The sequence below is a fragment of the Stenotrophomonas maltophilia genome (assembly GCF_047782825.1).
Taxonomy (GTDB): domain Bacteria; phylum Pseudomonadota; class Gammaproteobacteria; order Xanthomonadales; family Xanthomonadaceae; genus Stenotrophomonas.
On record NZ_CP180589.1, the window covers coordinates 3,327,501 to 3,385,171 of the forward strand.

At 66.7% G+C, this 57,671-nt stretch carries 33 protein-coding genes, 1 tRNA gene, 2 rRNA genes and 1 riboswitch (1 of these 37 only partly in view); of the genes, 24 read left to right on the top strand and 12 right to left on the bottom strand.

What is annotated here, in order from left to right:
• From ACM2ZB_RS15445 to rrf, 3 genes are all read left to right on the top strand, one after another.
• A tRNA-Ile gene (locus tag ACM2ZB_RS15445) sits at positions 1 to 29 on the top strand (it extends 48 nt beyond the left edge of the window).
• Between the two features lie 224 nt (positions 30 to 253).
• Positions 254 to 3,131, top strand: a 23S ribosomal RNA gene (locus ACM2ZB_RS15450).
• Between the two features lie 125 nt (positions 3,132 to 3,256).
• Positions 3,257 to 3,371 (top strand): 5S ribosomal RNA (gene rrf, locus ACM2ZB_RS15455).
• Between the two features lie 411 nt (positions 3,372 to 3,782).
• Here rrf and ACM2ZB_RS15460 read toward each other — a convergent pair.
• The 3 genes from ACM2ZB_RS15460 to hemH form a co-directional block, all read right to left on the bottom strand.
• A complete protein-coding gene (locus ACM2ZB_RS15460) occupies positions 3,783 to 5,891 on the bottom strand; it encodes a methyl-accepting chemotaxis protein (RefSeq protein WP_416056096.1) in 2,109 nt (702 codons plus the stop codon).
• 332 nt (positions 5,892 to 6,223) lie between these two features.
• Positions 6,224 to 7,084, bottom strand: a complete 861-nt coding sequence (locus tag ACM2ZB_RS15465; RefSeq protein WP_416056097.1) for an alpha/beta fold hydrolase — start codon at positions 7,082 to 7,084, stop codon at positions 6,224 to 6,226.
• The gene (hemH, locus tag ACM2ZB_RS15470; RefSeq protein WP_416056098.1) at positions 7,081 to 8,043 is read right to left on the bottom strand and encodes a ferrochelatase; all 963 of its coding nucleotides are present in this window, start codon (positions 8,041 to 8,043) and stop codon (positions 7,081 to 7,083) included. Before hemH ends, ACM2ZB_RS15465 begins: the two co-directional genes overlap by 4 nt.
• Before the next feature lie 165 nt (positions 8,044 to 8,208).
• Here hemH and ACM2ZB_RS15475 point away from each other — a divergent pair, with 165 nt between their 5' ends.
• The 4 genes from ACM2ZB_RS15475 (at position 8,209) to tatC (ending at position 10,642) form a co-directional block, all read left to right on the top strand.
• Positions 8,209 to 9,102, top strand: coding sequence for a lipid-binding SYLF domain-containing protein (locus tag ACM2ZB_RS15475; protein WP_313436408.1), 894 nt, complete (start codon positions 8,209 to 8,211; stop codon positions 9,100 to 9,102).
• Between the two features lie 74 nt (positions 9,103 to 9,176).
• Entirely contained in the window at positions 9,177 to 9,404 is a 228-nt protein-coding gene (gene tatA / locus ACM2ZB_RS15480) for a Sec-independent protein translocase subunit TatA (RefSeq protein WP_108759268.1), read from the top strand.
• Between the two features lie 15 nt (positions 9,405 to 9,419).
• Complete coding sequence (gene tatB / locus ACM2ZB_RS15485; protein WP_313436412.1) at positions 9,420 to 9,896, top strand: Sec-independent protein translocase protein TatB; 477 nt, start codon at positions 9,420 to 9,422, stop codon at positions 9,894 to 9,896.
• Positions 9,893 to 10,642 carry a twin-arginine translocase subunit TatC gene (tatC, locus tag ACM2ZB_RS15490; RefSeq protein WP_313436415.1) on the top strand — a complete coding sequence of 250 codons (750 nt, stop codon included), beginning with the start codon at positions 9,893 to 9,895 and terminating at the stop codon, positions 10,640 to 10,642. Before tatB ends, tatC begins: the two co-directional genes overlap by 4 nt.
• A gap of 36 nt (positions 10,643 to 10,678) precedes the next feature.
• On the opposite strand, the gene ACM2ZB_RS15495 is transcribed toward tatC, so the two are convergent.
• Genes ACM2ZB_RS15495 through ACM2ZB_RS15505 form a run of 3 tightly spaced genes read right to left on the bottom strand, consistent with a single transcriptional unit; the run spans position 10,679 to position 14,175 of the window.
• Positions 10,679 to 11,578: a BPSS1780 family membrane protein gene (locus tag ACM2ZB_RS15495; RefSeq protein ID WP_313436418.1), complete on the bottom strand. Its 900-nt coding sequence runs from the start codon at positions 11,576 to 11,578 to the stop codon at positions 10,679 to 10,681.
• A gap of 49 nt (positions 11,579 to 11,627) precedes the next feature.
• Positions 11,628 to 12,374 (bottom strand): glutamine amidotransferase, encoded by a 747-nt coding sequence (locus ACM2ZB_RS15500; RefSeq protein WP_416056099.1) that lies wholly within the window; start codon positions 12,372 to 12,374, stop codon positions 11,628 to 11,630.
• Positions 12,346 to 14,175: a GspE/PulE family protein gene (locus tag ACM2ZB_RS15505; protein ID WP_416056100.1), complete on the bottom strand. Its 1,830-nt coding sequence runs from the start codon at positions 14,173 to 14,175 to the stop codon at positions 12,346 to 12,348. Before ACM2ZB_RS15505 ends, ACM2ZB_RS15500 begins: the two co-directional genes overlap by 29 nt.
• Positions 14,176 to 14,259: 84 nt before the next feature.
• Here ACM2ZB_RS15505 and glyQ point away from each other — a divergent pair, with 84 nt between their 5' ends.
• The 11 genes from glyQ to ACM2ZB_RS15560 all read left to right on the top strand — a co-directional run bounded on the left by glyQ (position 14,260) and on the right by ACM2ZB_RS15560 (position 40,409).
• Positions 14,260 to 15,171 carry a glycine--tRNA ligase subunit alpha gene (gene glyQ / locus ACM2ZB_RS15510; protein ID WP_079224358.1) on the top strand — a complete coding sequence of 304 codons (912 nt, stop codon included), beginning with the start codon at positions 14,260 to 14,262 and terminating at the stop codon, positions 15,169 to 15,171.
• A gap of 78 nt (positions 15,172 to 15,249) precedes the next feature.
• On the top strand, positions 15,250 to 17,325 hold the full coding sequence (glyS, locus tag ACM2ZB_RS15515) for a glycine--tRNA ligase subunit beta (RefSeq protein WP_416056101.1): 2,076 nt from the start codon (positions 15,250 to 15,252) through the stop codon (positions 17,323 to 17,325).
• 29 nt (positions 17,326 to 17,354) lie between these two features.
• Positions 17,355 to 18,251, top strand: a complete 897-nt coding sequence (locus tag ACM2ZB_RS15520; protein WP_416056102.1) for a hypothetical protein — start codon at positions 17,355 to 17,357, stop codon at positions 18,249 to 18,251.
• Entirely contained in the window at positions 18,248 to 18,955 is a 708-nt protein-coding gene (locus tag ACM2ZB_RS15525; RefSeq protein WP_416056103.1) for a hypothetical protein, read from the top strand. The genes ACM2ZB_RS15520 and ACM2ZB_RS15525 overlap by 4 nt, the downstream gene beginning before the upstream one ends.
• A gap of 301 nt (positions 18,956 to 19,256) precedes the next feature.
• Positions 19,257 to 21,041: an autotransporter assembly complex protein TamA gene (locus ACM2ZB_RS15530; RefSeq protein WP_416056104.1), complete on the top strand. Its 1,785-nt coding sequence runs from the start codon at positions 19,257 to 19,259 to the stop codon at positions 21,039 to 21,041.
• Entirely contained in the window at positions 21,038 to 24,898 is a 3,861-nt protein-coding gene (locus tag ACM2ZB_RS15535) for a translocation/assembly module TamB domain-containing protein (RefSeq protein WP_416056105.1), read from the top strand. Before ACM2ZB_RS15530 ends, ACM2ZB_RS15535 begins: the two co-directional genes overlap by 4 nt.
• Before the next feature lie 179 nt (positions 24,899 to 25,077).
• A complete protein-coding gene (locus tag ACM2ZB_RS15540) occupies positions 25,078 to 27,225 on the top strand; it encodes a S46 family peptidase (protein WP_416056106.1) in 2,148 nt (715 codons plus the stop codon).
• Between the two features lie 24 nt (positions 27,226 to 27,249).
• Complete coding sequence (locus ACM2ZB_RS15545; protein ID WP_416056107.1) at positions 27,250 to 28,011, top strand: response regulator transcription factor; 762 nt, start codon at positions 27,250 to 27,252, stop codon at positions 28,009 to 28,011.
• A gap of 235 nt (positions 28,012 to 28,246) precedes the next feature.
• Positions 28,247 to 36,019 (top strand): SdrD B-like domain-containing protein, encoded by a 7,773-nt coding sequence (locus ACM2ZB_RS15550; RefSeq protein ID WP_416056108.1) that lies wholly within the window; start codon positions 28,247 to 28,249, stop codon positions 36,017 to 36,019.
• A complete protein-coding gene (locus ACM2ZB_RS15555; RefSeq protein ID WP_416056109.1) occupies positions 36,016 to 39,375 on the top strand; it encodes an Ig-like domain-containing protein in 3,360 nt (1,119 codons plus the stop codon). The genes ACM2ZB_RS15550 and ACM2ZB_RS15555 overlap by 4 nt, the downstream gene beginning before the upstream one ends.
• A gap of 11 nt (positions 39,376 to 39,386) precedes the next feature.
• On the top strand, positions 39,387 to 40,409 hold the full coding sequence (locus ACM2ZB_RS15560) for an OmpA family protein (protein ID WP_416056110.1): 1,023 nt from the start codon (positions 39,387 to 39,389) through the stop codon (positions 40,407 to 40,409).
• A gap of 3 nt (positions 40,410 to 40,412) precedes the next feature.
• On the opposite strand, the gene ACM2ZB_RS15565 is transcribed toward ACM2ZB_RS15560, so the two are convergent.
• Positions 40,413 to 42,200: a tetratricopeptide repeat-containing diguanylate cyclase gene (locus ACM2ZB_RS15565; protein WP_313436450.1), complete on the bottom strand. Its 1,788-nt coding sequence runs from the start codon at positions 42,198 to 42,200 to the stop codon at positions 40,413 to 40,415.
• A gap of 242 nt (positions 42,201 to 42,442) precedes the next feature.
• Between ACM2ZB_RS15565 and ACM2ZB_RS15570 the strand changes: the two genes are divergently transcribed.
• The gene (locus ACM2ZB_RS15570) at positions 42,443 to 43,801 is read left to right on the top strand and encodes a sensor histidine kinase (protein ID WP_416056111.1); all 1,359 of its coding nucleotides are present in this window, start codon (positions 42,443 to 42,445) and stop codon (positions 43,799 to 43,801) included.
• A gap of 41 nt (positions 43,802 to 43,842) precedes the next feature.
• Complete coding sequence (locus ACM2ZB_RS15575) at positions 43,843 to 47,289, top strand: NahK/ErcS family hybrid sensor histidine kinase/response regulator (RefSeq protein WP_416056112.1); 3,447 nt, start codon at positions 43,843 to 43,845, stop codon at positions 47,287 to 47,289.
• A 39-nt stretch (positions 47,290 to 47,328) separates the two neighbouring features.
• Here the strand turns inward: ACM2ZB_RS15575 and ACM2ZB_RS15580 are convergent, their stop codons facing one another.
• From ACM2ZB_RS15580 to acs, 4 genes are all read right to left on the bottom strand, one after another.
• Positions 47,329 to 47,904 carry a manganese efflux pump MntP family protein gene (locus ACM2ZB_RS15580; RefSeq protein WP_079224342.1) on the bottom strand — a complete coding sequence of 192 codons (576 nt, stop codon included), beginning with the start codon at positions 47,902 to 47,904 and terminating at the stop codon, positions 47,329 to 47,331.
• Between the two features lie 10 nt (positions 47,905 to 47,914).
• Positions 47,915 to 48,083: riboswitch (yybP-ykoY riboswitch) on the bottom strand.
• 150 nt (positions 48,084 to 48,233) lie between these two features.
• The gene (locus ACM2ZB_RS15585) at positions 48,234 to 48,974 is read right to left on the bottom strand and encodes a hypothetical protein (RefSeq protein ID WP_416056113.1); all 741 of its coding nucleotides are present in this window, start codon (positions 48,972 to 48,974) and stop codon (positions 48,234 to 48,236) included.
• Positions 48,975 to 49,183: 209 nt separating this feature from the next.
• Positions 49,184 to 49,849 (bottom strand): response regulator transcription factor, encoded by a 666-nt coding sequence (locus ACM2ZB_RS15590; RefSeq protein ID WP_006477308.1) that lies wholly within the window; start codon positions 49,847 to 49,849, stop codon positions 49,184 to 49,186.
• 80 nt (positions 49,850 to 49,929) lie between these two features.
• Positions 49,930 to 51,873 (bottom strand): acetate--CoA ligase, encoded by a 1,944-nt coding sequence (acs, locus tag ACM2ZB_RS15595; RefSeq protein ID WP_416056114.1) that lies wholly within the window; start codon positions 51,871 to 51,873, stop codon positions 49,930 to 49,932.
• A gap of 244 nt (positions 51,874 to 52,117) precedes the next feature.
• On the opposite strand from acs, the gene ACM2ZB_RS15600 reads away from it, so the two are divergent.
• Together ACM2ZB_RS15600 and ACM2ZB_RS15605 are read left to right on the top strand one after the other, a co-directional pair.
• A complete protein-coding gene (locus ACM2ZB_RS15600; RefSeq protein ID WP_416056115.1) occupies positions 52,118 to 53,545 on the top strand; it encodes a DcaP family trimeric outer membrane transporter in 1,428 nt (475 codons plus the stop codon).
• A 93-nt stretch (positions 53,546 to 53,638) separates the two neighbouring features.
• A complete protein-coding gene (locus ACM2ZB_RS15605) occupies positions 53,639 to 55,303 on the top strand; it encodes an MFS transporter (RefSeq protein WP_416056116.1) in 1,665 nt (554 codons plus the stop codon).
• An 87-nt stretch (positions 55,304 to 55,390) separates the two neighbouring features.
• Here ACM2ZB_RS15605 and ACM2ZB_RS15610 read toward each other — a convergent pair whose 3' ends face one another.
• Entirely contained in the window at positions 55,391 to 56,095 is a 705-nt protein-coding gene (locus ACM2ZB_RS15610) for a hypothetical protein (protein WP_416056117.1), read from the bottom strand.
• A 244-nt stretch (positions 56,096 to 56,339) separates the two neighbouring features.
• On the opposite strand from ACM2ZB_RS15610, the gene ACM2ZB_RS15615 reads away from it, so the two are divergent.
• Both ACM2ZB_RS15615 and ACM2ZB_RS15620 read left to right on the top strand, forming a co-directional pair.
• A complete protein-coding gene (locus ACM2ZB_RS15615; protein WP_416056118.1) occupies positions 56,340 to 56,957 on the top strand; it encodes a hypothetical protein in 618 nt (205 codons plus the stop codon).
• A gap of 54 nt (positions 56,958 to 57,011) precedes the next feature.
• On the top strand, positions 57,012 to 57,551 hold the full coding sequence (locus tag ACM2ZB_RS15620; protein WP_416056119.1) for a DUF3304 domain-containing protein: 540 nt from the start codon (positions 57,012 to 57,014) through the stop codon (positions 57,549 to 57,551).
• Positions 57,552 to 57,671 lie beyond the last annotated feature (120 nt).

The window sequence follows — 57,671 nt, forward strand, 5'->3', positions numbered from 1 at the left end:
CGGTGGTTCGAGTCCTCCCAGACCCACCATTCTCTGAATGACGCATACATTCGATCTTATATACGCATCGGCACTGTGGCCGGTACGTGTTCTTTTAAAACTTGTGACGTAGCGAGCGTTTGAGATGTTCTATCAGACGTGTCGTGAGGCTAAGGCGAGAGACATAAGTCTCTTTATTAATTGAGTCGTTATATTCGTATCCGGGCTTTGTACCCCCGGGTCATGTATAACCCAAGGCAACTTGCGGTTATATGGTCAAGCGAATAAGCGCACACGGTGGATGCCTTGGCGGTCAGAGGCGATGAAGGACGTGGCAGCCTGCGAAAAGTATCGGGGAGCTGGCAACAAGCTTTGATCCGGTAATGTCCGAATGGGGAAACCCACCCGCTTGCGGGTATCCTGCAGTGAATACATAGCTGCTGGAAGCGAACCTGGTGAACTGAAATATCTAAGTAACCAGAGGAAAAGAAATCAACCGAGATTCCGTAAGTAGCGACGAGCGAACGCGGACTAGCCCTTAAGCTGATTTGGTTCTAGGAAAACACTCTGGAAAGAGTGGCCATAGAAGGTGATAGCCCTGTATCTGAAAGGGCCATTTCAGTGAAGACGAGTAGGGCGGGGCACGTGAAACCCTGTCTGAACATGGGGGGACCATCCTCCAAGGCTAAATACTACTGACCGACCGATAGTGAACCAGTACCGTGAGGGAAAGGCGAAAAGAACCCCGGAGAGGGGAGTGAAATAGATCCTGAAACCGTGTGCGTACAAGCAGTAGGAGCTCCGCAAGGAGTGACTGCGTACCTTTTGTATAATGGGTCAGCGACTTACTGTTCGTGGCAAGCTTAACCGTATAGGGGAGGCGAAGGGAAACCGAGTCTGATAAGGGCGCATAGTCGCGGGCAGTAGACCCGAAACCGGGTGATCTAGTCATGGCCAGGGTGAAGGTGCCGTAACAGGTACTGGAGGCCCGAACCCACGTCTGTTGCAAAAGACGGGGATGAGCTGTGATTAGGAGTGAAAAGCTAATCGAACCCGGAGATAGCTGGTTCTCCTCGAAAGCTATTTAGGTAGCGCCTCATATGTATCCTCTCGGGGGTAGAGCACTGTTATGGCTAGGGGGTCATCGCGACTTACCAAACCATTGCAAACTCCGAATACCGAGACGGACTGTATGGGAGACACACGGCGGGTGCTAACGTCCGTCGTGAAAAGGGAAACAACCCAGACCCACAGCTAAGGTCCCAAATTTTGTGCTAAGTGGAAAACCATGTGGAAAGGCACAGACAGCCAGGAGGTTGGCTTAGAAGCAGCCACCCTTTAAAGAAAGCGTAATAGCTCACTGGTCGAGTCGGTCTGCGGGGAAGATTTAACGGGGCTAAGCACAGAACCGAAGCTTGGGGTGCATACTTTGTATGCGCGGTAGAGGAGCGTTCCGTAAGCCGTTGAAGGTGGATTGAGAAGTCTGCTGGAGGTATCGGAAGTGCGAATGCTGACATGAGTAACGATAATGCGGGTGAAAAACCCGCACGCCGAAAGCCCAAGGTTTCCTTGCGCAACGTTAATCGGCGCAGGGTGAGTCGGCCCCTAAGGCGAGGACGAAAGTCGTAGTCGATGGGAAGCAGGTTAATATTCCTGCACCTCGCGTAAGTGCGATGGAGGGACGGAGAAGGTTAGGTGTACCAGGCGTTGGTTGTCCTGGGGAAAGGCGGTAGGTTTGGATCTTTGGCAAATCCGGGATCCTTTAAGACCGAGCACCGAGACGAGCCTTTATGGCGAAGTCACTGATACCACGCTTCCAGGAAAAGCTCCTAAGCTTCAGCTTACGCAGACCGTACCGTAAACCGACACAGGTGGGTAGGATGAGAATTCTCAGGCGCTTGAGAGAACTCGGGTGAAGGAACTAGGCAACATGGCACCGTAACTTCGGGAGAAGGTGCACCCTTTTTGGTGGCTCGTGCGAGCTATAGCTGAAGAGGGTCGCAGTAACCAGGCCGCTGCGACTGTTTATCAAAAACACAGCACTCTGCAAACACGAAAGTGGACGTATAGGGTGTGACGCCTGCCCGGTGCTGGAAGGTTAATTGATGGGGTCAGCCGCAAGGCGAAGCTCTTGATCGAAGCCCCAGTAAACGGCGGCCGTAACTATAACGGTCCTAAGGTAGCGAAATTCCTTGTCGGGTAAGTTCCGACCTGCACGAATGGCGTAACGACAGCGGCGCTGTCTCCACCCGAGACTCAGTGAAATTGAAATCGCTGTGAAGATGCAGCGTTCCCGTGGCAAGACGGAAAGACCCCGTGAACCTTTACTATAGCTTTACACTGAACGTTGAGTTCGTCTGTGTAGGATAGGTGGGAGGCTATGAAACTGTGGCGCTAGCTGCAGCGGAGCCATCCTTGAAATACCACCCTGTCGTGCTTGACGTTCTAACCTGGGCCCATTATCTGGGTCGGGGACCGTGTATGGTGGGTAGTTTGACTGGGGCGGTCTCCTCCTAAAGAGTAACGGAGGAGCTCGAAGGTACGCTCAGCGCGGTCGGACATCGCGCACTGTGTGCAAAGGCATAAGCGTGCTTGACTGCAAGATCGACGGATCAAGCAGGTAGGAAACTAGGACTTAGTGATCCGGTGGTTCTGTATGGAAGGGCCATCGCTCAACGGATAAAAGGTACTCCGGGGATAACAGGCTGATACCGCCCAAGAGTTCATATCGACGGCGGTGTTTGGCACCTCGATGTCGGCTCATCACATCCTGGGGCTGTAGTCGGTCCCAAGGGTATGGCTGTTCGCCATTTAAAGTGGTACGCGAGCTGGGTTCAGAACGTCGTGAGACAGTTCGGTCCCTATCTGCCATGGGCGTTGGAGATTTGAGAGGGGCTGCTCCTAGTACGAGAGGACCGGAGTGGACGAACCTCTGGTGTTCCGGTTGTCACGCCAGTGGCATTGCCGGGTAGCTATGTTCGGAAGCGATAACCGCTGAAAGCATCTAAGCGGGAAGCGCGCCTCAAGATGAGATCTCCCGGGGCACAAGCCCCCTGAAGGAACCATATAGACTATGTGGTTGATAGGTCAGGTGTGTAAGTACAGCAATGTATTGAGCTAACTGATACTAATGATCCGTGTGGCTTGACCATATAACCTCAAGTTGCCTTGGCTTTACGACAGCGTCGTAAGAGCATCCAAGTGCACGCTACGTCACAAGAACTATGCGAGGCTGGCGCCTTGTCCCCCGGGACGAGTGCGACTCTCCAAAAGCCTCCCTGGTGAAATTAGCGCTGTGGAACCACCCGATCCCATCCCGAACTCGGAAGTGAAACGCAGCTGCGCCGATGGTAGTGTGGCTCAAGCCATGCGAGAGTAGGTCATCGCCAGGGTTTATACCCAAAAACCCCGCTGCATGCGCAGCGGGGTTTTTTCTTTGTGCCTGGAAATGCAGGTAATGCCGGCCGCCGGCCGGCAACCCATGGACTCCACTGCGGGCGGATGCGTAGATCCACGCCCTGCGTGGATAGAGTGGTTCCTGCGAAGAACAGTGCCAACCAAGGTTGGCACCCACCAACAGCGGGCCGGTTGGCACCCATCAACAGCGGGGCGATTGCCAACCACCCAATGCGGTAGTGCCGGCCGCGGGCCGGCAACCCATGGACTCTGCCCCCGGCGGATGCATAGATCCACGCCATGCGTGGATGCAGTGTTCGCGCGAAGAGCGGTGCCAACCAAGGTTGGCACCCACCAACAGCGGGGCGGTCATCCCCAACCAACAGCCAATGCCTGGCCTACCCCGGTCAATCGACCAGGGCGAGCCCTCGCTGCTCCTGCTGCCCAAACACCGACACCGCCTGCGTCAGTACGCCCGCCTGCGACTGCAGTTCGCGTGCCGCGGCCATGGCCTCTTCCACCAGCGCGGCGTTCTGCTGCGTGGCGTGGTCCATCTGCACCACGGTCTGGTTGATCTGCTCGATGCCAGTCGACTGCTCCTGCGATGCCGCGGAAATCTCCTGCATCAGCGCGCTGACACTCTGCACCCCGCCCACGATGCCCTGCATGCGCTGCCCGGCATCGGCCACCAGCTGGGCGCCGGCGCTGACCTGGTGTCCGGCTTCATCGATCAGCTTCTTGATCTCCTGCGCCGCAGCGGCTGACCGCTGCGCCAGCACGCGTACTTCGCTGGCGACCACGGCAAACCCGCGCCCCTGTTCGCCGGCACGCGCGGCTTCCACTGCGGCGTTCAGGGCCAGGATGTTGGTCTGGAAGGCGATGCCATCGATCACGCCGGTGATGTCACCGATCCGGCGCGAGGCGGCTTCGATCGCCTGCATGGTGTCGACCACGCGCTGCATGGCCTGGTTGCCCTCATGGGCTGCGCCCTGGGTGGTCGCGGCCAGATCGCTGGCCTGGCGGGCATGGCTGGCGTTCTGGCGCACGGTCGAGGTCAGTTCCTCCATGGACGCCGCGGTTTCCTGCAGATGCGTGGCCTGGCGCTCGCTGCGCTCGGACAGCGCACCATTGCCTGCGGCGATCTCGCCTGCGGCCGTGCTGATGGCTGCGGCACTGTGCTGGATATGCCCGACCATGCGCGACAGCTGCTGGGCGGTGGCGTTGGCATCGCGCTGGATGGCGGCGAACGCCCCCTGATGCTCGCCCTGCATGCGCCGATCAAGATCGCCCTGGGCCAGGGCGGACAGCATCTGCCGGACCTCGTCGACGGTGGCGCCCACCGTGGCCAGCAACTGGTTGATGCCCCCGGTCAGGCCATCCAGGAAGCTGACGCCTTCGCTGGCCTGCAGGCGCTGGTCGAGATCACCGGCGGCAGCGGCGGCGACGATGCCGGCGACCGCATTCTCCAGGGTCAGTTCGTGGGTGCGGTCATGCCATTCCACGGCAAAGCCCAGGCGCGCGCCCTGCGCGTCGAACACCGGGGTGACCACCTGCGCGAAGTGCACCGGGCCGATCTGCACCTTGCCGTTGTGGGTCACCTGCAGGGTGTTGAGGATGGCGCGGATACGGTCGGGATTGGCATGGAAGCGATGGATGCTGCTGCCGACCAGCTGGTCGACATCGAAATCGGGGAAGGCCTGGCGCAGCGTTGCCTGCTGGTTGCGCAGCAGGGCGACCACCGAGCGGTTCACGTAGCGGATCACATGGTCGTTGTCGGCAATCATCAAGGCCGTGCGCGAGACGTCCAGCGCCTGGCGGATCTGCGCATTCTCGGCGTGCGCCTGTGCCTGCCGCCCACGCTGTGCCTGCACGTGACGGGCGGTATCGGCCAGCGCGTGGGCCAGCGAACCCGGTGCGTAGTCCTGCACATTGCTGTGTGCGGACAGATCGGCGCCGGTGGCGATGTCGCGGGCCAGCGCGGCCAGCCGCCGCGGGCCATGCCCCAATGCTTCGCTCTGCTGGCGCAGGCGTGCAGCGATCTGCCCGAGCAGCAGGGTCAGTACCAGCAACGACAGCGCATGCAGCAGGGCGGGCGCCATCGCCGCCCCCTGCACCCACCACGGCAGCAGCGATGCCAACACCGCGACACCGCCCGCCAGCCACAGCGGCCGGCGATCACGATGGCCGAGCAGCACGCCCAGCAGCAGGGCCGAAGGCAGGGCGGGATCCATGCCGGCCACATGGCAGAGCAGCGCCAGCTGCAACGCGACCAGCACCGCCAGGCCATTGCGTGCCAGCGGGCGACCGGCACACCCCACGACCAGGCCGGCACAGGGCACGACAACGGCCGCTGCCAGCGTGGCGGCACTGCCGCCATGGCCCGTCACGGCCAGGCCGATGCCGGCGATGGCCAGCGCGGCACTGCCCAGCAGCAGGCGGTGATCCGCGCTGCGCGCCAGCTGTTGCAGATAGGGAAGGCGGCCCTGAGCGGGCGGACGGGGAGATGCAGCGGACATCGACGACTCCTGGATCAACGAACAGCAACGACCGCGCGCGCCGACACGCGCAGAGGCGTGGCAGCGGCGGGATCAGGACATGCGGGAAATGCGGCGCGCAGGGCGACGCGGCAGACGGGCACCGGGGCCACGTCCTGTGGTTGGCGGTGCGGTGGGGCGGGCATGCGGGCTTCCTTGCAGAACCAAGAACACGCCGCAGGCCCGACCGGGCCCGCGTGCTGCGGGCGCAGGGGCCCGCAACTGTTCTATCGGCTGCAGGCGCGCGGAGTGAAGCGCGCGGTGCCGGTGCTGCTCAGCTGGCGTTCGGCCCGCTCACGCTGGCCGGCCTGCCGTCAGCCAGTGGCGTTGGAACCGGCAAGGAACGCATTGATGACTGCCGCGATCTGCTGCGGCTGTTCCATATGCAGATGGTGGTTGCCCGGGAACACCGACAGGCGCCCATCGCGCAGGTGCTGCAGGCGTTGGCTGCGGCCCGGCTCGGGATAGTAGGACTGGGCCGGCGTGGCGTAGATCACCTGGGTGGGGCAGGCGATGGCCTGCAGCAGGTTGTCGATCTGGCCTTCGCTGAGGCGGATGGCGGTGGGCAGCATCAGCCGTGGGTCGCTGCACCAGCGGTAGCCGCCTTCCACCGGCTCGACCCCCCGTTCGACCAGCAGACGGGCACAGCCCTCGCTGAGCTGGTTGGTCATCATCCGCGCGCGGATCGGCGCGGCCAGGTCGGGGAACACGCGCAGCTGCTTGCGGGCCAGGGCACGGGTGGCATTGACGTGTTCGCGCAGGCGATTGGCGGTCTCGTCCTCGGGCCCGCGCAGCCCGCCGAGTGCTTCGATGGCGATCAGCCGTTCGACGCGGTCGCTGACGGCGGCGGTGAGGCTGGCGATGCCGGCGCCCATCGAGTGGCCCATCAGGGTGAAGCGGTCCCAGCCCAGGGCATCGGCGACATCCAGCACATGGGTGATCGCAGCGGGCGTGGTGTAGACCGCGCCGGCGGGCAGGTGGGCGCTGTGGCCATGGCCCGGCAGGTCGATGGCCACCAGGTCCAGGTCCGGCAGGTGGGGCGCCAGCGGCACGAAGCTGGAGGCGTTATCCAGCCAGCCATGCAACGCAAGCACGCGGGTCGCGCCGGCGCGGCCGCTGCGGAGGCCGGCCACGCGCGCGCCGGCGATGTCCATCTGGAACGACTGCAGGCTCATGCCAGCGACGCCACGGCCAGCCGCGCCAGGGCACGGGCGTGTTCGGGGTCGGCATTCAGGCACGGGATGTAGCGCATCGTCGCGCCGCGCTCGGCCAGCGTCTCGGTGAAGCCCATGGCCACTTCTTCCAGGGTTTCCAGGCAGTCGGTGGCAAAGCCCGGGCAGACCACGTCGATCTGCTTCACGCCCGATTCGGCCAGGGCCCACAGGCTGGGTTCGGCATAGGGCTGCAGCCAGCGTTCGCGGCCGAAACGCGACTGGTAGCCGAGCTGCCACTCATTGGCCGCCAGGCCCAGTGCCTGGGCGATGGCCTGCGCGCTGGCTTCGCAGCGCTGCGGGTAGGGATCACCGGCGTCGGCCAGGCGCTGCGGAATGCCGTGGAAGGAGAACATCAGCGTCTGGCCACGGCCGTGCTGCTGCCAGTAGCGCTGGATGGAGCTGGCAACCGCAGCCACCCAGTCCGGGTCGACCGAATAATCCTGCACCAGGCTGACGGTGATGCCCGGATGGCGGCGCTGCCAGGCATCGACGCGGTCTTCGACCGAGGCGGTGGTGGTGGTGGAGTACTGCGGGTACAGCGGCAGCACCGCGATGCGGCGTACGCCTTCGGCGGCCAGCCGGTCCAGTTCGGCGGTCAATGCCGGTTCGCCGTAGCGCATGGCATGGCGCACGCGCGCGCCGGGCAGCAAGGCCTGCATGGCCTGGGCCAGCTGGCGGGTGTGCACCATCAGCGGCGAACCCTCCGGCAGCCACACCTGGGCGTACTTGGCCGCCGAACGGCCGCTGCGCAACGGCAGGATCAGCCCGCGCAGCAGCGGCTGCCAGAGCAGCGCCGGGATCGAGACCACACGGGGGTCGGACAGGAATTCAGCCAGGTAACGGCGTACGGCGGGGGCCGTCGGCGTCTCGGGCGTGCCTAGGTTGACCGCCAGCACGGCGGTATCGGGTGCGTCGAGCATGGAGCGTATTGTCGCCGATCCCGCGCCGCGCGGTGATGCAGGGTTTGGATGCTGCCGATACAGGGCGCCTATATGAGCAGGCAACGCTCATTGGCTATTCATGACAACACTACTAATTTCAGTCACTTGCTATATCTTCCTATGGACTGACTTCTGGAGCCTGCCATGCGTCGCCCGATCCAAGCCCTGCTGATCGCCGCCAGCCTGCTGTCCAGCCAGGCCATGGCCGGACCGCAGGAAGACCAGCGCGCCCGCAACGCGGTGCGTGTGCTGGCTGAAATCCAGGAAATCCCCGAACAGGGAATTCCGGACAAGTTGCTCGACGAAGGCCGCGCGGTCATCGTCATTCCCGACACGATCAAGGCCGGTCTGGTCATCGGTGGCCGTCGTGGCCATGGCCTGATGTCGGTGCGCATGCCCAATGGCGCCTGGTCCAACCCGGTGTTCATCAAGCTCACCGGCGGCAGCATCGGCTTCCAGGCCGGCGTGCAGTCCTCCGACGTGGTGCTGGTGTTCCGCAACGACCGCAGCCTGGACAATCTGGTCAACGGCAAGTTCACCCTGGGCGCCGATGCCGGCGTGGCCGCCGGTCCGGTGGGCCGCAATGCGGCCGCCGCCACCGACGGCCAGCTGAAGGCCGAGATCTGGTCCTGGTCGCGCGCCCGCGGCCTGTTCGCCGGCGTGGCCCTGGATGGCGCGGTGCTGCAGATCGACGATGCCGCCAACCTGGATGCCTACGGCAGCAACACCACGCCGCGGATGATCTTCGAAGGCCGTTCGGCCGGTTCGCCGTCGATGGACGTGGTCGCCTTCCGCGACCGCCTGGAAGAGGCCACCTACGCCGCGCGCAACAACCGCAACGGCAATGGCGGCACCGCCAGCGCCCCGCCGCCGCCCGCCCCGTCTGCATCGGCGCCTGTTCAGGCACCGCCGGCAGCGCCGGCCGAAGCGACCACCGCGCCGCTGCAGAACGTGCCGCAGAACCCGCCGCCGCAGCAGCAGGGTTTCCAGCCGGTCGGCGACGGTGAGATCCGCACCGAGACGCTGGGCGGCAACTGACTTTCGTCACGCGCGCCGGCTTACAGCCGGTGCGCTATGCTCGACAGCCTGATCACTACGTAACGAGCGTCTTTATGGGCGGTTTGAGCATCTGGCATTGGTTGATTGTCCTGGCCGTGGTTCTGTTGGTGTTCGGCACCAAGCGGCTGACCAGTGGCGCCAAGGATCTCGGCTCGGCGGTGAAGGAATTCAAGAAGGGCATGCGCGACGACGACAAGCCGTCGGCGCAGCTGGGCGACGAGTCGCGCAGCCAGGACGCCTCGCGCACCGCGCAGGACGAGCACGACCGCAACGCGCGTTGATCCGGGGCGGTTGCGGTGTTTGATATTGGTTTCAGCGAACTGCTGGTGATCGCGGTGGTGGCTCTGGTGGTGCTCGGTCCCGAGCGCCTGCCCAAGGCGGCCCGCTTCGCCGGCCTGTGGGTGCGCCGTGCCCGCAACCAGTGGGATTCGGTGAAGCAGGAACTGGAGCGCGAACTGCAGGCCGAAGAGATCAAGCGGCAGATGCAGGACGTGCGCCAGGGCATGCAGGACACCGAGAACCAGCTGCGCGCCAGCGGCGAAGCCGTGCGCCGCGAGGCCGAGCAGGCGCAGCAGCACGGCGACGCGCTGGCGCAGGAAATGCGCGCGCCGGCACCGGCACAGACGCCGCCGCACCTGGCTGACGAGGCCGCAGCGCATGCACCGGCGCAGGACGGCGGTTTCATTCCGCCCACCGCTGCCGAAGTGGAGGCCCCTGTGCCTTCCGACCCCCCGAAGGCCGACGCGCCCACTACCCCGGAGCGCCAGCCATGAGTGATCACGACTTCGGCGAAAGCTCGCTGGTCGAACACCTGGTCGAGCTGCGCGCGCGCCTGATCCGCGCGCTGCTGGGCTTCGGCGTGGTGCTGCTTGGCCTGCTGCCGTTCACCCAGAAGCTGTACAACGCGCTGGCCGAACCGCTGGTATCGCAGCTGCCGAACGGGCAGACGATGATCGCCACCAATCCGGCCGGCGCCTTCTTCGCACCGCTGAAGCTGACCTGCTTCGTGGCGCTGTTCGTGGCCGTGCCCTGGTTGCTGTACCAGCTGTGGGCCTTTGTCGCGCCCGGCCTGTATGCCCGCGAAAAACGCCTGGCCGTGCCGCTGCTGGTGTCGTCGGTGCTGCTGTTCTACACCGGCTGCGCCTTCGCCTACTTCCTGGTGCTGCCGGCGGTGTTCCACTTCCTGACCACCTTCAGCCCGGAAGTGATCGCGATCACGCCCGATGCAAACGCCTACCTGGATTTCGTGCTGGCGATCTTCTTCGCCTTCGGCGGCAGTTTCGAGCTGCCGGTGGCGATGGTGATCCTGGTGCTGCTGGGCTGGGTGACGCCGCAGCAGTTCAAGGAAGGCCGTGGCTACGCGATTGTCGGCATCTTCGTGCTGGCGGCGGTGCTGACCCCGCCGGACGTGGTGTCGCAGCTGATGCTGGCCATTCCGATGTGCCTGCTCTACGAGCTGGGCATCCACGCTGCGCGCTGGCTGGTGCCGTCTTCGGTGGTGAAGAAGCCGGCGGCGTGATGCGGCAACGCCGGGCAGGGCCCGGCGCTGCCCGGCTCAGGCATGGAAGACGTCGCTGCCGCTTTCAGCAACGTCCTGCACGCGGCCGCGGTGCACGAACATCTGCTTCCAGGCCGCGTAGACCGCGCCCATGTACAGCGGCAGGAACACCGTATAGGTGATGACCTGGCCGAGGAATGCCGCGAACATCGGCCCCGCCACCAGCATCGCCACGGCGGTGAGGATGCTAAGGCCGAGGTAGGCGAAGAACACGGTGATCAGGCCCAACAGGCTGAACACCAGCACCGCACCGATGTTCTCGATGCAGCCCTGCAGGCTCAGGCGCAGCGCATGCATGCCGCTCTGGCGGTCGAACACCACCAGCGCCGGCTGGGTGAACATGGCCATCACCAGCGCCACCAGCGTAATGGTCACCAGCACCAGCCACAGCAGGATGCGCTTGACCGGCAGGTCGGCCATCAGTGCGATGGCCTGCTCGTTGCTCATGGTCTGCCCGCTCTGGGCCAGCACCTGCATCTGCGACCAGGCTTCACCGAAAGCCTTGAAGCCCTGCGGGCCGATCATGGCGTACAGCAGCGCACCCAGCAGGATGATGGCCAGCGCGTAGATCGCCATCGGCACCAGCAGGTGGCTGACGCGGTGGTTGCGGATGGGCTGCAGCAGGTGCGACGGCGTGGCCTGGCGGCCGTGGTCGACTTCCCCCACGGCGTACAGCATGCCGCCGATCAGCAGCGGTGCGATGGCCAGCGACAGGACCTGCACGAACAGGCCGATGAAGCTGGGCAGCACGATCGCCAGCAGGGTGGCCAGCCAGGTCACCGCCATTCCGAGCAGGCCCAGCCGGGCCAGCTGCAGGGGCACGCGGCCGTACATGGTGAACGTGTCCAGCAACCATTGGGCGCCCGCCGAGGCTGGCAGCTTGCGAATCTCTTTCATGGACATCCGAAGGGACAGGGGGGAGGGCACGCGGCCCCACTGCGGCGGATTATCCCTGTTTTGCGACGGCCGCACCTGAAGCAAGCCGGGCCTGGCGCACGAATCGGCGCAACAGCTGGCGGGCCAGGGGCGCGGCACTGACCGCGCGCTCGATGCTGCGTGCGCAGCCGCCGTGGCGGCCGATGCAATCGGCACGGGCGCGGATGTAGCCACGCATGTGGTGGGTGGCGAATTCGGGATGGAACTGCACGCCCCAGGCCTGGCGGCCCCAGCGGAAGGCATGGCAGCCGTCCAGCGGCGAGCGCGCCAGCACGGCCGCACCCTCGGGTGCGCGCAGCACGGTCTGCAGGTGGGTGGCATGGGCGGCGAAGTGGCTGGGCAGGCCGCCGAACAGCGGATCCTCGGCGGCGGCCGGGTCCAGTGCCAGTTCGATCGTGCCCGATTCGCGCCCGGCCGGGTTGTAGGCCACCTCGCCGCCCAGCGCATGCGCCAGCAGCTGGTGGCCGTAGCAGATGCCGAACACCGGCATGCCAGCGTGGGCGACCTGGCGCAGCCACGCCGCACTGCGTTCGCTCCATTCGGCGTGGTCGGTGACGAAGGCCGCCGAGCCGGTCACCAGCACCCCGGCGTAGTCGCCCGCGTTGGGCAGGGTGTCGCCGTGCTCGACATCCACTACCACCGTTTCGTGTTCTTCCAGCCCGGCGGCGACCCGGATCCAATGCGGGAAGCGCCCGTAGCGGCGCAGTGACGGCACCGGGCGGCCGGTTTCAAGGATCAGGAACGGTGCTGGGTTCATCCGGGGGCGGCAGGACTGACAGGACTTCCTCGATTGTAGTCAGCCCCTGCGCCACCTTTTCAAGCCCGGCCTGGCGCAGGGTTCGCAGTCCTTCAGCACGTGCGGCACGGCTGAAACCGGCCAGATCCATGTCCGAGCGGATCAGCCCGCGCAGCCGCGAACCCAATGGCAGCAACTCATACAGGCCGATGCGGCCGAGGAAACCGGTGCGCCGGCACTCCAGGCAACCGACCGGCCGACAGGGCGTGGCGGCATCTGGATATGCAGCATGGCTATCAGCCAGTACCGCCCAATCGGCCGCGCCCAGGATGTGCGGCTGCTTGCAGTGCGGGCACAGGGTACGCACCAGGCGCTGGGCCAGGATGCCGTTGACGGTGCTGGCCAGCAGGTAGTGCGGCACGCCGATGTCGAGCAGGCGGGTGATGGCCGAGGGCGCGTCGTTGGTGTGCAGGGTGGACAGCACCAGGTGGCCGGTCAGCGAGGCCTGCACCGCCATCTGCGCGGTTTCCAGGTCGCGGATCTCACCGATCATGATGATGTCCGGGTCCTGCCGCAGCAGGGTGCGCACGCCGGCGGCGAAGTCCAGGTCGATGTTGGTCTGCACCTGCATCTGGTTGAATTCGGAGGCGATCATCTCGATCGGATCCTCCACCGTGCAGACGTTGACGTCCGGCGTGGCCAGGCGCTTCAGCGTGGAATACAGCGTGGTGGTCTTGCCCGAGCCGGTGGGGCCGGTGACCAGCACGATGCCGTGCGGGCGCTCGACCAGGGCATTCCAGCCGGCCGCTTCCTGCGGGCTGAAGCCGAGCTGGTCGATGCTCTTGAAGGCCGCATCCGGGTCGAAGATGCGCATCACGCACTTCTCGCCGAAGGCGGTGGGCATGGTCGACAGGCGCATCTCCACTTCGCGGCCACCGGGCGAGCGGGTCTTGATGCGGCCATCCTGCGGCCGCCGGCGCTCGGCCAGGTCCATGCGGCCCAGCACCTTGATGCGGCTGACCACGGCGGTCATCACCGCTGGCGGCACCTCGAACACCTTGTGCAGCACGCCATCGATGCGGAAGCGCATGCGGCCCATCTCACGGCGCGGTTCCAGGTGGATGTCCGAGGCGCGCTGCTCGTAGGCGTACTGCAGCAGCCAGTCGACGATGTGGACGATGTGCTGGTCGTCGGCGTTGACGTCGCCGGTGCGGCCCAGCTCGACCAGCTGCTCGAAGCTGGGCAGGGTGGTATTGGCTTCGCCGCGCACGTCGCCGCGGGCACCGCGCACCGAGCGGGTGACCCCGTAGAACTCCATGGTGTAGCGGTGCAGGTCCAGCGGGTTGACCATCGCCAGTTCGATCTGGCGCCGGGTCAGGTGCTGCAGGTCGCGGCGCCATTCCTGGGCCAGCGGTTCGCTGGTGGCCACCAGCACGCGCTCGGCATCGACGGCCAGCGGCAGGAAGCGGTGGCGGCGCGCATAGGCGTGCGAGGCCAGGGCGGTGACCGAGGCCACGTCCACCCGGGTCGGGTCGATGCGCAGGTAGCGGCAGCCGGTGCGCCGGGCCAGCCATTCGGTCAGGCGTTCCAGGTTCAGTTCGCCGCCCTCGCTGGCGGCCAGCTTGAGGTTGGACAGCAGCACCAGCGGGTGCACTTCGCTGGCATTGCGCGCGCCCTGTGCGGAAAAACGCACGCGTTCGCGGTCCTGCGGCGCGATCAGGCCATCGGCTACCGCCGCGGCGGCCACCTGTTCGAACAGCAGGCGCCCCGGCGGCAACGGGGCCGACGCGTCGGGCGTGCCTGCCGGCAGCCGGTGTTCCATCTGCCTGCTCCTCCCGGGTACGGAATGCCCCGCAGGTCGGCCGTTATACTAGCGCACCCCCTTTGCCGGCCAAGAATCGTCCGCATGTCCGCGACCCCGACCGTTCCGATCACCTTCCAGGGCCTGATCCAGACCCTGAACCAGTTCTGGGCCCAGCAGGGCTGCGTGCTCATCCAGCCGCTCGACCTGGAGGTGGGCGCCGGTACGTTCCACCCGGCCACCTTCCTGCGTGCGATCGGCCCGGAAGGCTGGAACGCGGCCTATGTGCAGCCTTCGCGCCGCCCGACCGACGGCCGCTATGGCGAGAACCCGAACCGCCTGCAGCGCTACTACCAGTACCAGGTGGCGATGAAGCCGGCGCCGGACAACATCCAGCAGCTGTACCTGGATTCGCTGAAGGCGCTGGGCATCGACCCGCTGGTGCATGACCTGCGTTTCGTCGAGGACAACTGGGAATCGCCGACCCTGGGCGCCTGGGGCCTGGGCTGGGAAGTCTGGCTCAACGGCATGGAGGTGACCCAGTTCACCTACTTCCAGCAGGCCGGTGGCCTGGAATGCCGCCCGGTGCTGGGCGAGATCACCTACGGTCTCGAGCGCCTGTGCATGTACCTGCAGAACTGCGACAACGTCTATGACCTGGTCTGGACCTACGGCCCGGATGGCCAGCCGGTGACCTACGGCGACGTCTACCACCAGAACGAGGTGGAGCAGAGCACCTACAACTTCGAACACGCCGACGTGGAAGAAATGTTCCACCGCTTCGACGCGTGCGAGCGCGAGGCGCAGAAGCTGGTGGAAGTGAACCTGCCGCTGCCGGCCTACGAACAGGTGATGAAGGCCAGCCATACCTTCAACCTGCTCGATGCGCGCCGTGCGATCAGCGTGACCGAGCGCCAGCGCTACATCCTGCGCGTGCGCGCGCTGGCCCAGGCGGTGGCCAAGGCCTACTACGAGCAGCGCGAGAAGCTGGGCTTCCCGGGCGCGAAGAAGGCCTGAGGGCCGCTTCCTTCATCACCCACGACTCCGGGGCGCCGGCCGCGTCGCGCGCTGCGCCCCCACCACAGGATTGAAACGATGAGCCAACTGTCCCCCCTGCTGATCGAACTGGGCACCGAAGAACTGCCGGTCAAGGCGCTGCCTGGCCTGGCCCAGGCCTTCTTCGATGGCGTGGTCGACGGCCTGCGCAAGCGCGGCGTCGAACTGGAACTGGGCGATGCGCGCCCGCTGTCGACCCCGCGCCGCCTGGCGGTGCTGCTGCCCGGCGTGGGCCTGGAACAGCCCGAACAGCGCAGCGAAGTGCTGGGCCCGTACCTGAACATCGCGCTGGACGCCGAAGGCCAGCCGACCAAGGCCCTGCAGGGCTTTGCGGCCAAGGCCGGGATCGACTGGACCGCGCTGGAAAAGACCAGCGACAACAAGGGCGAACGCTTCGTGCACCGCGCCGTGAGCCCGGGCGCACGCACTGCCGCGCTGCTGCCGGAGGTGCTGCGCGAGGCGATTGCGGCCATGCCCATTCCCAAGCCGATGCGCTGGGGTAACCACGAGTGGGGCTTCGCCCGCCCGGCACACTGGCTGGTGCTGCTGCACGGTACCGATGTGGTCGAGGCCGAACTGTTCGGCCTGAAGGCCGACCGCATGAGCCGCGGCCACCGCTTCCACCACGACAAGACCGTGTGGCTGAGCCAGCCGCAGGATTACGTGGAATCGCTGCGCGCGGCCAAGGTGCTGGTCGACCCGGCCGAGCGCCGCGAGCGCATCGTGGCCGAAGTCGAGGCCGCTGCGGGTACTGCCGGCGGCAGTGCGCGCATCACCGAAGACAACCTGGAGCAGGTGGTGAACCTGGTCGAGTGGCCGTCGGCCGTGCTGTGCAGCTTCGAGCGCGCGTTCCTGGCGGTGCCGCAGGAAGCGCTGATCGAGACCATGGAGATCAACCAGAAGTTCTTCCCGGTGCTGGATGACAGCGGCAAGCTGACCGAGAAGTTCATCGGCATCGCCAACATCGAATCGAAGGACGTGGCCGAAGTGGCCAAGGGCTACGAGCGCGTGATCCGCCCGCGTTTCGCCGATGCCAAGTTCTTCTTCGATGAAGACCTGAAGCAGGGCCTGGAGTCGATGGGCGAAGGCCTGAAGACGGTGACCTACCAGGCCAAGCTGGGCAGCGTGGCCGACAAGGTGGCGCGCGTGTCGGCGCTGGCCGAAGTGATCGCGGCGCAGGCCGGTGCCGATCCGGTGCTGGCCAAGCGTGCCGCGCAGCTGGCCAAGAACGACCTGCAGTCGCGCATGGTCAATGAATTCCCGGAGCTGCAGGGCATCGCCGGCCGCCACTACGCCGTGGCCGGGGGCGAATCGCCGGACGTGGCGCTGGCCATCGACGAGGCCTACCAGCCGCGCTTCGGTGGCGATGACATCGCGCTGTCGCCGCTGGGCAAGGTGCTGGCCATTGCCGAGCGCGTGGACACCCTGGCCGGCGGTTTCGCCGCTGGTCTGAAGCCGACCGGCAACAAGGACCCGTTCGCCCTGCGCCGCAACGCGCTGGGCCTGGCCCGCACGATCATCGAAAGCGGCTTCGAGCTGGACCTGCGCGCGCTGCTGGCCAGCGCCAACGCCGGCCTGGCCGCGCGCAACGTGCAGGCCGACGTGGGCGAGCTGTACGACTTCATCCTGGACCGCCTGAAGGGCTATTACAGCGACAAGGGCGTGCCGGCCACGCACTTCAACGCAGTGGCCGAGCTGAAGCCGGCCTCGCTGTACGACTTTGACCGCCGCCTGGATGCCATCGGCACCTTCGCGGCCCTGCCGGAAGCCGAGGCGCTGGCAGCGGCCAACAAGCGCATCCGTAACATCCTGCGCAAGGCCGAGGGTGACATCCCGGGCCAGATCGATGCGTCGCTGCTGCAGGAAGACGCCGAGCGCGCGCTGGCCGAAGCGGTCACCGCGGCCATCGACGATACCGGCGCCAGCCTGCACCAGAAGGACTACGTGGCCGTGCTGGCGCGCCTGGCCCGCCTGCGCCCGCAGGTCGATGCGTTCTTCGATGGGGTGATGGTGAATGCCGATGACCCGACGCTGCGGGGCAACCGCCTGGCGCTGCTGACGCTGCTGGGCGAGCGCCTGGGCAAGGTGGCGGCGATCGAGCATCTGTCGAGCTGAACAGAATCAAGGATAGGAGGAAATTCCCTATGGGCTTTGACAAGGATGTCCGCAAACATCTCGGAGACGACGTGGCGGACTACGTCGCTCGCAAGAATCGAGGTGGGGCAAGCGGGAAAAAGGGCGCTCGTTATGAAGATTTCTTCACGGCATATCGAGTTGCGGTGGAGTTGAATTCATTCCTGTGCACAGGGGTAGAGACACCAACCTTTACTCAACAAGGGGAAGCGTTTGTCGATGATCTAATCGTTTGTTGGACAAGTGCTGTAATTCACTACCAATGCAAGAATGCTACGCAGGTCAAATGGGCGAGTGGTGATCACCCCATCGCGGATGACTTTTCGCTGCAGGTACGATTCTGCAAGGCCATGCATCAGACGGAGCCGAAGACGATCCTTGTGGTGGCATGTGAGTCTTTGGAGGCGGACCTGCGGAATGCAATGCCATCTGGCATTGCGGAACACAGCGCTGTGGAGTTTTTCCCATACTGTGAGGGAAGCCTCAACCGCTTGGTCCTCGAGTGTGAAAAGCTGAGGGAGAGCCTCAAAGGTTTGGCGAGGGTTAGCACCCCTTCAGACGACGAGCTCGCGAACGTGCTGGGGGGGCTGGTGATCGCCTTGATTGCCGGGAATGCTGTTGAATCCGGTGAGACTCTCGCTATCAGGGCGCAAGCGCAGTCGCCCCATTTGATAAGGCTCCTGCCGGCACAAAAGGCGAAAATGAGAATTGAAGCCAACTTTACCGGCGTGCTTGATGGGATTCAGGGCCTGGAGTACGGTATGGACAGGGGCTTCTTTTTCTGGAAGGCTTTTGGCATCGATGGTGTGCTCCCTTACAGCTGCATCAGTCCGGAATTTGCAAAGTTCCAGAAGCGGGTGATCACGAGTGCGCCTTCAACTGCGGAAGAATTTGAGGTCCTGACATGAGTAGTCGTCACCTTTCAGAATTCGCGAAGGCGAATCCGGGAATATCGGATCTGCTTGAGGTGCTTGTCAGTGATTCCCCTCCGGACAGATATGGCGAGGTAATGAGGGAGCTCGGCCAGCATCTGGCAAGAGCCATTGCTTCCAAACATCCTTTTCCTGAGGGCTCTGCGAAAGACATCTGCGTAGTGTGCACAGTGGAAGATGCGGACTTTCTGGCCAAGGGCGTACTTGGCGGATTGCAGGACGGAGGGGTTCCCGCTGCCAGGTTGCATCTCTATTGCATCTGGAATGACAAGGTCCGCAATGGGGCCGTGTCGCTGTCGCCGATAAAAAAGAGATATGCAGAGGCATTTGATCAGAGACATGTCGTGTTCGTGGTCGTCAAGTCAATCATTTCTGGCGCATGTGTTGTAAAGACGAATCTGACGCGTGCGCTGTCCGATGCAAAGGATGCGGAGGTGATTGTTGCAGCGCCGGTTATGCTGAAGGGCGCACAGAAACGACTCGCTTCCGAGTTTCCCCCGGGGCTTTCCGATCGTTTTGAGTATGTGTGGTTCGCTGAGGATAACGAGCGTGACGGTGATGTGGTGATCCCCGGGATTGGTGGATTGGTCTATGAACGCTTGGGGATCAAGAATGTTTCCTCTCATATGCCTGAGATCGTCAGAGAGCGCAGAAGAACCCAGTTTGATATGGCCAAATAGGTCACACGACGGGAGTTTGGCCGTAGCTGGCGTGGGCCGGTAGCAAGGGGAGAGGCCTCGTGATCCCCGGGTGCCACTTCGACCAATGCATTCGCATGCGGGAGATGCCCACCGCAAGACCGCAGCGGATGCGGTCCGTTTTGATGGGGCGGCGCACTGCTGTCCGCCGCCCCGCGGCAGCAGTGGTCAACTCATGCAGATGACGCGCACAAAGTCGCGCATTTTGACTGCCACTTAACAACCGATCCCCATTCGCGCGCTGCATTTCGCATCGTCACGTGTGGTCGGTATGCTGTGCCGCATGCAGCCAAAGAAATACGCCCTCCCGCTGATGGTCCTGACCCTGGCCACCACGTCCGTGGCCCATGCGCGCGGCACCATCGACAAGGTGGACATCAAGGGACTGGACAAGGGCGACGACGCCGCGATCATCGAGAACATCCAGGAATCGCTGACGCTGTACGACACCATCGGCAAGGAACAGGGCGAGTCCCGGCTGGAATACCTGCTGTCGCAGGCCGAACGGCAGACCCGCGAAGCGCTGGAGCCGTTTGGTTACTACAACCCGGTGATCACCGTGGAAGCGCCCCGCCAGGACGAGCGCGTGCAGGTGCATATCCGGGTGGAGAAGGGCGAGCCGGTGCGCGTGCGCCGCGAGCACATCGACATCACCGGTCCTGCCATGTATGACCAGTACCTGCAGGATGACTTGGCCGCGTTCAAGCCCCGCAAGGGCCAGCGCTTCGAACACACCCAGTACGAAGCCAGCAAGATCACCATCACCCGGCGCCTGGCCGAGCGTGGCTACTTCGACGCCGACTACACCCAGCGCCAGGTGCAGGTCACCCGCGCCGAGAACGCGGCCGACATCGACCTGACCTGGGACAGCGGCCGCCGCTACAACATGGGCCCGGTGACCTTCGAGCAGGACTACTTCGTCGACAAGCTGTTCGACCCGCTGGTGTACTGGGAGCAGGGCAGCTACTTCCACGAAGGCAAGCTGGACCGCCTGCGCGAATCGCTGACCAAGCTTGATTACTTCAGCGTGATCGACATCCAGCCGCGGCCCGACCAGGCCGACGAGAACGGCGAAGTGCCGGTGGACGTGAAGCTGACCCGGGCCAAGCGCACCATCTACACCTCGGGTCTGAGCTACGGCAGCGAGAGCGGCGCGGGTGTGCGTGGTGGCATCGAGCGGCGTTACGTGAACAGCCGCGGCCACAAGATGAACACCCAGCTGGACTATGCGCAGAAGCGCAAGAGCCTGACCAGCACCTACCGCGTGCCGGCGTTCAAGTGGCTCGATGGCTGGTACGGGTTCACCGCCAGTGCCTACGATGAGCAGACCGATTACATCGACCTGCGCAACTTCAAGCTGATCGCCAGCCGCAGCGGGCAGATCAACGAGAACTGGACCGCCATCGCCTCGATCAATGCACTGCGCGAGCGCTGGCGCTATGCCTCGGGCACCGAGTTCACCAACGCGGTCTACAACACCTCCACTCTGGTCTACCCGCAGCTGGTTGCCGACTACGTCAACGTGGACGACCCGCTGTTCCCGCGCAGCGGCATCAGCGGTACCGCCACGCTGCGCGGTGGCATCGAGGGCGCCGGATCGGATACCAGCTTCGTACAGGCCAATGCCGTGCTGCGCTGGTACATCCCGATGGGGCAGAGCGACCGCCTGATCCTGCGCGGCGAAGGTGGCACCACCTGGACCAGCGACCTGGTGGCGATGCCGCCCAGCCTGCGCTACTTCGCCGGTGGTGACCGCAGCATCCGCGGTTATGCCTTCCGCGAAGTGGGCCCGCGCACGCCCAAGCCGGACAAGTACGCCCTGGGTGCCAAGCACCTGGTGGTTGGTTCGGCCGAATACGAGCACTACTTCAACGGCGGCCCGTGGGGCGCGGCGGTGTTCGTCGATACCGGCAGCGCGTTCGATACCAACATCGACCTGCATACCGGCGTGGGCTTCGGCGTGCGCTGGAAATCGCCGGTGGGCCCGGTGCGCGTGGACATCGCGCACGGCCTGAACAACCCGGATTCGCAGTTCCAGCTGTACCTGAACATCGGAGCGGACCTGTGAGCGCGCAGACCCCGGACACCCGCACTCCGCCGCCGCCGCGCGTGCGCTTCTACCGCCGCCGCCGCTTCTGGGCGTGGTCGGGCGTGGGCGTGTTGGGCCTGGTGCTGCTGGGCCTGCTGGCCATCTACTGGCTGCTGCAGACCGTGGCCGGCCGCGATGTGCTGCTGGCGCAGGTGGTGGCGCGGCTGCCGGTGGGCGCCAGCTTCACCTGGGACAAGGTGGACGGCCCGGTGGCCGGGCCGCTGACCCTGTACAACGTCGACTTCCGCTACGACGACATCCACTTCCATGCCGAGCGTGCGCACCTGGAGCCGGACCTGCGCCCGCTGCTGGGCCGCAAGCTGCTGCTGGACAGGCTGGAGCTGACCAACGCCACGCTGAACCTGGCCAAGAGCGATGAGCCGTTCAAGCTGCCGTCCTGGCCCGATTCGCTGCCGCAGATCGAAATGCCGCTGGCGATCCAGGCCGATGCCATCGCCATCGACGGCTTCCGCATCAGCCAGGCCAACGAGCCGGTGATCGACATCGCCCGCGTACGCGGCGGCATCGAGATCGCCAATGGCGAATTCCAGGCACGCCAGCTGGTCGTGGCCAGCGACATGGGCGATTTCACCGCCCAGGGCCGCTACATTCCGGCCAAGGATTACGACACCGACGTGACCGTCACCGCCGTGCTGCCGGCGCCGCGCGGGCGCACCGCAGCGACCCTGGGGCTGGTCGCGCATGGCGACCTGGCGCACATGGAAGTGGCGGTGGCCGGCCGTGCACCGAAGCCGCTGAAGGCGATGCTGGTCTTCGACGGCCGCACCGACCCGACCTGGAACGCGACAATCCGCAGCGACGAACTGGACCTGGCCCTGCTGTCGCCGGCCCTGGCCAGTTCGGGCATCGCGCCGCTGGCACTGGATTTCACCGCCGCCGGCAAGGGCGGCAACGCCAACCTGCACGGCAGGGTGAAGCAGGGCGACCACGAACTGGAACTGGCGCCGTCGGTGGTCTCGCTGCAGGACCAGGTGCTGAAGGTATCGCCCCTGGTGGTGAAGGGCCTGGGTGGCGAAGCGCGCCTGCAGGGCACTGCCGATTTCAGCCAGGAAGACCAGCAGAAACTCGATTTCTCGGTGGTCGCGCATGACCTGACCTGGGTGCCCGCGCCGGACCCGAACACCGCCGGCAGCGCGCCGGTGCCGGTGACGCTGAAGGAAGCGCGCTTTGGACTGGCCGGCACGCTGCAGGCCTGGGCCGCGATCGGCCGTGCCGACGTGCAGCGCGAACAGCAGAAGGCGCAGCTGCACTTCGATGTGCGCGGCAACGACAAGGCCGCGCAGATCCACCAGCTGCAGGCGCAGACCCCGGGTGGCCAGCTGCAGGTGGAAGGTCAGGTGGCCTGGTCGCCGCAGCTGGACTGGGATGCCAAGGCCACGCTGAAGGACTTCGATCCGGGCTATTTCGTGCCGGGCTGGAATGGCCGCCTGTCGGGCAACCTTGCCTCCAAGGGCCAGCAGCTGCCGCCGCCGGCCAATGCGCCGCCCGGCACCGCCGGCACCCTGCAGGCGACGGTGGACCTGCCGTCGCTGAAGGGCACCCTGCGCCAGCGCAATGTCGACGCACAGGGCAGGTTCGCACTGCAGGGCGACCAGGGCCAGGGCGAGCTGAAGCTGGCCGTGGGCAGCAGCCGGGTGACCGCGTCGGGCAAGGTGGGCGACCGCCTGGATATCGATGCGCGCTTCGAACCGCTGCAGCTGAGCGACCTGCTGCCCGGTGCCGATGGCGGCCTGCGTGGCCAGGTGCAGGTGAAGGGCCCGCGCGATGCGCCGGACATCACCGCCGATCTGGTCGGCAACAACCTCAACTGGGATGGCTACGGCGCTGAAAGCCTGAGCATCAAGGGGCACCTGCCGTGGCGTGGCGACGGCGGCATGCTGGCGGTGCAGGGCCAGCAGGTCAACGCCGGTATGCTGCTGGAGCGCTTGAACGTGGATGCGCAGGGCAGTGTTTCCAACCTGCGCCTGGCCGCGCAGACCCGCAACGACCTGGGCGCCATCGACCTGCAGGGCAGCGTGCGCCAGCAGGGCCAGCAATGGCGCGGCGAGCTGGCGACGCTGCGCATCGCACCGGTGAAGGGCGATGCGTGGGCGCTGCGTGCGCCGGCGGCGTTTGCCATCAACGGCAGCACCTACACCCTGTCCGAAGCCTGCCTGGCCGCCAACAACAGCGGCTCGCTGTGCGCGCATGCCAACTGGCCGCGCGAGGGCCTGGTGGTGCGCGGTGACGCGCTGCCGCTGGCGCTGGTGCAGCCGTGGCTGCCGCCGCAGTCCGGCCGCCGCATCTACCTGCGCGGCGACCTCAGCCTGGACGCGCAGATCCGCCCGCGCGCCAATGCCTGGGAAGGCAAGGTGGAAGTGCGCTCGAAGGAAGGCGGCATCCGCCTGGGCGAGAACCGCAACACCGGCACCGACAGTACCCGCGGCGAACTGGTGCGCTATGACCAGTTCTCGCTGAAGCTGGACATGACCCCGGCCAGCATCAAGGGTTACCTGGGCCTGGGCTTCCAGGGCAACGGCTTCGTCGATGCGAAGATGCAGACCGGCTGGGAAGCCAGCGCCCCGTTGAACGGCGAGCTCTACCTCAACATGTCGCGGCTGTACTGGCTGGAGCTGTTCTCGCCGGACATCGTGCGCCCGACCGGGTTGATCGAAGGCCATGTGAGCCTGCGTGGCACGCGCGGCCAGCCCTCGCTGGGCGGTGATGCGCAGCTGAGCAACTTCAAGGGTGAATTCCCGGCGCTGGGCCTGACCTTCGACCAGGGCAAGGGCAGCTTCGTGGCCCAGCCCGATGGTTCGGCCAAGATCACCGCACAGGCCAATTCGGGCCAGGGCACGCTGTATGTCGACGGCGGCCTGTCCTGGTTCGGCGACGCCCAGCCGCTGCAGCTGAAGATCCACGGCGAGAACGTGCTGCTGTCCAACACCAGCGAACTGCGCATCGTCGCCAATCCCAACCTGGACTTCACCCTGGCCAAGGCGGCGATGGAGCTGCGCGGCACCGTCACCGTGCCCGAGGCCGACATCGACCTGGAACGCCTGGACCGCGGCACCTCGGTGTCCGAGGACGTGGTGGTGCTGGACCCGGCCGACCCGGAAGAATCGCGCACCTCGCCGCTGGACATGGACCTGACCGTGAGCCTGGGCGACAAGGTGAAGATGACCGGCTTCGGCCTGAAGGGTGGGCTGACCGGGAAGATGCAGGTCTGGGCCAAGCCCGGCCGCGAGATGACCGCCAATGGCGGGCTTGAGGTCAGCGGCCGCTACAAGGCCTACGGCCAGGATCTGACCATTACCCGCGGCAACCTCAACTGGAACTACAACGCGGTGTCCGACCCGCGCATCAACATCCGCGCCGAACGCCGCATCGGTGATGTCACCGCCGGCATCGACGTGACCGGCCGCGCGCAGCAGCCGCGCGCCGATGTGTGGTCCGACCCGGCGATGTCGCAGTCCGAGGCGCTGGCCTACCTGGTGCTGGGCCGCAGCCTGACCAACGCCAGCACCGACCAGACCCAGCAGGTCACCGCCGCCTCGGCGGCGCTGTCGGCCGGCAGCGGCCTGCTGGCTTCGCAGCTGGGCGCCAAGCTGGGCCTGGACGATGCCGGCGTGAGCCAGTCGCGCGCGCTGGGCGGTTCGGTGATTGGTTTCGGCAAGTACATTTCGCCCAAGCTGTATGTCGGCTATGGCGTGTCGATGGTCGGTGCCGGTTCGGTGCTGACCCTGAAGTACCTGCTGCGCCGCGGCTTCGACGTGGAAGTGGAATCGAGCACGGTGGAAAACCGCGGCTCGCTGAACTGGCGACGGGAGAAATAATCCGTCGCGGCATCCCTGTAGAGCCGAGCCATGCTCGGCTTAGGCGCGCAGCGCGGCCGTCCGGAAGAGCAGCCGAGCATGGGCTCGGCTCTACCTGTCAGACCCCCAACCATCGGCCGTTGCCCCATTGGCCCCCAGCGGCTATGGTCCCAGGCTGTTCTGTATTGCCGGAAACGCCGATGTCTGCCCGTAAAACCCTTCCTGCCGCCCTGGCCCTGGGCCTGACCCTCGCCGCAGGCGCCCACGCCGATGAAGGCATGTGGATGCCGACCCAGCTGCCGGAGCTGGCCAAGCCGCTGAAGGCGGCCGGTTTCAAGGGCAACCCGGCCGAGCTGGCCAACGTCACCGCGCCGCCGCTGAGCGCGGTGGTGCGTGCTGGCGGTGGCACCGCCTCGTTCGTTTCCGCCGATGGGCTGCTGCTGACCAACCACCACGTGGCGATGGGCGTGATCCAGTACAACAGCTCGCCCGAGCACGACCTGATCAATGGGGGCTTCATTGCCCAGGGCCGCGCCGACGAGCGTCCGGCCAACCCGGACTTCCGCGTGCTGGTCACCGTCGGCTTCGACAAGGTGACCGACCAGGTGCTGGCCCAGGCCAAGGGCAAGACCGGCCGCGCCTACTTCGACGCCGTCGATGCGGCCAGCAAGCAGATTGTGGCCGAGTGCGAGAAGGATGGCAGCGTGCGCTGCTCGGTGGCCAACATGTACTACGGCACCGATTTCTACCGCATCGCCCAGCTGGAACTGAGCGACGTGCGCCTGGTCTACGCACCGCCGCGTGCCATCGGCAACTACGGCGATGAGATCGACAACTTCATGTGGCCGCGCCACACCGGCGATTTCACCCTGCTGCGCGCCTACGTGGGCAAGGACGGCAAGCCGGCCGCCTACAGCAAGGACAACGTGCCCTACCAGGCGCCGGCGCACCTGCAGATGTCGGTGGAAGGCCCGAAGGAAGGCGATTATGCGATGCTGGCCGGTTACCCGGGCATCACCTACCGCCACCGCACCGCGGCCGAATTCGCCGGCCAGATCGATGCCGTGCTGCCGCGCCGCGTGTCGGTGTTCCAGCAGATGATCGACACCATCGAAGCGGCCAGCGCCAACGATGCGCAGGCGCGTACCCGCTACGCCTCGCAGCTGCAGTCGCTGAAGAACAACCGCAAGCGCGCTGCCGGTGAGCTGGAAGGCCTGCTGCGCAGCGACGCCAAGGCGCAGCGTGCGGCCGACGAAACCGCCATGCTGGCCGCCACCGACCGCAGGTACCAGGCCGACATCAAGGCGCTGCTGGCCAACCTGTCGCAGGGTGCGGCGGTGGGCGAGCGTGACCTGCTGCTGGACCAGATGGCCCTGCAGACCCAGCTGCTGCGCTCGGCGCTGCTGCTGGAACGCCTGCGCATCGAGTCGGCCAAGCCGGATGCGCAGCGTGAAACCGGCTACCAGCAGCGCGACCAGGCAATGATCGAAGGCGTGCTCAAGCAGGTGCAGCGCCGCTACGCACCGGAAGTGGAGAAGGCCCTGCTGACCCGCCTGCTGACCCGCTACCAGCAGCTGCCGGATGCGCAGCGCGTGGCCGAATTCGATACGGCCTTCGGTCGTACCCCGGAGCAGCTGGCCAAGGCGCTGGACAGCCTGTACGCCGGCACCCAGCTGGGTGACGAGGCGCAGCGCCTGTCGCGCTTCGCTGCTGCCCGCGAAGGCAAGGCCCTGGCCGCCGATCCGCTGATCGCCGTGGCCGGCCCGCTGGTGGCCGCGCAGCTGCGCATCGAGAACGAGAGCAAGACCCGCGAAGGCGAGCAGCTGCGCCTGCGCCCGGCCTACATGCAGGCACTGTTCGCCTGGCGTGCCAAGCAGGGCCGTGCCGTGTACCCCGATGCCAACCGCACCCTGCGCATCAGCTACGGCAAGGTCGAGGCGCTGCACCCGCGTGACGGCGTGACCTATTCGCCGGTGACCACCGTGGCCGGCATCGTCGAAAAGAACACCAACGCCTATCCCTTCGATGCGCCCAAGCCGCTGCTGGCAGCCATTGCCAAGGGTGATTTCGGCAGCACCGCCGACCCGGCGCTGAAGACCCAGACGGTCAACTTCCTGACCAACCTGGACACCACCGGCGGCAACTCCGGTTCGCCGGTGCTCAACGCCAAGGGCGAACTGATCGGCCTGAACTTCGACAGCAACTGGGAATCGGTCAGTGCCAGCTGGTGGTTCGACCCGCGCTTCAAGCGCGCCGTGCACGTGGACATGCGCTACCTGCGCTGGCTGCTGGCCAAGGTCTATCCGGCACCGGAGCTGCTGAAGGAAATGGGCGTGCCGGCCGAATAAGGCACGCAGCGCCCGCCCGCGACGATGAACCTGCCGCCCGCCAACGCACCGGCCGTCGATCCCCGCACCACCCTGGCCGGACTGTCGGTCTGGGTGGTCGAGGACGATGCCGAGCTGCGCGCGCTGATGCTGGACGATCTGCAGTGGCGGGGTGCGCAGGCGGTCGGCCTGGGCAGCGCCGAGGCGCTGTACCGGCAGCTGGCCACCGACCGCTGCGACATCGTGGTGCTGGATGTCGGCCTGCCCGGCGAGGATGGCTATGCGGTGGCCGCACACCTGCGCCAGGCCGCGCGCATGGGCATCGTGATGCTGACCGGGCGCGGCGAGGCGCGGGACATGGCCCACGGCCTGGCCCAGGGGGCTGATCTGTACCTGGTCAAGCCGCTGGACGTGGATGTGCTGGCGGCGGCCCTGCAGAGCCTGCGCCGGCGCCTGCCCACGGCGGGCGAACCCGCGGCCGGTGCCGCCGCTGCGCCTGCGCCTGCGTCCGATGCGGGCTGGCAGCTGCGGGATGATGGTTGGACCCTGGTCGCGCCCGCCGGTGCCCAGCTGGCGCTGACCGCCGCCGAGCGGGGCCTGCTGGGCCTGCTGCTGGATACGCCCGGATTGCCGGTGGGCCGCGAACAACTGATTGCCGCCGTTGCCGAAGACCCTTGGGATTTCGATCCGCACCGGCTGGACGTGCTGGTGCACCGCCTGCGTACGCGCACCCGCCGTGATTGCGCGCAGGATCTGCCGTTGCGCGCGGTGCGCGGCAGCGGCTACCTGTTCGTGCCCGGAACCTGACCGGCCGGCGCCCGCAGGCGCCATGGTGCCCCCCGGTGTGAGCAAGTGTGAGCCAGCGTGATCGACTGGCACTGCCTTGCTGCGCCGCGCTGCGCAGAATCCCCGCGATTTTTCCACCGAGCGCCCTGCCGGTGGTCGCTGCTGGGGAACTGTCGTGTACAAGCAAGGAATCCGGGCGTGGACGCGCCCGCTGCTGCCGTCCGTGCGTGCCTGTCTGTGGCCGCTCGCATTTGTCATGCTGCTGGGCCTGGCCCCGGCCGCGCAGGCGGTCAACCTGTCGGTGTCGCAGCTGTCCGATTCCACGTCGGCCTGGCGCAACAGCGATGGCACGGCCTCCAGTGGTGACAGCAGCGATCCGGCGCCGGTGGGTGCCCTGGTGGTCTACGACGTCACCCTGAGCAACAGCGACGCCGCCGCCGGTACCAATGTCGCGGCGGTGTTCGACCTGCCCGCCGGCACCCGCGCGGCGAACCTGCCGGCAGCCTGCAGTGCCGCCACCCAGACCCGCATCGAGTGCCTGTACCCGACCTTCGCCGGCAACAGCCAGATGACGCTGAAGCTGCTGGTGGACACCCAGGGCCTGAACCCCGGCGCGGTCACCACCTACGCGGCCATCGGCAACGCCGCATCGCGGCCGTCGCCGGCCACGCCGATCAGCGGCCTGGCCAACAGCGATCCGTTCTTCTCCGGCGACAGCAACCCGGCCAACAACCGGCTCAGCCAGCAGACCACGCTGACCAACGCCGCCGACCTGGCGCTGCAGAAGAGTGCCGCCCCGGCCACCGTGATCGGTGGCGGCGAAGTGACCTATGTGCTGACCGTGCGCAACCTGGGCCCGAGCACGGCCACCGGCTTCACCGTGGTCGACACGTTGCCGGTCGGTGCCACCGTGGTGGCGAACAGCTTCAACGGCAGCGGCTGGACCTTCAACGCCGGCACCGTCACTGCAACCTACGCCGGCAGCCTGGCGGCCGGCAGCACGGCCACCTTCCAGTTCCGGGCACGCCTGCAGGTGGGCAGCGGCACGGTCACCAACCACGCGCGCGTGCGCAGCACCGGCGTGACCGATCCGCGCCCGGACAACGACAACGCCCAGGTCGACACCGTGGTCACCACCGGTGCCGACCTGCAGCTGTCGATGACGCCTTCGCCGGCGCCGGCCACCACCGACCAGACGGTGGAATTCGTGATGACCGCGCGCAACAACGGCCCGGCCACGTCGGACACGGTCAGCATCACCGGTACCCTGCCGGCCGGTTTCAACTACACCGGCGTTACCGCACCGGCGGGCTGGAACTGCAGCGCCACCGGCGCCAATGTGACCTGCAACCGCAGCGGCAGCATGGCCAGCGGTACGGTCGAGGTGCTGCGCCTGCAGACCACGGCACCGGGCACGCCCGGCAACTACACGGCCAGCATGGTGATCGCGTCGGCCATCACGCCCGATCCGAACGACCCCAACCGCGGCACCGACAACAACACCGCCACCACCCAGGTGAGCGTGCTGGCCGATGGCGCCGACCTGGCGCTGGGCAAGACCAAGGTGGCCGTGCAGGGCGGCGGGCCCAAGGTTCCGGCCGGCAACACCAGTGACAGCGACATGCGTTCAACGCTGCGGCTGACCAACAACGGTCCTTCGCGCGTCACCGGGCAGGTGCAGATCGTCGATGTGCTCGCTTTGGGCGAGGAGTACCGCAGCGTTGAAAGCGGTCCGTTCACCTGTTCGGCCGCACCGGCCGCATGGACCAGCGGCCAGCGCCAGGTGGTCACCTGCAACTACACCGGCGCCCTGCCGGGTGCGGTCAACGCCGCGACGCCGTTCGCCACCCTGCAGCTGATCACCCGCGCGCGTGAGCAGGGCACCCTGACCAACAATGCCTGCACCGGCGGTTCGGCCCCGTCCGGCGGCCCGGCCTCGCTGCAGCCGCTGACCGAAGGTGGCGTCAACCAGGACAAGGTGACCGCCAACAACTGCAGCGGCAGTTCGGTGGCCGCGACCGCGCAGGCGGCCGATCTCTCGATCAGCAAGCAGACCGTGGCCGACGGCAACGACGACATCGTGCAGGTGAACGAAAACCGCCTGCGCTATGAAATCACTGTCACCAACCTGGGCGCGCCCACCACCGGCGTGGTGGTGCAGGATCCGCTGCCGGGCTGGGTGGCACAGGGCAGCAACCGCACCGTGGCCGAAGCCACCACGCCCACCGGCTGGAGCGCCTGCACCATCACCGCCGGCACGCTCACCTGCCGCTCCGGCACGGCGGTGCTGGCCAGCAACCAGAGCGTGACCATCACCGTCACCCTGCACAACGCCGGCAACACGCCCGGCTTCCTGCTCGACAGCGTGGGCCGCACCGCGGCCAGCGCCAGCAACAGCACCTGCGTGGCCAGTGGCAACGCACCGGCCGGGGGCCACTTCCACTGCAATACCGCCGGCGTCGGCATCGATGGCAGCATCGCCGGCTCGCTGGGTGAAACCAACTGGGGCAACAACAACGCCAGCGACTGGGTGCGGGTGGAGCGCGTGGCCAACGTGCAGACCCAGGCCAAGGACATCACCACTGGCGCCACCAGCGGCAAGGCCGGTGTCGAGTCGCGCTACCGCATCCAGTACCGCAACCAGGGCCCTTCCACGGTCCCGGGCATCGTGTACCGCGATACCTTCACCCTGCTGCCGGGCGACAGTGGCTTCACCGTGCTGCAGGCCGAAGTGGCCGGCAGCCCGGCCGTGGCCTGCAGCTTCAGCGAACGCGAAACGCAGATCATCCAGAGCACCACCGCCGGTGGCCTGTCCTACCGCAACAGCGATGCCAGCAACCCGCGCACGCTGACCCTGGTGTGCCCGGCCCGCAGTCTGGGCAACGACCAGGTGGACACCGTCAACCTGGCCATCCGCCCGAATGTGAACGCCGACAACAGCGGCCGCGTCTTCAGCAACACCGCCAGCTTCGCCATCAATGGCGGCGCCCAGGGCAGCAATGCAGATGGTGCGTGGAACTACAACAGCGTGGCCACCACGGCCGACGATGAAAAGCAGGCGGTGCTGACCTTCGGCAGCGGCGAGGTGGACCTGCTGGTGCAGAAGAACGACACCGGCTTCACTGGCGGCATCGATCCGCTGCCGTTCAACCCGGAAGATGCGGGCAGCAACCTCATCACCTACCGCATCCGCACCAGCAACCAGGGGCCGTCGCTGGCCACCGATGTGCGCGTGCTGGATGCGCTGGTGCCGCCGGCCGGCAAGACCGTCACCTACCTGGGCGCTTCGACGACCGCCGCCGGCAGCTACAGCGCCGCCCGCTGCACCGTGATCGGTGGCAACCCGACCCTGGCCGGTGACGGCAGCAGCGCGCTGCGCCTGGATTGCCAGATGCCCGGTTCGGGCTTTGCCGGCAGCGACGAGGACGGTGCGATCGCCGCCAACACCTTCAGCGATCTGTACATCCGCTACCGCTACGACACCGCGCCCGATGGCGGCGGTGACACCCTGCGCAACGGGGTGACCGTGCACTCGGCCGAAACCCGTGTCACCGGCAACGACATCGGTGCCGACGCCGACCCCAGCAACAACAGTACCGAAGAAACCACGACGATCTTCATGCGCTCGGACGTGTCGGTGGCCAAGACCATGGTGGCCCGCGCGCCGGATGCATCGCCGCTGGTGGCGTTGCCGGCCAGCGTGTCGATGGTCAGCGTGCGCCAGCCGTTCTGGTACGTGCTGACCGGGCGCAACAACGGCAACGGCCAGAGTCTGTCGCAGGACCGCAGCGCGACCTCGCAGCTGCAGGGCACCGGCACCGTGGTGACCGATACCCTGCCGGCAGGCGTGGTGGTGACCGGCGCGATCACCTGGACCAAGGCCGGACCGGCCTATCCGGGCGCGACCGCCAATGGCGGTGGCAGCTGCGTGCTCAGCGGCGTGACCATTACCTGTGAAGTGGGTGACCTGACCTACGCCGCCGGCAACCCCGGCCAGGTCCGCATCCTGGTGCCCGCGCGCTGGGATACGCTGCCGGCCGGCAGCACCGCGCCGCGCGGCACCTCGTTCAACGATGCGCGCATCAGCACCGAGCAGGTCGATGAGAACCCGGGCAACGACACCACCCGCGTACCGCTGGAGGTGGTGAACCTGTCGCTGTCCGGCACGGTGTTCGTCGACAACGACCAGGCCGGTGGCAATGGCGGCAGCCAGCAGGCAGGCGAGCCGGGCATCGCCGGGGTCAGCGTGCGCCTGCGCGGTACCGACGCGCAGGGCAATGCGGTGGACCTGGTGACCACCACCGACGCCAGCGGCCATTACCGCTTCGACAACCTGTCGCCGTCCGATGCGGTCGGCTACCAGGTGCAGCAGGTGCCGGTTACCGGCTACCAGAACAGCAGCTTCGCCCCGCCCACCACGGGCAGCGACGCGGCCACCTTCAATCCGGAAAGCTACCGCGCCGATGCCGATGGCACGGGCCTGTCGCAGTACATCGCCGTGCTGGGCGTGGACACCGTCGTTGCCGGCGGGACCATCGGCAGCCAGGGTGCCACCGCCACGCGCTACGACTTCCCCGAAGTGCGCCGCCCCAGCCTGTCCGGCTACGTGTACGTGGACCTGGACTTCAACAACCTGCGCACCGTCGGCAGCGATCCGGCCATTGCCGGTGCCACCATCGAACTGCTCGATGCCAGCACCGGTGCGGTGCTGCGCAGCACCCAGACCGATGGCAACGGCCAGTACCGTTTCGATGATCTGGACCCGACGCTGACCTACAGCCTGCGCGAACCGCTGCCGGCCGGCCCGTACAGCAACCGCCCCAGCGCGGTGACCGCCGGCACCATCGGCGGCGGCGCCTGTGCGCCGGGCACCTGCGTGGCCGGCAATGCAGTCAGCGATGCCGGTGGCAGCGATGCTGCCAGCACCGACCGCCTGTCGCGCATCGATCTGGGCCGTGGCCTGGATGGCGAGAACTTCAACTTCGGCGAAAACCCGACCGGCGCGTCGATCTCCGGCCGCGTCTGGCTGGACACCGACAACGACGGCGTGATCGATGCCAGCGAAACCGGGATCGGCAACGTCACCGTGCGCCTGACCGGTACCGACCGCAACGGCGCGGCGGTGGACCTGACCACCACCACGGCTGCCGACGGTACCTGGTCGTTCGCCGGGCTGCTGCCGGGCACCTACGTAGTGACCGAACCGGAGCAGCCGACCGGCACCCTGAACGGCCGTACCGTGGCCGGTAGCGCCGGTGGCACCGCCACCACCACGCAGGTCGTGCCGTCGGCGGTCACCGCCATCGTGCTGGCCGCCAACCAGGTCGCCACCGACTACAACTTCGGTGAGATCCTGGCGGCGTCGATCAGTGGCCGCGTGTACTACGACAACAACGACAACGGCGTGGTGGATGCGGATGAAACCGGCATCGCCAACGTCGCCGTGGTCCTGACCGGCGTCACCGCCGATGGCGAGGCGATCCACGCCAACGTGCCCACCGATGCCCAGGGTCGTTACCGCTTCGATGGCCTGCGCCCGGGCACCTACACGGTGACCGAGCCGACCCAGCCGGCGTACACCACCAACGGCATCACCCGTGCCGGCACGGTGGCTGGCAGCAGCGTGGGCGTGGCCACCGACCGCGCGACCGTGCCGTCGGCGATCAGCACGATCGTGCTGGGCAGCGGCATGCAGTCCATCGACAACGACTTCGGCGAGATTGCCGACACCCCCGACCTGGTGGTGTCCAAGCGCGCGCTGAGCCCGGTGTTCACGGTCAACAACATCGCCCGCTACGCCATCAGCGTGCGCAACATCGGGCCGCGCGACACCACCACCGCCTATGAAGTGGCCGACCGCCTGCCGGCCGGCCTGACCCTGGCCGCGGTGCCGGTGGGCGATGGCTGGCAGTGCGAGGGTGCGGTGGGGGCCGATCGTTTCCGCTGCACCAGCAGCGTGGTGATCGCCGCCAACGCGCGCCTGCCGGCGGAGATTGCCGTGGAGGCGATGGTGGCCGCTGCGGCCGCCAACGCCGGCCAGGTCGACAACGCCGTGCTGGTGCGTGGTGGGGGTGAAGACGCCGCGCATCTGCCCAGCGCTGCAGAACAGGCCGCCTTCGAAGGCGCTGTCAGCGATCTGCCGGTGTGCGATCCGGCCATCACCCAGAACGCCTGCCGCGTGCCGAACAAGGTGCAGCTGGCCGCTTCGGTGGGCGGTACCGTCTGGTACGACGTCGGCGACGGCGACCAGGTCCTGGATGGGGGCGACCAGCGCCTGCCGTCGTGGATCGTCGAGCTGGTCGACCCGGCCACCGGCAGCGTGGTGCGCAGCACCACCACCGGCGCCGATGGCAGCTACCGCTTCGGCGATGTGGTGCCGGGCATGAAGTGGAACATCCGCTTCCGCGATCCGCAGTCGAACGTGCTGTGGCCGTGGCCGGTCACCCGCGAAAGCAGCGCCGCCCCGCAGCAGGCCTGCGCCGCCGATGCCGCCATTGCCGGCGGCACCAGCAGCACCTGCCGCGTGGATGCGCAGGGCGTCAGCCAGCTGGAAGTGGTGCTGGCCGCCGGTCAGCACCTGCCAGGCCAGAGCCTGCCGGTGGACCCGAGTGGCGTGGTCTACGATGCCGTCAGCCGTGACCCGGTACCGGGCTCGGTGGTGACCCTGGCCCCGGTGGGCACCTGTGCCGGTTTCGATCCGGCAACGGCCATCCTCAATGCGGCCGGCGGTGGTTACCGCATCGACGGCACGTCCATTTCGATGACCGTGGGCAAGGAGGGCTTCTACCAGTTCGCCTTCAGTGCCGCGGCACCGGCGCGCTGCGAGTTCCGCCTGACCGTGACCCCGCCGTCCGGCTACCAGTTCGTTTCGCAGTTGATCGCGCCGGAGGGCAGTGCGCTGTCGCCGCCGGGCAACAGCGGCGCGAACTACCTGGTGCAGCCCAACGGCACCGCGCCCAGTGGTGCGGTGGGCATGGACACGCGCTACCACCTGCAGCTGTTCGCCGGCTCGGCCACGGCCGCGGTGGTGCACAACCATCTGCCGCTGGATACCGCCGTGGCCACCGGCCTGGTGATCACCAAGACCGGTGACCGCCAGACCGCAGAGATCGGTGACACCGTGCAGTACACCCTGACCGTGCGCCAGACCGCCGGCAGTGCGCTGCAGACGGTGAACGTGATCGATCGCCTGCCGCGTGGCTTCACCTACATCGACGGCACGGCCCGCGTGGATGGCCGCGCCGCTGCCGAGCCGGTGGGCCGCCCGGGTCCGCTGCTGGGCTTCAACGTGGGTGGGCTGGCCGTGGGCCGCCAGGTGGTGCTGACCTACCGCGTGCGGATCGGCGTGGGTGCGCAGCAGGGCGATGGCATCAACCGCGCGCAGGCGCACGGCTGTTCGATTGCCGGGGGCTGCATCGACACCACCCTGGTCGCACCGCTGCCGGGCGCACTGGCATCCAACCAGGCGCAGTACCGCGTGCGGGTCACCGGTGGCGTGTTCACCAACGACACCTGCGTGCTGGGCAAGGTCTTCGTCGACTGCAACGGCAACCACGTGCAGGACAGCGAAGAGCTGGGCATTCCGGGCGTGCGCCTGTACTTCAGCGACGGCACCTGGCTGGTCAGCGATTCGGAAGGCAAGTACAGCTACTGCGGCCTGCCGCCGCAGAACCACACGCTGAAGGTGGACGCCACGACCCTGCCGCAGGGTGCGCGCCTGACCACCAGCAGCAACCGCAACCTCGGCGACGCCGACAGCCTGTTCCTGGACCTGAAGAACGGTGAGCTGCACCGCGCCGACTTCGTCGAGGGCAGTTGTTCCAACCCGGTGCTGGAACAGGTCAAGGCCCGCCGCACCCAGGGTGAAGTGCGCGCGCCGGAGACCGAAGCCGGGCAGGGCGCGCTGCGTTTTGAAAGCAAGCCGGCGCGGGCGCCGCAGCAGGCCACCGACTCCGCCAACCAGAGACCGATCGTGCAACCCAGATCTGAACCGCCGCAGGACGCGGCGGCGCCGGAGGTGCAGCGATGAGCCGCGCCTTCGCACTGCATCAGCTGCCGCGCCTGAGCCTGCTGGCCTGTGCGCTGGCCAGCCTGCCGGCCATGGCCCAGAGCATCGGCACCGGCAGCCACTTCACCCCGGTACTGGGTGAGGCGGGCAGCCTGTACCCGCGCAGCCCGGCCAGCCGCGACGACGCGCCGGTGGCCTTGGCCAACCCGGCCATGGCCGAAGGCGTGGATCGCGTGATGGTCGAGCTCGACCGCGATGGCGTGCCGGCCGACGGGCAGAGCCCGGTGCAGGTGACCGTGCTGCTGCGCGATGCGCAGGGCCAGCCTCTGCAGGGTCGCCAGTTCGTCACCGTCGAACACAGCGGCGGCCGCCTGCAGCTGCCCGGTGCCGGCACCGACGAGTTCGGCCCGGCCGCGCAGGATGCCGACAAGGTGATCCCCGGCATCCAGGTGGAGGCGGTGGACGGCGTTGCCCATTTCGCGCTGCTGGCCCCGCACGAGCCGCAGGACGTGGTGCTGCGGGTCACCGCCGACGGCCAGACCGCGCAGGGCGTGATCGGCTTCGTGCCGGAAATGCGCGAGATGCTGGCCACCGGCTTGATCGAAGGGGTGATCAATTTCCGCCGCCGCTCCAATGCCAGTGCCATCGCACCGGTCACCAGCGGCGATGGCTTCGACCGTGACATCCGTCGCTGGGAGCGCCAGTTCAACAACGGCAAGGCCAGCGCGGCTGCGCGCACGGCGTTCTTCGTCAAGGGCCGGGTGAAGGGCGAGTACCTGCTCACCGCTGCCTACGATTCGGACAAGGAAACCCGCGGCCGCCTGCTGCGCGACATCCAGCCGGACGAGTACTACCCGGTCTACGGTGACGCATCGCTGCGTGGCTTCGATGCGCGGTCGGCCGAGCGCCTGTACGTGCGCGTGGACAACCGCCGCAGCTACCTGCTGTATGGCGATTTCCAGACCGGTGACAGCCTGGCCACGGCCACCGGCCTGGGCAGCAGCGCCCGCGTGCCGCAGCGCAGCCTGGGCACCTACAACCGCACCGCCACTGGCCTGGGCTGGCACTACGAGAACGACCGCGTACGTGGCAACGTGTTCGCCATCCACGATTCGCTGCAGCAGGTGATCGAGGAATTCGCCAGCCAGGGCAGTGGTCCCTACGCCCTGCGCAACAACGCCGTGCTGGAAGGCAGCGAGCGGGTGGAAGTGATCGTGCGCGACCGCAACCAGCCCTCGCGCATCGTGTCGGTGCGCAGCCTGGCGCGGCTGGTCGACTACAGCTTCGAGCCGTTCTCCGGCCGCATCCTGCTGAACCAGTTCCTGGGTGCGTTCGACAGCGACCTCAATCCGGTATCTCTGCGCATCACCTATGAACTGGACCAGGGCACCGAGAAGTACTGGGTGGGCGGCGCCGACGCACAGGTGAAGGTGACCGACGCGCTGGAAGTGGGCGCATCGGTGGTCGAGGACCGCAATCCGTTCGCACCGTTCCGCATGGCCAGCGCCAATGCCGGCTACCGCTTCGGCGAGAACACCTGGCTGGTGGCCGAAGTCGCGCGCACGCGCAGCGAGGTCAACACCAATTCGCTGAACCAGGTGGGCTCACAAGGCCTGCGTGATGTCAGCGGCGAGGTGGAAGGCAATGCGTGGCGGGTCGAGTTCGCCCACGAGGGCGAGCGGCTGCAGGCGCGGTTGTTCGCCGCCCGCACCGATCCGCAGTTCGACAACCAGGCATCGCCGCTGTACGGCGGCCGTGGCGAGTACAACGCACGCCTGAGCTGGACGCTGGGCCCGAAGCTGGAGCTGTACGCCGAAGGCCTGCGCAGCGAAGACCGCAACCCGGACGGTGGCAAGCGCGAAGCCGCGGGTGCCGGCGTGCGCGTGCAGGCCAGCGAGCGGCTGACCCTGGATGGCGGCCTGCGCAGCATCCGCGAAACCGTCGGTACCACCTCGCCGTGGTCGGTGGCATCGCCCTATGGCAATGCTGGCGGCCTGACCGGTGGTTTCGCCACCGGCGCCGGCGGCGGCGCGCTGGGGTACGGCCAGCAGGCGCTGGATCCGCAGACCGGGCTGATGGTGATCAACAGTGGTGCCGGTGCCGGCACGGTGGAAAGCCGCCTGCCGGTGGGCACCGAACTGGAATCGGACAGTGCCCGTCTGGGCGCCGGCTACCGCATCAGCGAACGCTTCAATGCCGGCGCCGAGATCGAACGCAGCATCAGCGGCGAAGAGCGCAAGCGCGTGGCGGCCGGTGTCGACTACCAGGTGCTGGAGCGCAGCCGCCTCTACGGGCGCTATGAACGGCAGACCGGCCTGACCAGCGCCTGGGGCATCACCACCACCGACCGCGACGCCGACGCGTGGGTGTTCGGTATCGACAGCACCTACCTGCGTGATACCCAGGCCTTCAGCGAGTACCGCCTGCGCGATGCCATCAGTGGCCGCGATGTGCAGGCCGCTTCAGGCATCCGCAATACCTGGGATGTGCGCGAAGGGCTGCGCCTGAGCAGTTCGGCCGAGCACGTGAACGTGATCAGCGGCGATGTGGGCGACAGCACCGGCCTGGCCGTGGCCCTGGACTACACCGCCAACCCGCTGTGGCGGGGTGCGGTGCGGATCGAGCACCGCATTTCCGAGGATGTGCCGCACACGGCCGCCAACGAAGCGTTCGACACCACGCTGCTGCAGTTCATGGTGGCGCGCAAGCTCAGCCGCGACTGGACCCTGCTGGGCCGCAACTACCTGCTCAGCACCCGCTACGACGCGCGGGGCGATGTGCTGCAGGACCGCTTCCAGATCGGCCTGGCCTACCGCGATACCGACCGCAACCGGGTCAATGCGCTGATGCGTTACGAGTACAAGCTCGAACGCGATGAAAGCGGACTGACCCTGCTGGACGGTGCGGTGGTCGATGGCAGCAGCCAGGATGTGCGGACCCGTGCGCACATCGTGTCCAGCCATGCCGACTGGCACCCGTCGCGGCCGTGGTGGCTGACCGGGCGCATCGCCGGCAAGTGGCAGCAGGACCAGTTCGCCTATGGCGATGGCACCCGCGTGAACAGCCGCTTCCACGCCATCCTGCTGTCCGGGCGCGTGGTCTATGACGTGACCGAGAACTGGGACATCGGCTTGCTGGCCTCGACCTTCCGTGGCCAGCGTGGCGCCAACCAGTACGCCTGGGGCGTGGAAGTGGGTCGCCTGCTGCGGCAGAACCTGTGGTTGTCGGCCGGTTACAACTGGACCGGCTTCGAGAGCGACCGCGACCTCAACGGCTACGAATACACCCAGCAGGGCGCGTTCCTGCGCCTGCGCTTCAAGTTCGACGAAGACCTTTTCCGGCCGGACCCGGTCCGCTATCGCGACCCGGCACGCTGAGGACACCGCCCATGATCCGTTCCGCCTTCCCGCTTGTTTCCCTTCGCCCCTTCCACGCACGCCGCAGCGCGCTTGCCGCGGCCGCACTGCTGGCATTGGCTGGCAGCGCATCGGCGCAGACCACGCTGGCCGCACCGGCACAGCGCATCACCGACCAGGCCATCCATGCCGACCTGCAGGCGTATGAGCGCACCCAGGGCCGCATCCAGGCACTGAACGACGGTGGCCGCCCGGTGCGTGACTACCATCTGTCCAAGGCGCAATGCTGGCTGGATGTGTCCTTCCACGAATACACCCGCAATGACCGCAGTGACTTCCCGCAGCAGGCGCTGGCCGAATCGGAAAAGCTGATCGCCGGCATGGAAGCCGGGCAGTCGCCGTTGCCCATGGACACCCCGCTGGTGAACAACGCAAAGCACCTGCGTGATGACCTGTGGCAGCGCCTGCGTGCGCTGCAGGGAACGCCCGGCTTCATGTGCGCGCAGCAGAAGGCGGCCTGTGGCGAAGTCGAGCTGGTGCATGCCGGCAACGAGTTCAACCAGCAGCAGTGGCGCCATTCCAAGCCCTACATCCAGATCGCCGAAGACCTGCTCAACGATGCCGAGGCGGCGGCGCGCCAGTGCGATGCCGGCCCGGCCGCGCCGCAGGCCGTGGGCCCGCTGGTGGCCAACGTGCTGTTCGAATTCGACCGCGACCGCTACCAGGACATCCGCACCTACTCGCTGGAAAGCATCGACCGCGCGCTGGCCACGATCCAGGCCGAAGGCCGCCGCCTGCGGCACGTGCAGCTGGTCGGCCATGCCGACCGCATGCAGGGCCGTGGCTTCGACTACAACCAGGCACTGTCCGAACGCCGTGCACGTACCGTGCGTGAGCTGCTGGCCGGCCGCGGTGTGGCGCCGGCCATGATCGACTTCAGCTACGTGGGCGATACCCGGCAGGTGCAGCAGTGCGCGGGCGTGACGCCGCGTGCGGCGCTGCTGGAGTGCCTGTTGCCGAACCGCCGGGTGGAAGTGCGCTTCGAACTGGAATGACGCTCAGACGGCATGGGCAGGCGCGGCGCTGGCCGCGCCGGTCCAGCCGTGCAGTCCGCCGCTGGCGAGGATCACCTGGTCCTGCGCGGCGGCCTGCAGCGGGTTGCGCAGCACCGCATCGACATCCACGGCGCCGGCCTCGGCCGTCCCCCACAGCGCGGCCCAGCCGGCATGGCCCAGCGAGGCGACATCCTGCAGGCAGCGATCGATGGCACGCAGGCTGTCATCGGGCACGGCCGGGCCGTGCGCGAACAACGGCAGCGGCGCCAACCCCACCGACACCTGCAGCGATTCGCTGCCGCGGCCCGGCAGCTGCAGGCCGGACAGCCGTGACTGCAGCTGCGCGGCCAGCGCGGTGGCGGCTTCGCAGGTGGTATCGGCACGTGCCACCAGCAGGCTGCGGCCGCCCCAGCGCGACAGAAGATCGTGTTCGTCGGCCAGCTGGCGCAGCGCATCGGCCAGCACCCGCAGGGCCTGGTCGCCGGCGTGCTGGCCATGCCGATCATTGAATTCCTTGAAGCCTTCCACGTCGATGCGCAGCAGGGCGGTGCGCCGCAGCGGGTCACGTGCCCGTGGCAACGCGCCCAGGCGGCGTTCGGCTTCAGTGCGGTTGGGCAGGCTGGTCAGCCGGTCGTTGCGGCCCAGCGCCTGCAGCTGGCGGCGCTGGCGCCGGTGCCGGTGCTGCAGCCACCAGGCCACGCCCACCACCAGCAGCAGGCCCACCAGCGCAGCATTGCGCAGCAGGCGGTCGCGGCGCTCCAGCAGGCGGTCGCGGGCCTGGCCGTTGCCCAGCTGCTGGTCGGTGCGGGTCTGCAGCCTGGCCAGCTGGTCCAGCGCCTGGCCACGGGTGCGCTGCTGGTCCAGATCGCGCAGCTCGCGACCCACAGCCAGTGCTGCCGCGCTGTCGCCGCGCTGGGTCTGCACTTCGAACAGCAGTTCCAGCGAGGTGCGCACCTCGGCCACGAACTGGATGCGCCGTGCCAGCGCCAGGGCTTCGCTGGCCAGCGCCAGCGCCGGGTCCGCCCTGTCCTTGGCCAGTTCGATGTGGGCCAGGCGCTGCAGGGTGACGACCTGGCCCTGCGGATCGTTGGCGGCCTGCCACGGCAGGATGCGGCGCAGACCTGCCTCGGCCACGTCCAGCCGGCCCTGCATGCGCTGGATCTCGGCGCGGTGGCCGGCCATCCGGTTCAACAGCAGGTCCTGCCCGCCCACGCGGCGGGCCATGGCCTCGGCATCGCGCAGGGCGCGGTCGGCCTCGTCATAGCGCTTGAGCGACAGCAGGGCGAAGGCGCGGTTGTAGCGCAGGCCGACGTCGCCCTCGTGCGGGGCGCGGTTGAGTGCGTTGGCCAGGTCCAGCGCCCGGTCGAGATAGCGCAGCGCGCCGGCATCGTCGCCCAGGCCCTGCGAATGCACGCCGGCAAGGCCCATCAGCACCATGATCTGCTGCTGCGCGTCGTTGTCGGTGGTGGACTCGTCCAGCAGTTCCTGCAGGATGTGCAGGGCGCCGGAGGTATCGCCACGATCGGCCATGAGGGTCTGCGCAGCGAACAGCGCGACCCGGCGGTCACGCTTGACCAGGCCCGGGCGCGCGGCCAGCTGCTGCAGCTGCTGCAGGGCCACGCTGACATCATCGCTGCGCCCCAGCGCCTGCAGGGACACCGCCCGGCAGGTCAGTGCGCCGGTTTCCATCGCGTTGTCCAGCGGCACCCGCGCCAGCAGCGCGTCGGCCATGCGCAGGGCATCCTGTGGCGCGACGCGCACCGTGGCGTGGCAGCGGCGCACGGGATCCATGTCGTTGTCGCCGGCGCGCGAGGATTGCGCGTCGGCCAGCCTCGGCAGGGCCAGGCAGCAGAGCAGGAGAAGCAGTCGGCAAGGCAAGGGCATGGCAGGCAGGGCACGGGGAAGGCGGAAGGCCGGCGGTCGCCCCCCTTCCCCAAGGATGGTGCCGCGCGTGGCGGGCCGGGCCCGTCCAGTCATGCTGGACCGTAATATAGCGACCCCGCCTTGCGGCGACCATGACAGGAAGGCGACCGATGGCGGCCGACCCCGCAGCGACGACCGCCGCGCCCGCGCCGGAACCGGTGCAGGACGACCTGCGCCTGCAGACCCGCCGCCGGCAGATGCTGCAGCTGCTGTTCGGCGTGCTGTTCGCGCTGCAGCTGGGCGGTGTCGGCCTGCGCTGGCTGCAGGTGGAAGTGACCGCCGAACCGCTGCTGGCCACCGCAGCCATGGCCCAGGGCGTGCTGCTGGGCGCCTGCCTGCTGGTGCTGGGGCGCGGCCAGGAACGCATCGCCACCCTGCTGTACGTGGTCGGCAGCCTGGCCCTGGCCAGCGTGGCCTACTTCCAGTGGGGCATGGCCTTCGCCAATCGTGGCCAGCTGTTCAACCTGCTGCCGGTGCTCGTGGCCGGGGTGCTGCTGGGCCGCCGCAGCCTGTGGCTGGCCACCAGCTGGCTGCTGCTGTCGGTGCTGCTGGGCGCCTGGCGCGATCTGGTATCGACCTATTTCAGTGATGACCGCATCTGGTCGGTGGCCCACGTGTTGCTGTTCACCGTGGGCGGCCTGCTGCTGGTGGCGCTGGTGCTGGACCAGACCCTGGGCCTGCTGCGCGAGGCCCTGCAGTCGGCGCTGCGGCGCGGCGATGCACTGGCCCGCAAGCGCGATGCGCTGCAGCTGGAGATGCAGGAGAAGGAGCGCTCGCGCGAACAGCTGGTGCACGCCCTGAAGATGGAGAACGTCGGCCGCCTGGCCAGCGGCGTGGCGCATGACTTCAACCACATCCTGGCGGTGATCATGGGCTATGCCGGCAAGGGCCGGCGCAGCGACGATGCTGCCGAACTGCAGCAGGCGCTGCTCGGCGTGGAAGCCGCCACCCGGCGTGCCACCGCCGTGACCCGGCGGCTGCTGGACTTCAGCCGGCAGGAACCGGCACGTCCGCAGCCGCTGGACGCTGCCGCCAGCATCACCGCCATCGAGCCGGTGCTGCGCCAGCTGTTCGATCGCCGCGTGCAGGTGCAGGTGGATACCGGCGCGGTGCGCTGCCGGATCCTGTTCGACCCGGCGCTGCTGGAACTGGTGCTGATCAGCATGGCGGCCAACGCCAACCACGCCATGCCCGAGGGCGGGCGCTTCGCGCTGCAGCTGGCGTGGGACGGCGACGGGCAGCCGCTGCAGCTGCGGGTCAGCGACGATGGCCGGGGCATGAGCGAGGCCGTGCGGCTGCGCTGCCTGGAGCCGTTCTTCACCACCAAGCCCAGCGGGCAGGGCACCGGCCTGGGCCTGGCGGTGGCCGCCAACCTGCTGGCCAATGCCGGCGGCCGCATCGCGGTGCACAGTGCGTTGGGGCAGGGCACCACGTTCGTGATCGAACTGCCAGCCAGCGCGCTGGACTGACACCCCCTAGAATGGCTGGATGATGCCTGCGGAGCGCACCTGTGGTCTCTAGCTGGATCCTGCTGCTGGTCTCGGTTGCCTATGCCGCGCTGCTGTTCGGCGTGGCGTGGTGGGGTGACCGACGGCCGATGTACCCCGATCGCCCGTGGCTGCGGCCTGTGGTCTACAGCCTGGCGCTGGCCGTGTACTGCTCGTCGTGGACCTTCTACGGCGCGGTCGGCACCGCTGTGCGCAACGGCGTGGGCTACCTGCCCATCTACATCGGCCCGCTGCTGCTGCTGTTGTTCGGCTGGCGCATCATTGAGCGCCTGGCGCTGATCGCGCGCAGCCAGAACGTGGTGTCCATCGCCGATTTCATCTCTTCGCGCTTCGGCCGCTCGCGGCGCCTGGCGGCGCTGGTGGCGATCATCGCCCTGATCGGCATCATTCCCTACCTGGCCCTGCAGTACAAAGCGGTGGCGATGAGCCTGCAGGTGCTGACCGGCAACACCGGCCCCACTGGCTTCTTCACCGATCCGGCGCTGTACGTGGCGCTGCTGATGGCCCTGTTCGCCACCCTGTTCGGCACCCGCCAGGTCGATGCCACCGAGCACCACCACGGCATGATGCTGGCCATCGCCTTCGAATCGGTCATCAAGCTGCTGGCGATGCTGGCCGTGGGCGTGTTCGCCTACCTGTGGCTGAGCAACCGCACCGATGCGGTGGTCGAATCGGTGCATACGCTGTTCACCGGGCTGCCACCGGTGGGCTTCATTTCGCAGACGCTGCTCAGTTTCCTCGCCATCATCTGCCTGCCGCGCCAGTTCCACGTGGCCGTGGTCGAGTGTGGTGATGTGCGCGACGTGCGCCGCGCGCGCTGGATGTTCGGTGGTTACCTGGTGCTCATCTCGGGCATGGTGCTGCCGATCGCCACCGCCGGCGTCACCCTGTTCGGCACCGGCGGCAGCGTGGCCGATGATGCGATGGTGCTGGCCCTGCCGCTGGCCGAGGGGCGCAACGCGCTGGCCCTGATCGCCTATGTGGGCGGCTTCTCCGCCGCCACCGGCATGGTCATCGTCGCCTCCATCGCGCTGGCCACCATGGTCAGCAACGATCTGGTGATGCCGGTGCTGCTGCGCCGCAGTGGCGACCACCAGGAAGCGGCCGACATGGCCTCGCGGGTGCTGTGGATCCGCCGCCTGGCGATCCTGCTGCTGGCCTTGATGGCCTACAGCTATTACCGCAGCAGCAGCAACGACAGCACGCTGGCATCGTATGGCCTGATGGCCTTCGCCGCGGTAGCGCAGTTCGCGCCGGGCCTGATCGGCGGCCTGTACTGGCGCGGCGCCAGCCGCCGTGGCGTCGAGGTGGGCATGCTGCTGGGCTTCGGCACCTGGCTGTACACCCTGCTGCTGCCGGCGATGACGATGGCCGGCTGGGTCGATGCGGCCTGGGTGCAGCACGGCCCGTTCGGCATCGAGTGGCTGCGCCCACAGCAGCTGTTCGGCATGACCGGCTGGGACCCGCTCACCCACGGCACCTTCTGGTCGCTGCTGGTGAACGCGGCCACGATGATGCTGGTTTCGGTCCGCTGGCGCCCCGGCGTGGACGAACGCCTGCGCGCGGCGCCCTTCCTCGATCCCTATGCCGAGCGCCCGTCGGTGGCCGGTGGCTGGCCGGGCCATGTGCATGTGGGCGATCTGCTGGCGCTGGCATCGCGCGTGGTGGGCGAGCGCCATGCACGGCGTTCGTTCTTCGAGCAGGCACAGTCGCTGGGCCGCGAACTGCAGTCTTCGGCACCGGCCGACCGGCCCTGGGTCCAGTTCACCGAACGCCTGCTGGCGGCCTCGATCGGCGCCGCATCCGCGCGCCTGCTGCTGACCAGCCTGCTGCGTGGCTCGGGCATGGACCTGGGCGAAGTGGTGGCGGTGCTGGACGAAGCCGGCCAGGAACTGCGCTTCAACCGCGAGATCCTGTCGACCACGCTGGAAAACATCAGCGCCGGCGTCAGCGTGGTCGACCCGGACATGCGCCTGACCGCGTGGAATCGCCGCTACCAGGACATGTTCGGCTACCCCGACGGCATGTTGTACGTGGGCCGCCCGGTGGCGGATCTGATCCGGTACAACGCCGAGCGTGGTGAGCTGGGCGAGGGCGACATCGAAGTGCAGATCAATCGGCGCATTGGCTATATGCGCGCCGGTTCGCCGCACGTGTTCGAGCGCACCCGCAGCGATGGCAAGGTGATCGAAATGCGTGGCCAGGCGCTGCCCGGCGGCGGCTATGTGACCAGCTACAACGACATCACCGATTACAAGCACGCCGAAAAAGCACTGCTGGAAGCCAACGAAACGCTGGAGCAGCGCGTGGCCGAGCGTTCGCATGAAGCCGAGGTCGCGCAGCAGTCGAAGACCCGCTTCCTGGCCGCAATCAGCCATGACGTGCTGCAGCCGCTGAACGCTGCGCGCCTGTTCGCCTCGGCATTGCGTGACAGCGACCACGTGAGTGACGAGCAGAAGCATCTGGCCGAGCGTGTGGATGCCTCGCTGCGCGCGGCCGAGGAACTGCTCGATGGCCTGCTGGACGTATCGCGACTGGACGCTGGCGGCCTGCACCCGGTCATCGGCGAATTCGACGTGAGCGCGCTGATGCGCGAACTGGCTGCGCAGTACACGCCGGTGGCCGCTGGCCGTGGCCTGCGCCTGGATCTGTTCGCGCGCACCACCTGGGTGCGCAGCGACCGCCGCCTGCTGCGCCGCGTGCTGCAGAACTTCCTGGCCAACGCGCTGCGCTACACCCGCCAGGGCCGCATCGTGCTGGCCGTGCGCCAGCGCGGCGATGAAGTGGAACTGCAGGTGTGGGACACCGGCCCGGGCATTCCCGAGCACCACATGCGACAGATCTTCGACGAGTTCCATCGCTACCAGCAGCCCTTTGACTGGGGCGAGCAGGGCCTGGGGCTGGGCCTGTCGATCTGCCAGCGCATCTCGCGCCTGCTCGACCACCGTCTCAATGCGCGCAGCCGGGTCGGCAGTGGTTCGATGTTCTCGATCATCCTGCCGCGGGTTGCGCCGCTGCCCGGCTACAGCGAGCCGCTGCTGCCCGCCCAGGCCGCCGCACCGCCGGTGCACAGTGATTCACTGGCCGGCATGCGCGTGCTGTGCGTGGACAACGACGAGGAGATCCTCGACGGCATGCGCGCGCTGCTGGGCCGCTGGCAGGTGCAGGTGATCACTGCATCGACGGTGGACCAGGCGCTGGAAAAGGTGGCCGTGCAGCCGCAGGTGATGCTGGTGGACTACCACCTGCACGATCGGATGGATGGCCTGGACGCGCTGGTGGCGCTGCGCGAAGCCGCCGGTTACCCATTGCCGGGCGCGCTGCTGACCGCCGACGGCCGCGATGAACTGAAGCGCATGGCCCGCGAACGCGGTTACCGCGTGCTGACCAAGCCGATCAAGCCGGCCTCGCTGCGCGCCTTCCTTGGCGCGCTGCGCGACGCGAGGTAGTGCCGGCCGCTGGCCGGCAACCCCGCAATCCTCACCGTGTTACGCAACACCGTGCAGGTGTTCGTACAGGATCGTCGAACCGATGATCACCAGGATCACGCCGCCGATGATCTCGGCGCGCTTGCCGACCATGCCACCCAGCACGCGGCCGAGCATGATGCCGGCGGTGACCATGGTCAGCGTGCACAGGCCGATGACCGCAGCCATCACGCCGATATGCACGTCCATGAAGGCCAGGCCGATACCGACAGCCATCGCGTCGATGCTGGTGGCGAAACCGGTCAGTGCCAGCTTCCAGAAACCGTGGTGCTGCGAGGGATCCTCGTCCTCTTCGCCACTGTCCGGGCGCACGCCGTTGATGATCATGTGCACGCCCAGCGCGACCAGCAGGCCGAAGGCGATCCAGTGGTCGAAGGCTTCGACGTACTGCAGGGCGGCGCGGCCGAGCAGCCAGCCGATGATGGGCGTGATCGCCTCGATGACGCCGAAGATGATGCCGGCGCGGAGCGCATCGCGGAACACCGGCTTGCGCATCGCCGCACCCTTGCCGATCGCGGCAGCGAAGGCATCGGTGGACATGGCAAAGCCGATCAGGAGGATCGAAACAGGAGACATTGGCGGCTGCTGAAGGTCGGGCAAGGACGGACGCACGGCTCGCGCTCGCGCCCAACCTGACGTTGCGCGCGCGGGCCGCTGGTCTCGCCAACCATCATGGTTGTCCACGCCACGGCGCACTGGCCGAGTATGTTGACGTGGACGATTCCTGCGTAGGAATCCGGCTACTCCCCAAGGGGACGCGAAGCTTAGCATCGCGATCCGCGCGTGGCGCATTTCAGGGCAAACGCGCAGGCAGGGCTGGTTTGTATAGCGAAGGCTATATCGCGAGCGCAGCGGCGCCTGGTAGTGCCGGCCGCTGGCCGGCAGGGCTTCGCTGCCGCGACCGGCTACATCACATGCATGTCATAGAGCCTGGGGCCGCTGTCCACCGTGCTCCGGCGATCAAGGTCGAACGTAGCTGTCAGGTCACAACGCTCGCCATCTGCGAACAGATCCAGTTCGATGAGAACGACAGAGCTGGGCCCATGGATGGCTGCATGCCTGGCAACATACTCGTCGCTGGGAACATCGATCCGGGAGTGATTGGCGGGGTCGGGCGGATCAGAGAAGTACTCGAGCACTGCACGTCGGAAATCTTCGTTGCGGCCAATGGGGAAGCCTGGAGGGCTGGGGCCATCCGGGCAGCCTGCGCGAACGAAAGCGATCAATGCGCGGATAGTGTCCCTTTCTGCACGCGTCAGGAAGAAGGCTCTCTCGTTGAACGCGCATTCCATTGGATCCAGCCGTAGGCGGCAGTAGTCACCAGAAATTTCCAGTTCCGTGATGCGGAGAGGGGCGCCGGTCCAGCCCGGCGGGGCAACGCGGACTCGCGACACTGGGCCGTCGGATACCTCACCACTGGCATTCAAGTACGTCCCAGAATTCGCTCCGCGGAGAGTGCGAAGGAAGTGCTCATGCTCCAAGCCGTTGATGATTGGCTTGAAAGCACCTTCGATACAGTACGCGAGACGGGAGCAGCGATGGCCGGCGTTGACGTTCATGCCTTGGGCATCGACCAGCACCCACTCGCAACGGCGAATAGTGCCGATCCTCGATCCGCCGGCTTCGATCAAAGTCCAGAGGTCCATCGTTCCGATGCGTGAAGTGAAAACTCCTCAGTCTGAGATTGAATCCATCATCCCGCGAGAGCCAATTGCGTCATTGGCGTGGTGTCGGGTGACAGTGCCAAGCAAGCGTGGCACCTGCCACAGAAGCATCAGGTAGCGCCGGGCCATGCCCGGCGAGCACAGCGGCGACGCGGTTCCAGGCGGATACCGGCCAGCGGCCGGCATTACCTTCAGTCTTCTTCCGGCGGCAGCACGATGGCGTCGTCGTCGATCGCCAGCTTGCCGGCCATCAGCACGGCCTGGGTGCGGTTGGTCACGCCCAGCTTGCGCAGGATGGCGGTGACGTGGGCCTTGATCGTGGCCTCGGAGACGTTGAGGTCGTAGGCGATCTGCTTGTTCAAGCGGCCGGCACCGAGCATCTGCAGCACGCGGAACTGCTGCGGGGTCAGTTCGCGCAGGCGCTGGCCGACTTCGCGTTCCTCGCTGCCGGTGGGCGGCACGTTGTGCGCCTCCGGCGGTGCCCAGGTCTCGCCATCGAGGATGGTGCCCAGTGCGTGGCCGATCGTGTCCGAGTCGGCCGACTTGGGAATGAAGCCCAATGCGCCGTGGTCGAGCGCGCGGCGCATCACCGTCGCTTCTTCGCGCGCGGACACCACCACTACCGGCAGGTGCGGATGCAGCGAGCGCATGTGCACCAGCGCGTTGAATCCCTGCGCGCCGGGCATGTTGAGATCCATCAGGACCAGGTCGGCGTCGTTGTGCTGGTCGGCCAGCGCGTACAGCGCTTCCACGCTGTCGGCCTCGAACAGCTGCACGCCGGGGATGACCCGCTGTACGGCCCCTCGCAGGGCTTCGCGGAACAACGGGTGGTCATCGGCAATCAGGAGGGTGGTCATGGTCGGGGGGAACCGTGGGGGAAAGCAGATGGGGTCGGAGCCCTTTCCTTGCGGAAAGAGATCCGACCCCCGGTCGTACGTCAGCGCACCTTGCGCTCGTCCACCAGCGACGCCACCACCGACGGGTCGGCCAGGGTCGAGGTGTCACCGAGCTGGTCAGGCGCGTTCTCGGCGATCTTGCGCAGGATGCGGCGCATGATCTTGCCCGAACGGGTCTTGGGCAGGCCCGGTGCCCACTGCAGGTGGTCCGGCGTGGCGATGGGGCCGATTTCCTTGCGCACCCAGGCGACCAGTTCCTTGTGCAGCTCGTCGCTGGGCGCCTCGTCGGCCACCAGGGTCACGTAGGCGTAGATGCCCTGGCCCTTGACGTCGTGCGGGAAGCCGACGACCGCAGCCTCGGCCACCTTCGGGTGCGACACCAGCGCGCTTTCCACTTCGGCGGTGCCGATGCGGTGGCCGGACACGTTGATGACATCGTCCACGCGGCCGGTGATCCAGTAGTAGCCGTCCTCATCGCGGCGGCAACCGTCGCCGGTGAAGTAGCTGCCCGGGTAGGTGCGGAAATAGGTGTCGATGAAGCGCTGGTGGTCGCCGTAGACCGTGCGCATCTGGCCCGGCCAGGAATCACGGATGATCAGGTTGCCCTCGGTCGGGCCGTCCTGCACTTCGCCATCGGCATTGACCAGCGCCGGCTGCACGCCGAAGAAGGGCAGGGTGGCCGAACCCGGCTTGAGGTCCATCGCGCCGGCCAGCGGCGAGATCAGGATGCCGCCGGTCTCGGTCTGCCACCAGGTATCGACGATCGGGCAGCGGCTGTCGCCGACCACTTCGTAGTACCAGCGCCACGCTTCCGGGTTGATCGGCTCGCCGACGCTGCCGAGCAGGCGCAGCGAGGCGCGCGAGGTCTTCTTCACCGGCTCCTCGCCCTCGCGCATGAGGGCGCGGATGGCGGTCGGGGCGGTGTAGAAGATCGAGACCTTGTGCTTGTCGATCACGTTCCAGAAGCGCGAGGTGTCCGGGTAGTTCGGCACGCCTTCGAACATCAGCGAGGTCGCGCCGTTGGCCAGCGGGCCGTAGACGATGTAGCTGTGGCCGGTGACCCAGCCGACGTCGGCGGTGCACCAGTAGATGTCGTCCTCGCGCAGGTCGAACACTGCTTCATGGGTGTAGGCCGCGTACAGCAGGTAGCCACCGGTGGTGTGCAGCACGCCCTTCGGCTTGCCGGTGGAACCGGAGGTGTAGAGGATGAACAGCGGGTCTTCCGCGTTCATGCGCTCGGGCTCGCAGGTGGACGGCTGGCTGTCCACCACATCGTGGAACCAGCGGTCGCGCGGGGCCTGCATGTCGACCGCGCCGCCGGTGTGGCGAACCACCAGCACGGTTTCAACCGTGTTGGTGCCCGGCAGCCTCAGCGCGGCATCGACGTTGGCCTTCAACGGAATCTTTCGACCACCGCGCAGGCCTTCGTCGGCGGTGATGATCAGTTTGCTCTGGCAGTCGCTGACGCGGTCGGCGATCGAGTTCGGGGCGAAGCCGCCGAACACCACCGAGTGGATCGCACCGATGCGGGCGCAGGCCAGCATGGCCACGGCGGCGTCGACGATCATCGGCAGGTAGATGGTGACCCGGTCGCCCTTCTTGACGCCCAGGTTGCGCAGCGCGTTGCCCAGGCGGCAGGTGCGCTCGTACAGCTCGCGGTAGGTCACGTGCTGGGCCGGCGCGTCCGAGCTGTCCGGCTCGAACAGCAGGGCGGTCTTGTCGCCGCGGGTCTCCAGCTGGCGGTCCAGGCAGTTCACGCTGGCATTGAGCTCGCCATCCTCGAACCACTTGATGCGGAAGTCGGCCAGGTCGTAGCTGACGTTCTTGATCTTCGTCGGCCTGCGCATCCACTCAAGGCGCTCGGCGGCCTTGCCCCAGAACGCATCGGGCTCGGACACCGAGGCCTGGTACTGCTGCTGGTAAGACGTCTTGTCGATGCGTGCCTTGGCGGCGAACTGCGGATCGACGGGGTAGATATCAGCCATGGCACCCTCACTTGCACGTTGACTTTGTATGTGCGGTCGCAGCATCGCAACGACCCTCCGCCACCAGTTTGCCCCATCCACCCCCGGTCGCGTCACCACGGCGCTTAGACCATGGTCGAAAGTCGGCGCCCAGCAGGCCCGGGTTCGACCAATGGCGAATACCGCTATACATAAACGCCCCGCAGTCTCGGCTCGACCGTGCCCCACGCGCGGCATCACCTTGCCACTTGGGAGAGAGGGCAACATGAGCCACCGTACGTTGAAAGCCGTGCGCAAACCTTTGGCGGCCTGCCTGCTGGTCGCCCTGGTCGCACCGGGCATGGCGTTCGCAGAGACCGCCAAAGAGAAAGCGCTGGAAGCACGCGTCGCCGAACTGGAACGCCAGGTCCAGGCGCTGCTGTCTTCGCAGCAACAACAGCAGACCCAGATCGTGCAGACCCAGCAGGCGGTCACCGAAGTCCGCACCGTGCAGGCCGAGCAGAAGCCGGTGGCACAGGTGCCGGCCGGCAAGCAGCCGATCCAGGTCACCACCATCACCCCGGGCGCCGCGCCGGGCACCACGGTCAAGATCGGCGGGTTCATCAAGGCCGACTTCCTGGCCACCCAGACCGGCGATGGCCAGCTGGCCGACGACGCCACCGGCCGCGCGCTGTACCTGCCGGGCCAGACCCCGGTGGCCGGTGCCGGCGGCACGGGCAAGCGCTCGGACGTGGACTACAACGCCCACGCCAAGTTCTCGCGCTTCAACATCGGCATCGACAACGTCAGCGAATCGGGCAACAAGTCCGGCGCGATGTTCGAAATGGACTTCTTCGGTAATTCGCTGGGCAACCAGACCGCCACCAACACCTACGGCGTGACCCTGCGCCACGCCTACATGTACTGGAACAACTGGCTGGCTGGCCAGACCTGGTCCAACTTCATGGATGCGGCGGCACTGCCGGAAGCGGTCGACTTCGTCGGCCCGACCGACGGCGTGATCTTCGTCCGCCAGGCCCAGGTGCGCTACACCCAGGGTGGTTTCAGCGTCGCCCTGGAAAACCCGGAAACCACCACCCTCACCGGTACCCGCAACCCGGTCACCGGCGCCTGGACCAACGCCAGCGCCAACTCCGACCGTGGCAGCCTGCCCGACCTGACGATGCGTTATGGCTGGAAGGGCGACTGGGGCACCTTCGGCGTCGGCGGCATCGTCCGCCAGCTGAAGGTCGACAACCAGGCCACCGGCGCCAAGGCCGACAAGGTGGCCGGCGGCCTGACCCTGGGCGGCAAGTGGGTGATGGGCGGCAACGATTCGCTGCACTACCAGCTGACCGGTGGCGAGGGCATCGCCCGCTACATCGGCCTGGGCGTCACCGCGGATACCGCCTACGACATCGCCCGCGACGAGCTCAACCCCACCGGCGTGCTTGCCGGCTACGTGGGCTGGCGGCATGCGTTCACGCCGAAGCTGCGCACCAACCTGATCTACGCCCGCAGCGACTACGACAACGATGGCAGCCTGGGGCCGCTGGTCACCAAGAGCGTGCAGAGCATCCGCGGCAACATCTTCTACACGCCCATGCCCAAGGTCGATATCGGTGCCGAGTACATGTACGGCGTGCGTGAGATCGAGGACGGCCGCAAGGGTGACATCAACCGTCTGCAGTTCACCACGAAGTACAGCTTCTAAGAGTGTGCCGGCCAGCGGCCGGCACCTACCACATTGAGTGCCGACCACGGTCGGCACCTACCAACAACGATTGCTTCGGAGGGGAAGCATCTCATGTCCAGCACACCCGGTACCGCGCACAACGCCGCGGGCAGCCTGACCCAAGGCCATAAAAAGGTCATCTTCGCATCGAGCCTCGGCACGGTGTTCGAGTGGTATGACTTCTTCCTGTATGGCTCGCTCGCGGCCATCATCGCCAAGCAGTTCTTCAGTGGCGTCAACGAAACCACGGGCATGATCTTCGCCCTGCTGGCCTTCGCTGCCGGCTTCTTCGTGCGTCCGTTCGGTGCGGCCTTCTTCGGCAGCCTCGGCGACCGCATCGGCCGCAAGTACACCTTCCTGGTCACCATCCTCATCATGGGCATCTCGACCTTCCTGGTCGGCGTGCTGCCCAACTACGCCTCGATCGGCTTCGCCGCACCGGTGATCCTGATCATCCTGCGCCTGGCCCAGGGCCTGGCGATGGGCGGTGAGTACGGCGGTGCCGCCACCTACGTGGCCGAACATGCACCGGACGACAAGCGCGGCCTGTACACCAGCTTCATCCAGTGCACCGCCACGCTCGGCCTGTTCATGTCGCTGCTGATCATCCTGGCCTGCCGTTACTTCCTGGGCAACGAAGCCTTCGAAGCCTGGGGCTGGCGTATTCCGTTCCTGGTCTCGATCCTGTTGCTGGGCGTGTCGGTGTGGATCCGCCTGCAGCTGAGCGAATCGCCGCTGTTCCAGCAGATGAAGTCCGAGGGCAAGGGTTCCAAGACGCCGTTCCGTGACAGCCTGAAGGGCGGCAACCTGAAGCTGATGCTGCTGGTCCTGCTGGGTGCGGCGGCCGGCCAGGCCGTGGTCTGGTACGGCGGCCAGTTCTACGCGCTGTTCTTCCTGAGCAGCATGCTGAAGGTCGATGCCACCACCTCCTACCTGCTGATCGCCGCCGCGCTGGCGCTGGGCGTGCCGTTCTTCATCTTCTTCGGCTGGCTGTCCGACCGTATCGGCCGCAAGAAGATCATCCTGGCCGGCTGCCTGCTGGCCGCCGTCACCTACATCCCGATCTTCAAGGGCCTGACCCACTTCGCCAACCCGGCCATCGAAGAAGCCCGCAGCAGCTCGCCGGCCTTGGTCGTGGCCGATCCGAACACCTGCTCGTTCCAGTTCGATCCGGTGGGCCTGCGCAAGTTCACCAGCTCCTGCGACGTGGCCACCGCCGCGCTGACCAAGGCGGGCGTGCCGTATGACGTGCAGCCGGCGGCCGCCGGTTCGCTGGCCATGGTGAACGTGGGCAGCGCCAGCGTCACCTCGTACGAGGCCGCCGGCCTGACCAAGGAAGACGGCAAGGCCAAGGCCGATGCCTTCGGTGCCGAACTGAAGGCCGCCCTGACCAGCGCCGGTTACCCGGCCAAGGCCGATGGTTCGCGCATCAACTACGCCGGCACGATCTTCATGCTGTGGCTGCTGGTGCTGTACGTGACCATGGTCTACGGCCCGATCGCCGCCTACCTGGTCGAACTGTTCCCGACCCGCATCCGCTACACCTCGATGTCGCTGCCGTACCACATCGGCAACGGCTGGTTCGGTGGCTTCCTGCCGGCGATCTCCTTCGCGCTGGTGGCCGGTACCGGCAACCTGTACTACGGCCTGTGGTACCCCATCATCATCGCGCTGATGTCGGTGGTGATCGGTGGTCTGTTCCTGCGTGAAACCAAGGACGTGGATATCACCAAGTAAACGGTGGGTTCAATGCAATGAAGAAAGGCCGCGGTGAAAGCCGCGGCCTTTCTGTTTGTGGGGCTCTGACCCCAATCGCAGAACCTGCTACTCCGAGCATCCATCGCTCAGTTCAAACTTTCGCCTCGAGAACTCCTTGATGCAGAACAGGCGTTGTTCACTCTCATCGCCTGCCTTCCCGATCTGCCCGCGCAACTGGTCGGCGCCTGGGCAACGCGCAGCGTGAGCGACAATGAGGTTGCACACAGGAACAAACGGGAAGTGCACGTCAGGGCGTGGAATGTTCAGCTTCTCGTCCCAAGCTTCGAACGGAAAGAGCATATGTAGCAACCCATCTGCCGCCTCGTCCTCGCTTGGTCGCGTGAGGGCGACATCCGGCGCATCCCTGAGCAACGCCGTATAGGCGTCCAGGAAGCGACGGCCGTGCCGATCATGCTCCGCCGGTGTCCTCGCCTGCCGCAAGGCGGCGTAATAGGGGAAAAGGCTGCCTACATCGGGCCGGCTGCAGGTCACGCCGGACGAACGTGAGTTGCCATTGATGGGGATCTGTACATGGCAGGTCGTACGTTCGAGTCTCTCTGAAAGTGCCTCGAGCACCCTGAAAATACTGGCGCCGGATGTGGCATCGCCCTCAAGCTCGCCGACGACGGCGGCCAGGGTATCGCCCACCAACGGGATGTGTTCGCGCTCGGCGTTCAGGCCGGCTGCCGTGACATCAACGGACTGCTCGCTGGCATCGGAAGCTCCGGCTGTGAGAAGACATCCGATCAGAAGTGCATGTGCGCGTCGCATCTACGTATGTTATTGCGGGGTGGGACACTACCTTCAGCGCGCTAACGTCGTGCGGCAATGAAACAAGTACGAATCTATACATCAGCCCAGTACTTGATCGTATCGGTGCGAGGTGACGTATCCAGCCACACGGAACAGGGAGATTTCCAGCCAGACCCGCCAAACTTTGACGCAAACGGCCCGAATTACCTTTGCAGCTCAGTGCGCCCCATAGCATGGGCGATTCATCGAATCGGATCGGGACATGCGCAGCGTACTTCTTGCGGCGATCATCACTGTCTCAGCGTCAGCGGCCGATGCAGAGACGCATGTGGCTGCCGACGGCGCGGCACCGCAGGGAAGCCTGCGAGTCGAGGAACGATCGCCCGTGATCAAACAACTATGCGAGACAGACAAGGTCTGGCTGTCCTGGAACAACGCCGTACCAGAGGCAACATTGGTGACCTGCGATTGCAGATGCACATCGCATGACAACTCAGGTTGGCTTGTCGAGTGGCAACCGGAAGACGACACCTATCGGGTACACCGCGTCTCTCTGGGCAAGGTTTTCAGTCCCACGGAGTTCCATCGGGCTGGTGCGCGGATCCAGGACATCGTCTCGTCGCATCCGTGGTGTTCATCCGCCAAGCCGAGCATGCCGACGAATGCCGTGTTTGTGACGTTGGTGAAGCAGCCAGCGGGGGCGGGCGATGAGCCCTACTGCTTTACGCCGCACTTCTTCGTAGGTGATCCAAACGCCCCCCTGAGAAGAACTCCAGTATCGGGTGAACTGTTCTCCGATTTGCCCGAAGCAGAATCAGCAGTGATAGCGCGGGAGGTCCAGATGCTGCGTGACTGGAGGCGAGAGTTTGCGCCTGAGTAGGGCCTTGGTGCCCGCGGACAAGAAATGAGGGCGATACATTATGGAGTTTCAGTGATGATTGTTTTGAAGCGCGTAGTGCTGGCATCTCTTGCCGGCCTACCTCTGCTCTTGTCTGCCTACGATGTGGAAGCCAGTGCGATTTATGGCGTCAATCACACCCACTGGGCGATCAATCGTTTCAGTGTCGATGGTCGTTCAGCCGTTGACATCATTGGCCCATATCAAGGCGGCGGTGGAGGGTGCTGCTACGGCGCACCAGAGCGCTGGTATCAGGGACTGACGGTACGGGTTGACTGGGAAACGGGTGCTGGTAGCGCAATGGATTTTCCTGGGACAGAAGATTGGCCAAAATTTTTGGCTTGGGAGAAGAAGATCCTCGCGCAGAAGCGCAGGCACAGCAAAGTCGTCCCCGTACCGGATTACACCGACCAGAAAGTCTGCGGCATAACCGTGCACTTCCTGCCCTGCGATGAGATTCAGGTCACCACCTCCTGTTATGCCTATGGCAGCCCCGAGTACCCGATCAAGATCCCGCTTGAGTTGCCAGAGCCGCAGTCGTGCCCGGCAGAATCTACCGATCAGCAGAAGGCGTAGTGACGGACGGGGTTGCATCAAAGGGTGAATGCACGCGAGGCGGCGGGAAGGTGACCGAATGAGACCCTGTCCCACCGCGTGAAGGTTGGCATGCGAGCCAAGCACGGCTCGACCCTACAA

What these genes read in the sequence shown, in the direction of transcription:
- ACM2ZB_RS15460 (WP_416056096.1), bottom strand. Translation starts at nt 5,891, where the DNA reads ATGTCCGCTGCATCTCCCCGTCCGCCCGCTCAGGGCCGCCTTCCCTAT.
- ACM2ZB_RS15465 (WP_416056097.1), bottom strand. Translation starts at nt 7,084, where the DNA reads ATGAGCCTGCAGTCGTTCCAGATGGACATCGCCGGCGCGCGCGTGGCC.
- hemH (WP_416056098.1), bottom strand. Translation starts at nt 8,043, where the DNA reads ATGCTCGACGCACCCGATACCGCCGTGCTGGCGGTCAACCTAGGCACG.
- ACM2ZB_RS15475 (WP_313436408.1), top strand. Translation starts at nt 8,209, where the DNA reads ATGCGTCGCCCGATCCAAGCCCTGCTGATCGCCGCCAGCCTGCTGTCC.
- tatA (WP_108759268.1), top strand. Translation starts at nt 9,177, where the DNA reads ATGGGCGGTTTGAGCATCTGGCATTGGTTGATTGTCCTGGCCGTGGTT.
- tatC (WP_313436415.1), top strand. Translation starts at nt 9,893, where the DNA reads ATGAGTGATCACGACTTCGGCGAAAGCTCGCTGGTCGAACACCTGGTC.
- ACM2ZB_RS15495 (WP_313436418.1), bottom strand. Translation starts at nt 11,578, where the DNA reads ATGAAAGAGATTCGCAAGCTGCCAGCCTCGGCGGGCGCCCAATGGTTG.
- ACM2ZB_RS15500 (WP_416056099.1), bottom strand. Translation starts at nt 12,374, where the DNA reads ATGAACCCAGCACCGTTCCTGATCCTTGAAACCGGCCGCCCGGTGCCG.
- ACM2ZB_RS15505 (WP_416056100.1), bottom strand. Translation starts at nt 14,175, where the DNA reads ATGGAACACCGGCTGCCGGCAGGCACGCCCGACGCGTCGGCCCCGTTG.
- glyQ (WP_079224358.1), top strand. Translation starts at nt 14,260, where the DNA reads ATGTCCGCGACCCCGACCGTTCCGATCACCTTCCAGGGCCTGATCCAG.
- glyS (WP_416056101.1), top strand. Translation starts at nt 15,250, where the DNA reads ATGAGCCAACTGTCCCCCCTGCTGATCGAACTGGGCACCGAAGAACTG.
- ACM2ZB_RS15520 (WP_416056102.1), top strand. Translation starts at nt 17,355, where the DNA reads ATGGGCTTTGACAAGGATGTCCGCAAACATCTCGGAGACGACGTGGCG.
- ACM2ZB_RS15525 (WP_416056103.1), top strand. Translation starts at nt 18,248, where the DNA reads ATGAGTAGTCGTCACCTTTCAGAATTCGCGAAGGCGAATCCGGGAATA.
- ACM2ZB_RS15530 (WP_416056104.1), top strand. Translation starts at nt 19,257, where the DNA reads ATGCAGCCAAAGAAATACGCCCTCCCGCTGATGGTCCTGACCCTGGCC.
- ACM2ZB_RS15540 (WP_416056106.1), top strand. Translation starts at nt 25,078, where the DNA reads ATGTCTGCCCGTAAAACCCTTCCTGCCGCCCTGGCCCTGGGCCTGACC.
- ACM2ZB_RS15545 (WP_416056107.1), top strand. Translation starts at nt 27,250, where the DNA reads ATGAACCTGCCGCCCGCCAACGCACCGGCCGTCGATCCCCGCACCACC.
- ACM2ZB_RS15550 (WP_416056108.1), top strand. Translation starts at nt 28,247, where the DNA reads ATGCTGCTGGGCCTGGCCCCGGCCGCGCAGGCGGTCAACCTGTCGGTG.
- ACM2ZB_RS15555 (WP_416056109.1), top strand. Translation starts at nt 36,016, where the DNA reads ATGAGCCGCGCCTTCGCACTGCATCAGCTGCCGCGCCTGAGCCTGCTG.
- ACM2ZB_RS15560 (WP_416056110.1), top strand. Translation starts at nt 39,387, where the DNA reads ATGATCCGTTCCGCCTTCCCGCTTGTTTCCCTTCGCCCCTTCCACGCA.
- ACM2ZB_RS15565 (WP_313436450.1), bottom strand. Translation starts at nt 42,200, where the DNA reads ATGGATCCCGTGCGCCGCTGCCACGCCACGGTGCGCGTCGCGCCACAG.
- ACM2ZB_RS15570 (WP_416056111.1), top strand. Translation starts at nt 42,443, where the DNA reads ATGGCGGCCGACCCCGCAGCGACGACCGCCGCGCCCGCGCCGGAACCG.
- ACM2ZB_RS15580 (WP_079224342.1), bottom strand. Translation starts at nt 47,904, where the DNA reads ATGTCTCCTGTTTCGATCCTCCTGATCGGCTTTGCCATGTCCACCGAT.
- ACM2ZB_RS15585 (WP_416056113.1), bottom strand. Translation starts at nt 48,974, where the DNA reads ATGGACCTCTGGACTTTGATCGAAGCCGGCGGATCGAGGATCGGCACT.
- ACM2ZB_RS15590 (WP_006477308.1), bottom strand. Translation starts at nt 49,849, where the DNA reads ATGACCACCCTCCTGATTGCCGATGACCACCCGTTGTTCCGCGAAGCC.
- acs (WP_416056114.1), bottom strand. Translation starts at nt 51,873, where the DNA reads ATGGCTGATATCTACCCCGTCGATCCGCAGTTCGCCGCCAAGGCACGC.
- ACM2ZB_RS15600 (WP_416056115.1), top strand. Translation starts at nt 52,118, where the DNA reads ATGAGCCACCGTACGTTGAAAGCCGTGCGCAAACCTTTGGCGGCCTGC.
- ACM2ZB_RS15605 (WP_416056116.1), top strand. Translation starts at nt 53,639, where the DNA reads ATGTCCAGCACACCCGGTACCGCGCACAACGCCGCGGGCAGCCTGACC.
- ACM2ZB_RS15610 (WP_416056117.1), bottom strand. Translation starts at nt 56,095, where the DNA reads ATGCGACGCGCACATGCACTTCTGATCGGATGTCTTCTCACAGCCGGA.
- ACM2ZB_RS15615 (WP_416056118.1), top strand. Translation starts at nt 56,340, where the DNA reads ATGCGCAGCGTACTTCTTGCGGCGATCATCACTGTCTCAGCGTCAGCG.
- ACM2ZB_RS15620 (WP_416056119.1), top strand. Translation starts at nt 57,012, where the DNA reads ATGATTGTTTTGAAGCGCGTAGTGCTGGCATCTCTTGCCGGCCTACCT.